At 71.3% G+C, this 54744-nt stretch carries 53 protein-coding genes and 1 other RNA gene (1 of these 54 only partly in view); 35 read left to right on the top strand and 19 right to left on the bottom strand.

All coding sequences use genetic code 11. The annotated features are described in order from the left end of the window. A protein-coding gene (locus BM109_RS39345) for a GntR family transcriptional regulator (RefSeq protein WP_093355615.1) crosses the window boundary here: on the bottom strand, nucleotides 1-305 show its beginning. The gene continues 424 nt to the left of window position 1, outside the view; only the first 305 of its 729 coding nucleotides appear in the window; the start codon lies at nucleotides 303-305; the stop codon falls past the left edge of the window. Between the two features lie 114 nt (nucleotides 306-419). Here BM109_RS39345 and leuC point away from each other — a divergent pair, with 114 nt between their 5' ends. From leuC to BM109_RS39330, 3 genes are read left to right on the top strand one after another with little or no spacing between them, the layout of a single operon-like run. Next, entirely contained in the window at nucleotides 420-1826 is a 1407-nt protein-coding gene (gene leuC / locus BM109_RS39340) for a 3-isopropylmalate dehydratase large subunit (protein WP_093355613.1), read from the top strand. After that, complete coding sequence (leuD, locus tag BM109_RS39335) at nucleotides 1823-2500, top strand: 3-isopropylmalate dehydratase small subunit (RefSeq protein WP_093355610.1); 678 nt, start codon at nucleotides 1823-1825, stop codon at nucleotides 2498-2500. Before leuC ends, leuD begins: the two co-directional genes overlap by 4 nt. After that, nucleotides 2497-3525 (top strand): tripartite tricarboxylate transporter substrate binding protein, encoded by a 1029-nt coding sequence (locus BM109_RS39330; protein ID WP_143129340.1) that lies wholly within the window; start codon nucleotides 2497-2499, stop codon nucleotides 3523-3525. Before leuD ends, BM109_RS39330 begins: the two co-directional genes overlap by 4 nt. Before the next feature lies 1 nt (nucleotide 3526). Here BM109_RS39330 and BM109_RS39325 read toward each other — a convergent pair whose 3' ends face one another. Continuing rightward, nucleotides 3527-4300, bottom strand: coding sequence for an IclR family transcriptional regulator (locus BM109_RS39325; RefSeq protein ID WP_093355605.1), 774 nt, complete (start codon nucleotides 4298-4300; stop codon nucleotides 3527-3529). A gap of 108 nt (nucleotides 4301-4408) precedes the next feature. Here BM109_RS39325 and BM109_RS39320 point away from each other — a divergent pair, with 108 nt between their 5' ends. The 5 genes from BM109_RS39320 to BM109_RS39300 all read left to right on the top strand — a co-directional run bounded on the left by BM109_RS39320 (nucleotide 4409) and on the right by BM109_RS39300 (nucleotide 9977). Continuing rightward, on the top strand, nucleotides 4409-5392 hold the full coding sequence (locus BM109_RS39320; RefSeq protein ID WP_093355602.1) for a Bug family tripartite tricarboxylate transporter substrate binding protein: 984 nt from the start codon (nucleotides 4409-4411) through the stop codon (nucleotides 5390-5392). A gap of 16 nt (nucleotides 5393-5408) precedes the next feature. Beyond that, entirely contained in the window at nucleotides 5409-6479 is a 1071-nt protein-coding gene (locus tag BM109_RS39315) for an amidohydrolase family protein (protein ID WP_093355599.1), read from the top strand. Continuing rightward, nucleotides 6472-7155, top strand: a complete 684-nt coding sequence (gene ligK, locus BM109_RS39310) for a 4-carboxy-4-hydroxy-2-oxoadipate aldolase/oxaloacetate decarboxylase (RefSeq protein ID WP_093355597.1) — start codon at nucleotides 6472-6474, stop codon at nucleotides 7153-7155. The genes BM109_RS39315 and ligK overlap by 8 nt, the downstream gene beginning before the upstream one ends. Before the next feature lie 114 nt (nucleotides 7156-7269). Beyond that, nucleotides 7270-8523, top strand: coding sequence for a putative DNA modification/repair radical SAM protein (locus BM109_RS39305; RefSeq protein ID WP_093355594.1), 1254 nt, complete (start codon nucleotides 7270-7272; stop codon nucleotides 8521-8523). Nucleotides 8524-8534: 11 nt separating this feature from the next. Continuing rightward, nucleotides 8535-9977, top strand: a complete 1443-nt coding sequence (locus BM109_RS39300) for a UdgX family uracil-DNA binding protein (protein WP_093355592.1) — start codon at nucleotides 8535-8537, stop codon at nucleotides 9975-9977. Between the two features lie 12 nt (nucleotides 9978-9989). Here BM109_RS39300 and BM109_RS39295 read toward each other — a convergent pair whose 3' ends face one another. Next, nucleotides 9990-11816 carry an ATP-binding response regulator gene (locus BM109_RS39295; protein WP_093355589.1) on the bottom strand — a complete coding sequence of 609 codons (1827 nt, stop codon included), beginning with the start codon at nucleotides 11814-11816 and terminating at the stop codon, nucleotides 9990-9992. Nucleotides 11817-11970: 154 nt separating this feature from the next. Between BM109_RS39295 and pyrC the strand changes: the two genes are divergently transcribed. From pyrC to htpX, 5 genes are all read left to right on the top strand, one after another. Beyond that, nucleotides 11971-13002: a dihydroorotase gene (pyrC, locus tag BM109_RS39290; protein WP_093355586.1), complete on the top strand. Its 1032-nt coding sequence runs from the start codon at nucleotides 11971-11973 to the stop codon at nucleotides 13000-13002. Then, on the top strand, nucleotides 13002-13817 hold the full coding sequence (locus tag BM109_RS39285) for an NYN domain-containing protein (protein WP_093355583.1): 816 nt from the start codon (nucleotides 13002-13004) through the stop codon (nucleotides 13815-13817). The genes pyrC and BM109_RS39285 overlap by 1 nt, the downstream gene beginning before the upstream one ends. 61 nt (nucleotides 13818-13878) lie before the next feature. Next, entirely contained in the window at nucleotides 13879-14730 is an 852-nt protein-coding gene (locus tag BM109_RS39280; protein ID WP_093355580.1) for an NYN domain-containing protein, read from the top strand. An 11-nt stretch (nucleotides 14731-14741) separates the two neighbouring features. Continuing rightward, on the top strand, nucleotides 14742-15494 hold the full coding sequence (locus tag BM109_RS39275; protein WP_093355577.1) for a DUF3025 domain-containing protein: 753 nt from the start codon (nucleotides 14742-14744) through the stop codon (nucleotides 15492-15494). A gap of 182 nt (nucleotides 15495-15676) precedes the next feature. After that, nucleotides 15677-16549: a protease HtpX gene (htpX, locus tag BM109_RS39270; protein ID WP_093355574.1), complete on the top strand. Its 873-nt coding sequence runs from the start codon at nucleotides 15677-15679 to the stop codon at nucleotides 16547-16549. A 92-nt stretch (nucleotides 16550-16641) separates the two neighbouring features. Here htpX and BM109_RS39265 read toward each other — a convergent pair whose 3' ends face one another. The 6 genes from BM109_RS39265 to tehA all read right to left on the bottom strand — a co-directional run bounded on the left by BM109_RS39265 (nucleotide 16642) and on the right by tehA (nucleotide 22981). Next, a complete protein-coding gene (locus BM109_RS39265; protein ID WP_093355572.1) occupies nucleotides 16642-17646 on the bottom strand; it encodes a ProQ/FINO family protein in 1005 nt (334 codons plus the stop codon). A 72-nt stretch (nucleotides 17647-17718) separates the two neighbouring features. Next, on the bottom strand, nucleotides 17719-18345 hold the full coding sequence (locus BM109_RS39260) for a flavin reductase family protein (protein ID WP_093355569.1): 627 nt from the start codon (nucleotides 18343-18345) through the stop codon (nucleotides 17719-17721). A 23-nt stretch (nucleotides 18346-18368) separates the two neighbouring features. Further along, the gene (locus BM109_RS39255) at nucleotides 18369-18938 is read right to left on the bottom strand and encodes a VUT family protein (protein ID WP_218159456.1); all 570 of its coding nucleotides are present in this window, start codon (nucleotides 18936-18938) and stop codon (nucleotides 18369-18371) included. 7 nt (nucleotides 18939-18945) lie between these two features. After that, nucleotides 18946-20604 (bottom strand): NAD(P)/FAD-dependent oxidoreductase, encoded by a 1659-nt coding sequence (locus BM109_RS39250; RefSeq protein WP_093355566.1) that lies wholly within the window; start codon nucleotides 20602-20604, stop codon nucleotides 18946-18948. Between the two features lie 95 nt (nucleotides 20605-20699). Further along, a complete protein-coding gene (gene cysK / locus BM109_RS39245; RefSeq protein ID WP_093355563.1) occupies nucleotides 20700-21620 on the bottom strand; it encodes a cysteine synthase A in 921 nt (306 codons plus the stop codon). 362 nt (nucleotides 21621-21982) lie between these two features. Continuing rightward, entirely contained in the window at nucleotides 21983-22981 is a 999-nt protein-coding gene (tehA, locus tag BM109_RS39240; protein ID WP_093355560.1) for a dicarboxylate transporter/tellurite-resistance protein TehA, read from the bottom strand. Between the two features lie 99 nt (nucleotides 22982-23080). On the opposite strand from tehA, the gene BM109_RS39235 reads away from it, so the two are divergent. Beyond that, complete coding sequence (locus BM109_RS39235; protein ID WP_093355558.1) at nucleotides 23081-24022, top strand: AraC family transcriptional regulator; 942 nt, start codon at nucleotides 23081-23083, stop codon at nucleotides 24020-24022. A 6-nt stretch (nucleotides 24023-24028) separates the two neighbouring features. On the opposite strand, the gene BM109_RS39230 is transcribed toward BM109_RS39235, so the two are convergent. Continuing rightward, entirely contained in the window at nucleotides 24029-24925 is an 897-nt protein-coding gene (locus BM109_RS39230) for a DMT family transporter (protein WP_093355554.1), read from the bottom strand. A gap of 118 nt (nucleotides 24926-25043) precedes the next feature. Here BM109_RS39230 and BM109_RS39225 point away from each other — a divergent pair, with 118 nt between their 5' ends. The 8 genes from BM109_RS39225 to BM109_RS39190 all read left to right on the top strand — a co-directional run bounded on the left by BM109_RS39225 (nucleotide 25044) and on the right by BM109_RS39190 (nucleotide 32930). Then, complete coding sequence (locus BM109_RS39225) at nucleotides 25044-25841, top strand: AraC family transcriptional regulator (protein WP_093355551.1); 798 nt, start codon at nucleotides 25044-25046, stop codon at nucleotides 25839-25841. Between the two features lie 33 nt (nucleotides 25842-25874). Then, nucleotides 25875-26232, top strand: an RNA gene (gene rnpB / locus BM109_RS39220) — RNase P RNA component class A. A 133-nt stretch (nucleotides 26233-26365) separates the two neighbouring features. Next, entirely contained in the window at nucleotides 26366-26869 is a 504-nt protein-coding gene (locus BM109_RS39215) for a MarR family winged helix-turn-helix transcriptional regulator (RefSeq protein ID WP_371269545.1), read from the top strand. After that, nucleotides 26870-29044 (top strand): FUSC family protein, encoded by a 2175-nt coding sequence (locus tag BM109_RS39210; protein ID WP_093355548.1) that lies wholly within the window; start codon nucleotides 26870-26872, stop codon nucleotides 29042-29044. Continuing rightward, nucleotides 29041-29247 carry a DUF1656 domain-containing protein gene (locus BM109_RS39205; RefSeq protein WP_057593930.1) on the top strand — a complete coding sequence of 69 codons (207 nt, stop codon included), beginning with the start codon at nucleotides 29041-29043 and terminating at the stop codon, nucleotides 29245-29247. The genes BM109_RS39210 and BM109_RS39205 overlap by 4 nt, the downstream gene beginning before the upstream one ends. Before the next feature lie 7 nt (nucleotides 29248-29254). Then, entirely contained in the window at nucleotides 29255-30226 is a 972-nt protein-coding gene (locus BM109_RS39200; protein ID WP_256223091.1) for an efflux RND transporter periplasmic adaptor subunit, read from the top strand. Next, the gene (locus BM109_RS39195; RefSeq protein ID WP_256223090.1) at nucleotides 30226-31713 is read left to right on the top strand and encodes an efflux transporter outer membrane subunit; all 1488 of its coding nucleotides are present in this window, start codon (nucleotides 30226-30228) and stop codon (nucleotides 31711-31713) included. The genes BM109_RS39200 and BM109_RS39195 overlap by 1 nt, the downstream gene beginning before the upstream one ends. Then, on the top strand, nucleotides 31710-32930 hold the full coding sequence (locus BM109_RS39190) for a multidrug effflux MFS transporter (protein WP_093355543.1): 1221 nt from the start codon (nucleotides 31710-31712) through the stop codon (nucleotides 32928-32930). The genes BM109_RS39195 and BM109_RS39190 overlap by 4 nt, the downstream gene beginning before the upstream one ends. A 78-nt stretch (nucleotides 32931-33008) precedes the next feature. On the opposite strand, the gene BM109_RS39185 is transcribed toward BM109_RS39190, so the two are convergent. The 3 genes from BM109_RS39185 to BM109_RS39175 all read right to left on the bottom strand — a co-directional run bounded on the left by BM109_RS39185 (nucleotide 33009) and on the right by BM109_RS39175 (nucleotide 36093). Then, the gene (locus tag BM109_RS39185; RefSeq protein ID WP_256223089.1) at nucleotides 33009-33593 is read right to left on the bottom strand and encodes a hypothetical protein; all 585 of its coding nucleotides are present in this window, start codon (nucleotides 33591-33593) and stop codon (nucleotides 33009-33011) included. A 119-nt stretch (nucleotides 33594-33712) separates the two neighbouring features. Then, entirely contained in the window at nucleotides 33713-34429 is a 717-nt protein-coding gene (locus BM109_RS39180) for an RNA pseudouridine synthase (RefSeq protein WP_093355541.1), read from the bottom strand. Then, complete coding sequence (locus tag BM109_RS39175) at nucleotides 34426-36093, bottom strand: MBL fold metallo-hydrolase (RefSeq protein WP_093355538.1); 1668 nt, start codon at nucleotides 36091-36093, stop codon at nucleotides 34426-34428. The genes BM109_RS39180 and BM109_RS39175 overlap by 4 nt, the downstream gene beginning before the upstream one ends. 118 nt (nucleotides 36094-36211) lie before the next feature. On the opposite strand from BM109_RS39175, the gene BM109_RS39170 reads away from it, so the two are divergent. Continuing rightward, nucleotides 36212-37219 (top strand): Bug family tripartite tricarboxylate transporter substrate binding protein, encoded by a 1008-nt coding sequence (locus BM109_RS39170; RefSeq protein ID WP_093355536.1) that lies wholly within the window; start codon nucleotides 36212-36214, stop codon nucleotides 37217-37219. A 24-nt stretch (nucleotides 37220-37243) separates the two neighbouring features. Here BM109_RS39170 and BM109_RS39165 read toward each other — a convergent pair whose 3' ends face one another. Beyond that, on the bottom strand, nucleotides 37244-38122 hold the full coding sequence (locus BM109_RS39165) for a TorF family putative porin (protein ID WP_093355533.1): 879 nt from the start codon (nucleotides 38120-38122) through the stop codon (nucleotides 37244-37246). A 157-nt stretch (nucleotides 38123-38279) separates the two neighbouring features. Here BM109_RS39165 and BM109_RS39160 point away from each other — a divergent pair, with 157 nt between their 5' ends. The 4 genes from BM109_RS39160 to BM109_RS39145 all read left to right on the top strand — a co-directional run bounded on the left by BM109_RS39160 (nucleotide 38280) and on the right by BM109_RS39145 (nucleotide 42075). Continuing rightward, the gene (locus BM109_RS39160; protein WP_093355531.1) at nucleotides 38280-39230 is read left to right on the top strand and encodes a LysR family transcriptional regulator; all 951 of its coding nucleotides are present in this window, start codon (nucleotides 38280-38282) and stop codon (nucleotides 39228-39230) included. 71 nt (nucleotides 39231-39301) lie between these two features. Then, nucleotides 39302-40381 (top strand): adenosine deaminase, encoded by a 1080-nt coding sequence (gene add / locus BM109_RS39155; protein ID WP_093355528.1) that lies wholly within the window; start codon nucleotides 39302-39304, stop codon nucleotides 40379-40381. Between the two features lie 11 nt (nucleotides 40382-40392). After that, nucleotides 40393-41382: a Bug family tripartite tricarboxylate transporter substrate binding protein gene (locus BM109_RS39150; protein WP_093355525.1), complete on the top strand. Its 990-nt coding sequence runs from the start codon at nucleotides 40393-40395 to the stop codon at nucleotides 41380-41382. Nucleotides 41383-41442: 60 nt separating this feature from the next. After that, entirely contained in the window at nucleotides 41443-42075 is a 633-nt protein-coding gene (locus tag BM109_RS39145) for a shikimate kinase (protein ID WP_093355523.1), read from the top strand. On the opposite strand, the gene BM109_RS39140 is transcribed toward BM109_RS39145, so the two are convergent. Next, complete coding sequence (locus BM109_RS39140; RefSeq protein WP_093355521.1) at nucleotides 41987-42955, bottom strand: LysR family transcriptional regulator; 969 nt, start codon at nucleotides 42953-42955, stop codon at nucleotides 41987-41989. The genes BM109_RS39145 and BM109_RS39140 overlap by 89 nt on opposite strands. A gap of 152 nt (nucleotides 42956-43107) precedes the next feature. Here BM109_RS39140 and BM109_RS39135 point away from each other — a divergent pair, with 152 nt between their 5' ends. Genes BM109_RS39135 through BM109_RS39125 form a run of 3 tightly spaced genes read left to right on the top strand, consistent with a single transcriptional unit; the run spans nucleotide 43108 to nucleotide 45827 of the window. After that, nucleotides 43108-44073 (top strand): Bug family tripartite tricarboxylate transporter substrate binding protein, encoded by a 966-nt coding sequence (locus tag BM109_RS39135; RefSeq protein WP_093355518.1) that lies wholly within the window; start codon nucleotides 43108-43110, stop codon nucleotides 44071-44073. A gap of 13 nt (nucleotides 44074-44086) precedes the next feature. Then, entirely contained in the window at nucleotides 44087-45448 is a 1362-nt protein-coding gene (locus BM109_RS39130) for an acyclic terpene utilization AtuA family protein (RefSeq protein WP_093355515.1), read from the top strand. A gap of 4 nt (nucleotides 45449-45452) precedes the next feature. Continuing rightward, nucleotides 45453-45827: an AtuA-related protein gene (locus tag BM109_RS39125; protein ID WP_093355513.1), complete on the top strand. Its 375-nt coding sequence runs from the start codon at nucleotides 45453-45455 to the stop codon at nucleotides 45825-45827. Here the strand turns inward: BM109_RS39125 and BM109_RS39120 are convergent. The 3 genes from BM109_RS39120 to BM109_RS39110 form a co-directional block, all read right to left on the bottom strand. After that, complete coding sequence (locus tag BM109_RS39120; protein ID WP_093355511.1) at nucleotides 45824-46132, bottom strand: DUF1272 domain-containing protein; 309 nt, start codon at nucleotides 46130-46132, stop codon at nucleotides 45824-45826. The two genes, BM109_RS39125 and BM109_RS39120, sit on opposite strands and share 4 nt — an antisense overlap. A 4-nt stretch (nucleotides 46133-46136) precedes the next feature. Further along, nucleotides 46137-47078, bottom strand: coding sequence for a DMT family transporter (locus BM109_RS39115; RefSeq protein WP_093355509.1), 942 nt, complete (start codon nucleotides 47076-47078; stop codon nucleotides 46137-46139). 63 nt (nucleotides 47079-47141) lie between these two features. Continuing rightward, on the bottom strand, nucleotides 47142-47906 hold the full coding sequence (locus tag BM109_RS39110; RefSeq protein ID WP_093355506.1) for a GntR family transcriptional regulator: 765 nt from the start codon (nucleotides 47904-47906) through the stop codon (nucleotides 47142-47144). Nucleotides 47907-48072: 166 nt separating this feature from the next. Between BM109_RS39110 and BM109_RS39105 the strand changes: the two genes are divergently transcribed. From BM109_RS39105 to BM109_RS39085, 5 genes are read left to right on the top strand one after another with little or no spacing between them, the layout of a single operon-like run. Beyond that, nucleotides 48073-48285 carry a DUF3311 domain-containing protein gene (locus BM109_RS39105; RefSeq protein WP_057593917.1) on the top strand — a complete coding sequence of 71 codons (213 nt, stop codon included), beginning with the start codon at nucleotides 48073-48075 and terminating at the stop codon, nucleotides 48283-48285. Continuing rightward, on the top strand, nucleotides 48282-49757 hold the full coding sequence (locus BM109_RS39100) for a sodium:solute symporter family protein (RefSeq protein WP_093355504.1): 1476 nt from the start codon (nucleotides 48282-48284) through the stop codon (nucleotides 49755-49757). The genes BM109_RS39105 and BM109_RS39100 overlap by 4 nt, the downstream gene beginning before the upstream one ends. Before the next feature lie 32 nt (nucleotides 49758-49789). After that, nucleotides 49790-50992, top strand: a complete 1203-nt coding sequence (locus tag BM109_RS39095; RefSeq protein ID WP_093355501.1) for an amidohydrolase family protein — start codon at nucleotides 49790-49792, stop codon at nucleotides 50990-50992. Further along, nucleotides 50989-52260 carry a cyanate transporter gene (locus tag BM109_RS39090; RefSeq protein ID WP_093355499.1) on the top strand — a complete coding sequence of 424 codons (1272 nt, stop codon included), beginning with the start codon at nucleotides 50989-50991 and terminating at the stop codon, nucleotides 52258-52260. Before BM109_RS39095 ends, BM109_RS39090 begins: the two co-directional genes overlap by 4 nt. Before the next feature lie 5 nt (nucleotides 52261-52265). Beyond that, nucleotides 52266-52760 (top strand): nucleoside deaminase, encoded by a 495-nt coding sequence (locus BM109_RS39085; RefSeq protein ID WP_093355497.1) that lies wholly within the window; start codon nucleotides 52266-52268, stop codon nucleotides 52758-52760. Here the strand turns inward: BM109_RS39085 and BM109_RS39080 are convergent. Continuing rightward, the gene (locus tag BM109_RS39080) at nucleotides 52757-54196 is read right to left on the bottom strand and encodes a hypothetical protein (protein ID WP_143129339.1); all 1440 of its coding nucleotides are present in this window, start codon (nucleotides 54194-54196) and stop codon (nucleotides 52757-52759) included. The genes BM109_RS39085 and BM109_RS39080 overlap by 4 nt on opposite strands. Between the last annotated feature and the right edge of the window lie 548 nt (nucleotides 54197-54744).

Genomic DNA, 54744 nt, shown 5'->3' with positions numbered 1-54744 from the left:
TTGCTGCGCGAGCGGCGCTCGGCCATGGTCGCGAGGAAGGACTCCATCGGCATCGGCAGCGGTGCCGAGCGCAACGGCGCCGACACGTAGGTGCCGCGGCCGCGCTGGCGCTTGAGCAGGCCGCGTTCCTCCAGCGACTGCAGCGCGCGCCGCACCGTGACGCGCGAGACGCCGTACTGCGCGCGCAGCTCTTCCTCGGTGGGGAGCTGGTCGCCGTCGCGCAGCCGCCCGCTGGCGACCATGTCCTCGATCAGGGTCGAGATCTGGTGATGCAGTGCCACGCCGGGCTGCCTGTTGAGGTCCATGGGCAAATCTTAGCGGTCGATGACGGGGGCGGGCCGGGGCGTTGGCTAAAAGTATTGATATCAATACAATAGGACCAACAACGCTCCACGACGGCTCACGCCGACAGACCCCGCATGCCCGGCCGCACGCTCTTCGAGAAGATATGGGACGCCCACGTGGTGTCCGACCTGGGCGGCGGCTTCTCGCTGCTGCATGTCGACCGCCACCTGGTCAGCGATCCCGGCAGCAAGGCGCTCGCGGCGCTGCGCCGGCGCGGGCTGCCGGTGCGCCATCCCGAGCTGACCTTCGCGATGCCCGACCACACGGTGTCGACCGCGCCGGGCCGCGAGGGCCACACGCCCAACGCCATCCGCTACCTGGCCGACCTGCGCCACGAGACGCGGCTGCAGGGCATCCGCCTGTTCGACGTCGGCCAGCCGGGGCAGGGCATCGTGCACGTGGTCGGGCCCGAGCTCGGGCTCACGCTGCCGGGCGCCTCGGTGGTCTGCAGCGACAGCCACACCTGCACCCACGGCGCGCTCGGCGCGCTGGCCTTCGGCATCGGCGCCACCGAGTTCCAGCACGTGGCCGCGACCCAGACCATCGTGCTGCAGCGCCCGCGCCAGATGCGCATCCGCTTCGAGGGCACGCTGCCCGCGGGCACCAGCGCGAAGGACCTGATCCTGCATGCCATCGGCCGGCTCGGCGCGACCGGCGCCTCGGGCTGCGCGGTCGAGTACGCGGGAGCGGCCATCGACGCGCTCGACATCGAGGCGCGCATGACGGTGTGCAACCTGTCGGTGGAGATGGGCGGGCGCTTCGGCATCGTCGCACCCGACGCGCGCACGCTGGCCTATGTGCGCGGCCGGCCGTTCGCGCCCAGCGGTGCGCAGTGGGACCAGGCCGCGGCGCACTGGGCCACCTTGCGCAGCGACGACGATGCGGTGTTCGACCGCGAGGTGCGCATCGACGTGTCGGAGGTCGTGCCGCAGGTCACCTGGGGCACGAGCCCGCAGGACACCATCGGCATCGACGCGCGCATTCCCGACCCGGCCGCCGCCAGCGATCCGGCGCAGCGCGCCGCGTGGCAGGCCGCGCTCGACTACATGGGCCTGCGCGCCGGCGATGCGATCGCGGGCACGCCGGTGGACTGGGTGTTCATCGGCTCGTGCACCAATGCGCGCATCTCCGACCTGCGGCTCGCGGCCGAGACCGTGCGCGGCCGGCGCGTGGCGAGCGGCGTGCGCGCCTGGATCGTGCCGGGCTCGGAGCTGGTCAAGCGCGAGGCCGAGGCCGAAGGGCTGGCGCAGGTGTTCCTCGACGCCGGCTTCGAATGGCGCGAGTCGGGCTGCTCGCTGTGCGTGGCGGCCAACGGCGAGGCCGTGCCGCCGGGCCTGCGCGTGGTGTCGACCTCGAACCGCAACTTCGTCGGCCGCCAGGGGCCGGGTGCGCGCACCCATCTCGCGAGCCCGCAGCTCGCGGCCGCCGCGGCCATCGCGGGCTGCCTGGTCGATCCGCGCGCCATGGAGGCCCGGCCATGACCCCGTTCGGCGTGCTCACCGCCATCGCCGCGCCGCTGTGGCGCGACAACATCGACACCGACCTGATCGTGCGCGTCGAGCCGCTGTTCGGCGGCGTGCCGCGCGAGGAGCTCGGCCCCCATGCGCTGGCCGCGCTGCGCTTTCGCGCCGACGGCAGCGAGGACCCGGCCTGCGTGCTGAACCAGCCGCGCTACCGCGGCGCCGGCATCCTGCTGGCGGGCGACAACTTCGGCTGCGGCAGTTCGCGCGAAGGCGCGGTGTGGGCGCTGATGGCGCTGGGCATCCGCTGCATCGTCGCGCCGAGCTTCGGCGACATCTTCCAGGGCAACTGCTTCCAGAACGGCCTGCTGCCGGTGCGCCTGCCGCGCGCGCAGGTGGAGGTGCTCGCGCGCGCCGTGGCCGAGGGCGCCGATGCCGTGCTCACGGTCGACCTGCAGGCCTGCACCGTGCGGCGCGAGGGCCTGCCGACGCTGCCCTTCGTCTTGCCGCCGCGGCGCCGCGAGGGGCTGCTGCGCGGCCTCGACGACCTCGAGCTCACGCTCGCGCGCAGCGCCGAGATCGACGCCTTCCAGCGCCGCGACAGGGCGCTGCATCCCTGGCTGCACCTCGACGGCGCCCGGCGCCCGAGCCTCACCAACGACCCCGCCCCCCATACCCATAAGGAGACACCGTGACGTCCGAACAACCCCCGCGCCTGCCGCCCGTGGCCGCTCGTGCCACCCGCCGCGGCCTGCTGCGCGCCGGCGCCGCCCTCGCCGCGAGCGGCGCATTGCCGCTGCGCGCGCTGGCGCAGGAGCCCGCTTCCGCCTTCCCCTCGCATCCCGTGAAGATGGTGATCCCGCTGCCGCCGGGCGGCGCCACCGACGTCATCGGCCGCCTGCTCGGGCAGAAGCTCGGCGAGCTCTGGCGCCAGAGCGTGATCGTCGACAACAAGCCCGGCGCCGGCACCATCGTCGGCACCCAGGCCATCGCGCGGGCACCGGCCGACGGCTACACCTTCGGCATCGTCATCAGCGCCTTCACCATCAATCCCTCGCTGCGCAACGACCTGCCGTACGACGCCACGAAGGACTTCACGCCGCTTAGCCTGCTGGGCTTCCCGGTGATCGCGCTGGTCGCCATTCCCTCGTTCCCCGCCAACGACGTGGCCGGGCTGATCGCGAAGGCGCGCGCCAAGCCGGGCTCGGTCAGCTATGCCTCGCTGGGCATCGGCACCGCCACCCACCTGGCGGGCGAGATGATGAACGTGCGCGCCGAGACCGGCATGGTCCACATCCCCTACAACGGCAGCGCGCCCGCGTACAACGACCTGCTGAGCGGCCGCGTGCAGGTGGGCTTCGTGCTGCTCGACTCGGCGCTGCCGCACGTGAAGGCCGGCAAGCTCAAGGTGCTGGCCGTGACCAATGCCAAGCGCAGCCGCATCTATCCCGAGTATCCGACCGTTGGCGAGACCATCCCCGGCTATTCGCTCGAGAGCCTGTTCGGCTTCGTCGCGCCGCGCGGCCTCCCCGCACCGATCGCGGCCAAGCTCTCGGGCGACATCGTCAAGGTGATCCAGCTGCCCGAGGTGCGCCAGCGCCTGGCCGAACTCAGCGTCGAGCCCGTGGGCTCGAGCGCGTCCGAGTTCGAGGCGACGATCCGCAGCGAGATCGTGAAGTGGGCGCCGGTGGTGAAGGCGGCGGGCGTGAAGGCCGACTAGTTCAGGGATGCCACAGGTTGCGCGCACGGCCTTCGAGCGGCTCGTAACGCGTGGCCGCGAGCGCATCCGACAGCCTGCGCGCGGCTTCCATCAGCGTGGCCGCATGGCGCGCGAGCTCGCCGGCCGCGGCCGCATCGGCCGGCACCGCCACGCTGAGCGCGCCCAGCACCGTGCCGCGCGCGGCGAACACCGGCGCAGCCACGCTCGCGGCGGCCGCGTCGGCTTCGCCCACGGTCAGGTGATGGCCGCGCCGGCGGATCGCGTCGAGCGCGGCGCCCGGTGCGCCCGAGAACGCGAGGATCACCTGGCCGGCCGCGCCGCGCTCGAGCGGCAACGGTTCGCCGACGCGGCTCGGGCTCACGAAGCCGTCGGCGCCGCGCACGCGCAGCAGGCGCACGCGCTGGCCTTCCTCGAGCGCGAAGAAGGAGGCACTGTGGCCGGTCCGCTCGGCCAGTTGCTGCAGGGCCGGCTCGATCACGTTGCGCAGGTCGAAGGCGCGCTGGTAGCGCGCGCCCAGCCGCGCGGCCGCCGGGCCCAGGCGCCAGGCGCCGCCTTCGAGCGCCACCAGGTAGCCGGCCGTGGCCAGCGTGCGCGCGAGCCGCAGCGCGGTGGGCTTGGCGAGCGCGGTGCGGCGCGCGATCTCGGCCAGCGCGAGCTGCGCGTCGGCCGTGCCGAAGGCATCGAGGATGGCGAGCGAACGCGCCACCGCGGTCACGCCCTCGGCGCGCGGCACGGGCTTGGCTGTGCGGGTGGGAGCGCGTGCGGAGGAGGCCATCGTTTCGCGGAGTGGAACGGCATTGTGCGGCCGCGTTGCGAATCCTAGGCTCGCGGCTTCCCTGGGGCACTGGGCCCCATCGCTCGAACATCCGCAGGAGACTCGCTCATGACATCCACCGCCCCGCTGCGCCGCCGCCTTGGCGCGCTCTTCCTGGCCTGCCTCGCCGCGCCCTCGCTGGCGCTCGCGCAGGCGCCGTATCCGAGCAAGCCGATCCGCCTGGTCGTGCCCTTCGCGGCCGGCGGCGCGGTCGACACCGTGGGCCGCGTGGTCGGCGAGCGGCTGTCGACGCAGATGGGCCAGCCGGTGATCGTGGACAACCGGCCCGGCGCCAACGCCAACATCGGCACCGAGAACGTCGCGCGCTCGGCGCCCGACGGCTACTCGCTGCTGGTGGCGGCCAACGGCGTGGTGACCAACAACACGCTCTATCCCAAGCTGTCGTTCAACGGCCTGCGCGACTTCGTCGCCGTGGCGCGCCTGGGCTATGCGCCGCTGGTGCTGGTGGTGCCGGCCAGCGCGCCCTACAAGAGCGTGCCCGAGCTGCTCGCGGCCGCGCGCGCCAAGCCCGGCGACATGAGCTACGGCTCGGCCGGCAACGGCAGCTCGGGCCACCTGGCCGGCGCGCTGCTGGCGTCGGTCGGCAAGTTCGATGCGCTGCACGTGGCCTACAAGGGCGGCTCGCCCGCGCTGGTCGACCTGATCGCGGGACGCACCTCGTTCATGCTGCTGAACCCGCTCGAGGTGCTGCCGCACATCCAGTCGGGCCGGCTGCGCGCGCTGGCGGTCAGCGGCGCCCAGCGCGCGCCGATGCTGCCGAACGTGCCCACCATGGCCGAGGCCGGCCTGCCGAATTTCGACGCCAGCGTCTGGTGGACGCTGCTCGCGCCGGCCGGCACCGCGCCCGAGGTGGTCGCCAAGCTCAATGCCGAGACGCGCAAGGCGCTGGCCGATGCCGGCACGCGCGAGAAGCTGGGCGCGCTCGGCGCGGTCATCACGCCCTCGAGCCCGCAGGAGGCCGCGGCCTTCCTCAAGAGCGAATCGGCCAAGTGGGAACAGGTGATCCGCGCGGCCGACATCAAGGCCGACTGAGCACGGCGTCGACCTCATGATCATCGACTGCCACGGCCACTACACCACCGCGCCGGCCGCGCTCGAGGCCTGGCGCCGGCGCCAGGTCGAGGCCTTCGGCGCGGGGCAGCCCGCGCCGGCCGCGTCCGAGCTGCGCATCGGCGACGACGAGCTGCGCGAGTCCATCGAGGGCAACCAGCTGCGGCTGATGGACCAGCGCGGCATCGACCTCACCGTCTTCAGCCCGCGCGCGAGCTTCATGGCCCACCACGTCGGCGACTTCGCCGTGTCCTCGACCTGGGCAGCGATCTGCAACGAGCTGTGCCACCGCGTGAGCGCGATGTTCCCCGAGCGCTTCGCGGGCGCGGCCATGCTGCCGCAGTCGCCGGGCGTGCCGGTCGCCTCGTGCATCGCCGAGCTCGAGCGCTGCGTGCGCGACTACGGCTTCGTCGGCGTCAACCTCAACCCCGATCCCTCGGGCGGCTTCTGGAACAGCCCGCCGCTGACCGACCGCCACTGGTATCCGCTCTACGAGAAGATGGTCGAGCTCGACGTGCCGGCCATGATCCACGTGAGCACCAGCTGCAACGCCTGCTTCCACACCACGGGCGCGCACTACCTCAATGCCGACACCACGGCCGTGATGCAGTGCATCCAGGGCGATCTGTTCGCGGATTTCCCCACCTTGCGCTTCGTGATCCCGCACGGCGGCGGCGCCGCGCCCTACCACTGGGGGCGCTTTCGTGGCCTGGCGCAGGAGATGAAGAAGCCGCCGCTCGCGCAGCACCTGCTGAAGAACCTGTTCTTCGACACCTGCGTCTACCACCAGCCGGGCATCGACCTGCTCGCGCGCGTGATCCCGGCCGAGAACATCCTGTTCGCCTCCGAGATGATCGGCGCCGTGCGCGGCATCGATCCCGAGACCGGCCACTTCTACGACGACACGCGGCGCTACATCGAGGCCGCCGCGCTGAGCGCCGACCAGCGCGCGCAGGTCTACGAAGGCAATGCGCGCCGTGTCTTTCCGCGGCTCGATGCGCGGCTGAACGCGCGCGGCCGGCTGTTCGATCCTCAATCACATGCCACGCAAGGAGCCCGTCATGCATGAACTCGGCGTCGTCCATCGCCACATCGAACGCGCCGACGCGCAGGTCGTCGATGCCCTCGCGGCCCTGGGCTCGGCCACGGTGCACGAGGCCATGGGCCGGGTCGGCCTGTTCGCGCCGTACATGCGGCCGATCTATCCGGGCGCGCAGGTCAGCGGCAGCGCCGTCACCGTGCTGCTGCATCCGGGCGACAACTGGATGCTGCATGTCGCGGCCGAGCAGATCCGCCCCGGCGACATCGTGGTGGCGGCCGTCACCGCGCCGAGCAGCGACGGCTTCTTCGGCGACCTGCTGGCCACCAGCTTTCAGGCCCGCGGCGCGCGCGCGCTGGTGATCGACGGCGGCGTGCGCGACGTGCGCACGCTGCAGCAGATGGGCTTTCCGGTCTGGAGCAAGGCCATCAGCAGCAAGGGCTGCGTGAAGGCCACGCTGGGCTCGGTCAACATCCCGGTGGTCTGCGCCGGCATGTCGGTGCAGCCCGGCGACGCGATCGTGGCCGACGACGACGGCGTGGTCTGCGTGCCGCGCGCGATGGCCGCGGCCACGCTCGAGAAGGCGCGCCAGCGCGAGGCGCTGGAGACGTCGAAGCGCGAGAAGCTCGCGAGCGGCGTGCTCGGGCTCGACATGTACGACATGCGGCCGGCGCTGGCGGCGGCGGGGCTGCGCTACATCGACTGAAAAGGCGCGGCGGGCAATGCCCGACCCGCGCGCATGGCCGCAGGGCCATCTGGGCGACGGGACGGTTAATATCTGTATAAACGTACAGTGTTTTTCCGCCCGCCTGCCCATCTCATGGACCTCCAGCACAAGCTCGCCATCCTGGCCGATGCCGCCAAGTACGACGCCTCGTGCGCGTCGAGCGGCTCGCAGCCGCGCGACTCGGTGGGCGGGCGCGGCATCGGCTCGACCGAGGGCATGGGCATCTGCCACAGCTATGCGCCCGACGGCCGCTGCATCTCGCTGCTCAAGGTGCTGCTGACCAACCACTGCCAGTACGACTGCCTCTATTGCGTGAACCGCGCCTCGAGCAATGTGCCGCGCGCGCGTTTTCGCGCCGAGGAGGTGGTGCAGCTCACGCTCGACTTCTACCGCCGCAACTGCATCGAGGGGCTGTTCCTCTCGAGCGGCATCATCAAGTCGCCCGACCACACGATGGAGCAGGTGGTCGAGGTCGCGCGCTCGCTGCGCGAGGACCACGACTTCCGCGGCTACATCCACCTCAAGACCATTCCCGATGCCAGCGACGAGCTGATCGCGCGCGCCGGCCGCTATGCCGACCGGCTCAGCATCAACGTCGAGATGCCGACAACCGAGGGCCTGCAGGCGCTGGCGCCCGAGAAGGACGAGAGCGCGATCCGCCGCTCGATGGCGCGGCTGCGTTTGCAGATCGACGACACGCGCGAGGAGGCGCGCCGCGTGGTGCCGATCCGCGCGCTGCCGGGCGCGGCGCCCGTGGCCGCCAAGCCGCCGCCGTTCGCGCCCGCGGGCCAGAGCACGCAGATGATCGTGGGCGCCGACGCCACCGACGACCGCGCCATCCTCGCGACCAGCGCCACGCTCTACGGCGCCTACCGGCTGCGCCGCGTCTACTACTCGGCCTTCAGCCCGATCCCCGACGCGGCGCGCGCGCTGCCGCTGGCCGCGCCGCCGCTGATGCGCGAGCACCGGCTCTACCAGGCCGACTGGCTGATGCGCTTCTACGGCTTCGAGCACGGCGAGATCGTGGCCGAGCGCGACGGCCTGCTGCGGCTCGACGTCGATCCCAAGATGGCCTGGGCGCTCGCGCATGCGGAGCGCTTCCCGGTCGACCTCAACCATGCGCCGCGCGAATTGCTGCTGCGCGTGCCGGGCCTGGGCGTGAAGGCGGTCGATCGGCTGCTGCAGGCCCGGCGGGTGCGCCGCGTGCGCGCCGACGACCTGCGGCGGCTGCACGTGCCCGCGCGCAAGGTGCTGCCCTTCGTGGTGGCCGACGGGCACCGGCCCGCGGCCGGGGCGATGGCGGCTTCCGCGCGCGCCGAGCCGGCGCAGCAGGTCTCGCTGTTCTGAGCGCCATCGCGATGCAGGTGCGGCTCGACGACGCGGTCGACCTCGACGGTTTCCGGCGCCGCGCGCGGCAACTGCTGGCCGATGGCGTGCCGCCTGAACGAGTCGAGTGGGGCGTGGCGCGGCCCGATGGCGGGGAAGGCCTGTTCGGCGATGTGCCCGAGCAAGCGATCGCGCCATCGACCGCGGCGTTGCAGCCCGTGCCGGCGGCCTTCGTCGCGCTGTGCGCCGACGTGATCCTGCACCGCGATCCCCAGCGCTTCGCGCTGCTCTACCGCCTGCTCTGGCGCCTCGCGCACGAACCCGCGCTGCGCCACGATCCGCTCGACGCCGACATGATGCGGGCCCAGCGCATGGCCAAGGCCGTGCACCGCGACATCCACAAGATGCGCGCCTTCGTGCGCTTCACGCAGGTGACGGACGACGACGGGCTCGAGCGCCATGTCGCATGGTTCGAGCCCGAGCACCGCATCGTCGAGGCCAATGCCGACTTCTTCGCGCGCCGCTTCGCGCAGATGCGCTGGGCCATCCTCACGCCCGAGCGCTGCGTCGAATGGGATGGCCATGCGCTGTCGTTCCGCGCGGGCGCCGACCGCCGCGAGAAGCCGCCGCCCGATGCGGGCGAGCAACTCTGGCTCACCTATTACGCCCACATCTTCAATCCCGCGCGGCTCAAGTTCGCGACCATGCAGCGCGAGATGCCGCGCCGCTACTGGCACAACCTGCCCGAGGCCGCGCTGATCCAGCCGCTGGCCGACGCGGCCGACGCGCGCAGCCAGTCGATGATCGAGGCACCGGCCACGCCCGCGCGGCGCATCCGCGCGCCGGTGGCGCTGCACGCGCGGCCGGCCGAGGGCGCGGCGCCGGCCGACCTCGGCGAACTGCGCGCGGCCGCCCATGCCTGCCGCGCCTGCCCGATCGGCGCGCAGGCCACCCAGGCCGTGTGCGGCGAAGGGCCGCTCGCGCCGCGCCACATGCTGGTCGGCGAGCAGCCCGGCGACCAGGAGGACCTCGCGGGCCGGCCCTTCGTCGGCCCGGCCGGCCAGTTGCTCGAGCGCGCGATGGCGCAGCTCGGCTGGGCGCGCGAGGGCGTCTACCTCGCCAATGCCGTGAAGCACTTCAAGTACGAGCTGCGCGGCAAGCGGCGCATCCACAAGACGCCGGGGCAGCGCGAGGCCGAGGCCTGTGCCCATTGGCTCGATGCCGAGATCGCGCTGGTGCGGCCGCAGTCGCTGGTCGCGCTCGGCGCCACGGCGGCGCGCGCGCTGCTGGGCCGGCCGGTGGCGGTGCAGGCCGAGCGCGGCGTCTGGCTGCACGAGCGCGCGGACGGGCGGCCGGTGTTCGTGACGCTGCATCCGTCGGCGCTGCTGCGGCTGCCCGACGAGGAACGCGAGGCGGCCCATGCGCGCTGGCGCGAGGAGCTGGCCCGCGCACGCGACACGGCGCCCGTGGCCTGAAGCCCGCCGGCCTCAGGCGTCCGGCGCTTCGGTGCGACGTTCGGCCGGCACCAGCTCGGCCATGGCCTGCATCAGCATGGCCGCGGTCACGGGCTTGAACAGCACCGGAACGCCCGAGGCGCGCACGCGCTGCAGCCGCTCGGGCGCGGTCTCGCCGGTGATCAGCAGCATCGGCGCGTCGAGCCGGAAGCGCTCGCGCAGGCGCAGGCCGAGCTCGAGCCCGTCGACGCCGCTCGACAGCCGGTAGTCGCACAGCAGCAGCGCGACCGGCGGCTCCTGCGCGCCGGGCCCGGTCAGCAGGGCCACCGCCTCGGCCTCGTCCGCCACCGCCGCGACCTCGATGCCATAGGCGCTCATGAGCTCGGTCATGGCCTTGCGGATCTCCTCCTCGTCGTCGATCAGCAGCACGCGGCCGCGCAGCGCCGGCACCTCGAAGCGCTGGCGCACCGGCAGCTCGAGGTCGAGCGGACTGAAGGCGCCCGCCGAGGCTTCCGAGGCTTCGGCCAGCGGCAGCACGACCCGAAAGCGCGTGCCGCGCCCGATGTGCGAGCGCAGCTCGATGCGGTGGCCGAGCAGGCGCGAGAGCCGCTGCACGATCGACAGGCCGATGCCCAGGCCGCGCGAGCGGTCGCGACCGAGGTTGTCGACCTGGTAGAACTCTTCGAAGATGCGGTCGCGCTGCTCGGGCGCGATGCCGATGCCGGTGTCGCGTACCTCGATCCACGCCTGGTCGCCGCGCGGGCGCGCGATCACCGTGACGCCGCCTTGCGTCGTGTACTTGAGCGCGTTGTCGACCAGGTTCGACAGCATGCGGTAGAGCAGCTGCGGATCGCTGTGGATCCACAGGCCGCTGGCGCGCACGCGCAACTGCAGCCGCTTGCGCTCGGCCTGCGCCGAGAAGGTGTGGTGCAGCGGGATCAGCAGGGCATCGAGCGACAGCGCGCGCGGCGCCGCCTGGACCACGCCCGCGTCGAGGCGCGAGATGTCGAGCATGGTGTCGAGCGAGGCGCCCAGCGCATCGACCGCGCGCATCAGCCGCTCCACGTTCTGGATCTCGGGCCGCCGGCGCAGCGTGCTGCCCAGCGCCGCGCCGAACAGCGCGATCGCATGCATGGGCTGGCGCAGGTCGTGGCTGGCGGCGGCCAGGAAGCGGGTCTTCTCGGCGCTCGCGCGCTCGGTGGCCGCGACCTGCTCGCGCAGCTGGGCGGCCAGCACCTCGTTCTCGAACTGCAGCATCAGCGAGGCCGTCAGGCGCTCGTTCTGCTTCACGCCCTCGCGCAGCGTGAGCACAAGGTTGAGCAGCGCGAAACCGGCGAGGAACCAGTTCAGCATGCTGCCGTACCAGGCCAGCGCGACGATCAGCCCGCTCATCATCGGGATGCCGTAGCCGAACATCGCGCCCTTGAGCGGCCAGCGCGCCTGCACCGCGCGGGTCCAGCTACCCATGATCACGACCGTCACGAAGGTGGTCATCGCGGGGCTCTGCAGCGCCACCAGGAACAGGCTGCACGGCGCCGTCATCGCGCTGACCAGCGTGACGTGGATGGTGTAGCGGCGCGCCCAGCGTGGGCTGTCGGCCAGCGGCACCGCGGGCGTCCAGCGCTTCGACAGCAGCACGTACAGGTCCATCAGCACGATGGTCGTGACGATGCCCAGCACCAGCGTGCGGTGCCCGGGCAGCACGTTGAAGTAGCCGAACACGCCGATCGCGAGCGCGAAGACGCCGTGCGCCGCGATCGCCGTGGTGTGGCCGGCATAGACCGAGGCCAGGTGCTCGCGCAGCACGCGCAGCGCGAGCGTGCCGTCCTGCGCCAGCGGTCCCGGCGTCGTGTCGTTCATCGGCCTGTCTCTCCCCGCGAGGTGGTTCCTCCGTCCCGGTTTCGCGGACCGAGCGGCTCATCGCCGCATCCTAGGCGGCAGCCCCGCGTCGCCGTAAGTGCCCAAAGTCATGCCCGGCGGCCGCCGTGGGGGCGGGTGCGACAATCGCCGCGCCATGACTGACACCCTCACGATCACCCGCCCCGACGACTGGCACCTGCACGTGCGCGATGGCGCCGCCCTCGAAGCCGTCGTGCCCCACAGCGCGCGCCAGTTCGGCCGCGCGCTGATCATGCCGAACCTGCGTCCGCCCGTGACCACCGCCGCCCAGGCCGTGGCCTACCGCGACCGCATCCGCGCCGCCGTGCCCGAGGGCAGCGCCTTCGAGCCCGTGATGTCGCTCTACCTGACCGACAAGCTGCCGCCCGAGGAGATCGCGCTGGCGGCCGAGGCCGGCGTGCGCGCGCTCAAGCTCTACCCGGCCGGCGCCACCACCAACAGCGATGCCGGCGTGACCGACATCCGCAAGACCTACAAGACGCTCGAGGCGATGCAGAAGCACGGCCTCTTGCTGCTGGTGCACGGCGAGGTCACCGATCCCGCGATCGACCTGTTCGACCGCGAGGCCGTGTTCGTCGACCGCGTGATGATCCCGCTGCGCCGCGACTTCCCCGAGCTCAAGGTGGTGTTCGAGCACCTGACCACGAAGGAGGGCGCCCACTACGTGCGCGACGCCGACCGCTTCACGGCCGCCACCATCACCGCGCACCACCTGCTGTACAACCGCAACGCCATCTTCACCGGCGGCATCCGCCCGCACTATTACTGCCTGCCGGTGCTCAAGCGCGAGACGCATCGCGTGGCGCTGGTCGAGGCCGCCACCAGCGGCAGCGACCGCTTCTTCCTCGGCACCGACAGCGCGCCGCATCCCGCGCACCTGAAGGAACACGCCCTGGGCTGCGCCGGCTGCTACACCGCGCTGACCGCCATCGAGCTCTATGCCGAGGCCTTCGACAACGCCAACGCGCTCGACAAGCTCGAGGGCTTCGCGAGCTTCCACGGCCCCGACTTCTACGGCCTGCCGCGCCATGCCGACACCGTCACGCTCAAGCGCGAGAGCTGGACCGTGCCCGAGACCGTGCCCTACGGCGACGCCACGCTCAAGCCGCTGCGTGGCGGCGAGACGGTGGGCTGGAAACTCGTGTAATGGCCGTTGTCGGCGCGCCGACGAACACCGCGGCCAAGAACCTGGCCGTGTTCATCGATGCCGACAATCTGAACGATCCCACCGCGCTCGATCATGTCCTGCTGGCGTTGCGGTCGCTGGCCGATCGCATCACCTACAGGCGCGCCTATGGGCGGCCCGAGAGCCTCAAGAGCATTCATGCCGTTCTCTGGAGGCATGGTGTCCGGCCGGTGGCGAACCTCATCGTCGACAAGACCACGACGGACAGCGCGCTGGTCATCGACGCGGTGGAGGCGGTGTGCACCAACGACATCGATATCGTCGCCATCTGCTCGGGCGACGCGGATTTCGTGCCGCTTGCCATCTGGTTGCGGGAGAAGGGTTGCAAGGTTCTCTGCTACAGCCTGGCCAACAAGATATTCGCGAACCCGGACAGCTTCTACGACGACGTCGTGCTGCTGGACGTGGTGGAGGCGCAGGGCGACGCCACCTCGGCAGCACCGCTACCGCAGCCTCCCCAGCCATCGATTGCGCAAGAGTCGGTGGTGCAGATGCCCGAGCCCTCCGTTGCGAGCCCGATGCCGGCGGCCAAGGCGGCGAACCCTCCGAAGGTCGCCGCGACGCCGGTGTCCGGACCTTCGATCAAAAAGATCCTGTCGATCCTGCCCGAGCTCAAGGACAAGAAGCCCCTGCACCTGAGCCAGATCGCCCAGAGGCTGCGCGACGGCGGCGTGCTCGCGCCCAATGCAAAACCTATCCTGCTGTTCCGGCGCCATCCTGCGCAGTTCGAATTGAAGCCAGAGCACCAGCCGAACACGGTCAGATACCGCGGCTGAGTGTTGCCCGGCCGCCATGGGGCGATTGCCCCGGCCCTAGATCCAACCATTCAAATCTCTCATGACTCCCAATCTTCGCGTGATGCTGCTGATCGATGCCGACAACGTCTCGGCCGATGTGATCGAGCAGGCCGTGCAGCGCACGATGGACGAGCACGGCGCCATCCACGTGCGCCGCGCCTACTGCAATGCCGAGATGGCCGTGAACCGGCAGGCGCTGTTCAAGCGGCTGTCGGTGCGGCCGATGGTCAATCTCTCGGCCGGCAAGAACAGCACCGACATCGCGCTGTCGGTCGACGCGATCGACCTCGCGATCGCCGAGCGGCCCGACGTGGTGGTGCTGGTGTCCTCCGACTCCGACTTCGCGCCGCTGGTGATCCGGCTGCGCGAGAAGGGCTGCCGCGTCTGCGGGATCGGCCAGCAGGGCAAGACGGGCGAGGAAACGGTCGGCATCTACGACAGCTTCATCGACCTCGCGCACCACGGCGTGGCGCCGGCCGCGCGCACCGTGCCCGCGAAGAAGACGGCGGCGAAGAAGGCCGCCGCGAAGACGGCGCCGGCCAAGAAGGCGCCGGCGAAGAAGGCCGCGGCCAAGACCGCGAGGAAGACCGCCGCCAAGAAGGTGGCGAAGGCCGCGGCGCCCGCGGTCGCGGCCGCCGTGCCGGTGCCGCCCGCGCCCGCACCGGCGCGCGCGCCCGAGACCTCCGAGGCCGCCGAATTCGTGCTGCGTGCCGCGCCCGCGCTGCGCGCCGGCACCGACGTGCCGCTCAACGAGGTGGCGAAGGCGCTGCGCGCGGCGGGCCTGCTCGGCAAGAACGGCAGCTCGCTCAAGCTGTTCGACAAGCTCACGGCCGAGTTCAAGCTCACGCAGCATCCCGACCGCATCCGCTGGACGGGCGCGGACGCCGCCTGATCCTGCCGGCGATGGCGGGCACGGCCGCGATCGACTGGACCCGGCCCTGGCTCGCGCCCTACCGCGCGCAGGGCGAGGCGGCGGCCGGCGCGGTCGCACGAGGCCTGCCGGTGGCGCAGGCGCTTCGGGGCGCGGAGCCGCCGACCTTCGTGCCGCAGCACGCGCTGCCCGCGGGCCGGGCCTACGAGGCCCACGTCTTCGAGACCGGCACCGTGCCCACGCGCGACAACCTGCATGACTTCTTCAACGGCCTCGTGTGGCGCGCCTTTCCGCGGGCCAAGCGCCGTCTCAACGAACTGCAGGCCACGGAGATCGAACGCGCCGGCGTCGGCGCCACGCGCGGGCCGCTGCGCGACGCGCTCACGCTGTTCGACGAGAACGGCGCGCTGCTCGAGGCGCCGCCCGAACTGTGGCGCGCGCTGGCCGCGCGCGACTGGCCGGCGCTGTTCGTCGCGCGGCGCGGGCTGTGGACGCAGGCGCGGCTGCGCGTGTTCGGCCATGCGCTGCTCGAGAAGCTGGTGCTGCCGCGCAAGGCCGCCACGGCGCACGTGCTGCTGACCCAAGGCGTCGATGGACTGGACGATGAGGCGCTCGCGCGTCGCCTCGACCCCGCCTGGCTCGCCACCAAGCCCTTCGTGCCGCTGCCGGTGCTCGGCGTGCCGGGCTGGTGGGCCGGCAACGAGGCGCCCGATTTCTATGCCGATGCCCAGGTCTTCCGCCCCGCGCGGAGCGCCGCCGAATCCCCCGCGGCGGGGCCCGGATAGCGGGTGGCTAGAACTTTTGCTCCTATCATCTGTCTACCCGCCTGCCGCCGCACGGCCGCGCGCGACGCCTTCTTCCAGAACGAACAACAACCCAGGCAGGGAGGCGGACGCGGCAGGAACGGCTTGAAGCGGGCCGCAAGGCCCTCATCTGGTCGGCAGCGTTCCCCCACGGAGAATTCAACTTGAAACGTATCCTTCTGTTCGTCCTGACCAATGTGATGGTCGTCGCGGTGCTCGGCGTGGTCGCCAGCCTGCTCGGCGTCAATCGCTTCCTCACGGCCAACGGGCTGAACCTCACGGCCCTGCTCGGCTTCGCGCTGATCATGGGCTTCGGCGGCGCGATCATCTCGCTGCTGATCAGCAAGCCGATGGCCAAGTGGACCGCCGGCCTGCGCATGATCGACAACCCCCAGTCGCCCGACGAGGCCTGGATCGTCGGCACGGTGCGCAAGTTCGCCGACAAGGCCGGCATCGGCATGCCCGAGGTCGGCATCTTCGAGGGCGAGCCCAATGCCTTCGCGACCGGCGCGTTCAAGAACTCCTCGCTGGTGGCGGTGTCCACCGGCCTGCTGCAGAACATGACGCGCGAGGAGGTCGAGGCCGTGATCGGCCACGAGGTGGCCCACATCGCCAACGGCGACATGGTCACGATGACGCTGATCCAGGGCGTGATGAACACCTTCGTCGTGTTCCTCTCGCGCGTGATCGGCTACGCGGTCGACAGCTTCCTGCGCCGCGGCGACGACCGTTCCTCGGGCCCCGGCATCGGCTACTACGTGAGCACCATCGTGCTCGACATCGTGCTGGGTTTCGCCGCCGCGATCGTGGTGGCCTGGTTCTCGCGCCAGCGCGAGTTCCGCGCCGACGCCGGCGCCGCCGCGCTGATGGGCAACCGCCAGCCGATGGTCAACGCGCTCGCGCGCCTGGGCGGCCTGCCGGCCGGCGAACTGCCGAAGGCGGTCGAGGCCATGGGCATCACCGGCGCCATGGGCAAGCTGTTCGCCACCCACCCGCCGATCGAGGAGCGCATCGCCGCGCTGCAGAACGCGCGCTGAGCACGCGCATCGGGACAGCGAGCCGCCACCTTCGGGTGGCGGCTTTTTTTTGGGCGCGGGACTTCCACGCCCATGCACCCGAAGCCGGGCGCTCAGTCCGCCGACGGCGCGGCTTCGGAAGCGGGTGCCGTCGCGTCGGGCGTGGCTTCCGGTGCCGCCACGGTTTCGGCTTCCGCCGCGACCACCGGTGCCGGCGCCGCCACGGGCGACTCGCGCTCCTTGCGCGCGCGCTGCAGCGTGCGCGTCACCTCGCCGGGCTTCATGCCGTACATGTCGGCGAACTCCTGCTCGCCGCGGCCGCTGGCCTCGAAGGCACGCAGCAGGGCCTCGCGCTTGGCGGCCTGCGCCGCCAGTTCGGCCAGCGCCTCGTCGACCACGGCATTGGCCTTCTCGTCGCGCGAGCGCACGAGCACGGCATAGGCCTCGCGGTCCAGGCCCGAGTTCTCGATCGCGCGCGCGATGCGCGTGACCAGCTGCGGGCGCAGGTCCTCCTCGGTGCGCTGCGAGCGGCGGCGGTGCAGCTCGAGGATGGCGTGGTGCACGTGCTCGGGCGCGACCGGGTCGAGCGCGTTGCCGTCGAGGTCGTGGCGCGGATGGCCGGCGGCCACGCTCTCGAGGTAGCGCGTGGAGCGCGCATGCTGGCCCATCGCGACCTTGAGGTCCTCGGTCTTGAAGTCCTCGGGATGGCGCGCGAGCAGGTCCTCGTAGACGCCGAGCTTCAGCGGCACGAAGCGCGCGCCGAACAGCTGCGGGTAGAGCTCGAACAGGCGCTCGAGCACCGGGCTGGCCTTGCGCTGCGGGCGCGCGGGTTGCTGCTGCTGCGCCTGGGCCTGCGGCTGGCGTTGCGGCGCGGCGCCCTGCGGGCCGCGCGGGCCCTGGCCGCGCTGCGGCCGCTGGGGCTTGCGGCGCGAGTTGTTGTCGCGCTGCGCCTGGCCTTCGGGGCGGGCACCGGCCGCGGGCGCGGCTTCGGCGCCGGGCTCCTGCGCGGCGTCGGCACCGCCGCGCAGTTGCTGCAGCTGGGAAGCCAGGTCCGGGCGGGGGCCGCGCGGCTTGTTGCGCGAATTCGTCTTCGGGGCGGTGGTGGGGGCGTCGGTCATTGCTCGGGATTCGGCGCGGGGCGCGAAGTCGGAATTAGGGGTTGGAAGTCGGTGGGCGGCGCGCGGTGCGCGTCAGCGGGGCCGGAACATCTTGAACAGATTGTCGTGCCGGATCTCGAAATAGTCCGCCGGGCCGCCGCCGCGCAGGATCGGCTGCGCCGCGGCGGTGTCGTAGATGCCTTCGCGCAGCAGGTGGCGCGCGATGTGCACGCCCACCACTTCGCCGAGCACCAGCCAGGTCTCGATGGCGCGGCCGTCGGCGGCCTGCAGCTGCACGATCTGCGTCAGCCGGCATTCGAAGGACACCGGGCTCTCGGCCACGCGCGGCACCGCGATGCGGCGCGAGGGCGCGGGCGTGAGCCCGGCGAGCGCGAACTCGTCGACCTCGGGCGGCACCGCGGCGCAGCTCTGGTTCATCGGCTCGGCCAGCGGGCGCGTCGCGAGGTTCCAGCCGAACTCGCCGGTCTCGCGGATGTTGCGCAGGCTGTCCTTGGCCGTGATGCTCGCGAAGCCGACGATCGGCGGCGTGTAGTTGAAGCCGTTGAAGAAGCTGTAGGGCGCGAGGTTGAGCACGCCCTGCGCATCGTGCGAGGAGATCCAGCCGATGGGCCGCGGGCCGACGATCGCGTTGAACGGATCGTGCGGCAGGCCGTGGCCCCGCGCGGGTTCGTAGAAATGGAAGCGGTCGTCGTCCTGCATGGAATGGATCCCGGGTTGTTCGGTCAGCGCAGGGCCGGGCGCATCGCCTGGCGGCCGATCAGCAGGCGGAACGGCAGCAGCATGAACACGCCGACCGCCAGCTTCACGCCGAGGTCGCCGAGCGCCCAGGTGAGCCAGGGGCCGTCGGTGCCCGCGAAGGCGATGCCCCAGAACACGATGCTGTCGAGCACCGCCGCGACCACGGTGGCCACCAGCGGCGCGCGCCACCAGAGGCCGCGGCGCAGGCGGTCGAAGACGCGGATGTCGAGCAGCTGCGAGGCGATGAAGGCGCTGCCCGAGGCCAGCGCGATGCGCGCCGGCGCGAGCAGCAGCGACACCACCACCGCCACCGCGAAGCCGATCCAGGCCACGCGGCGCGCCATGCCGGGGCCGAAGCGCCGGTTGACGAGGTCGCTCACGAGGTAGGCGACTGGGTAGGTGAAGGCACCCCAGGTCAGCCAGTCGTTGATCGCGAACTGCACCAGGATGTTGGAGGCGAGCACCACCAGCGCCATCGCGCCGATGGCGAGCGCGAAGGCGCCGGTGCCCGGTCGAGCGAAGGCGAGGGGAGCGCGGTCTTGCGTCGTCGTCATGGCGTTCTCAGACGGCGGCCGTGCGCTGCCGTTCGGCCTCGGCCCGCAGGCCGCGCGCCACGGCTTCCGCGACCTTGATGCCGTCCACGCCGGCCGACAGGATGCCGCCCGCGTAGCTCGCGCCCTCGCCGGCCGGGTACAGGCCGCGCACGTTGAGGCTCTGGAAGTCCTCGCCGCGCGTGATCCGGATCGGCGAGGAGGTGCGCGTCTCGACGCCGGTGAGCACCGCGTCGTGGAGGTCGAAGCCCTTGATCTTGCGGCCGAAGGCCGGGAAGGCCTCGCGCATCGCCTCGATCGCGAAGTCGGGCAGCGCGCGGTGCAGGTCGGTCGGTGTCACGCCCGGCTTGTACGAGGGCATCACCTCGCCGAGCTGGGTGGAGGGCTTGCCGGCGATGAAGTCGCCCACCAGCTGGCCCGGCGCGCGGTAGTCGCCGCCGCCGAGCACGAAGGCGTTGGACTCGAGCGCGCGCTGCAGCGCGATGCCGGCCAGCGGGCCCTCGGGGTAGTCGCGCGGGTCGATGCCCACCACGATGCCCGCGTTGGCGTTGCGCTCGGCGCGCGAGTACTGGCTCATGCCGTTGGTGACCACGCGGCCCGGCTCGCTGGTGGCCGCGACCACGGTGCCGCCCGGGCACATGCAGAAGCTGTAGACCGAGCGGCCGTTGCTCGCGTGGTGCACCAGCTTGTAGTCGGCCGCGCCCAGCATCGGGTGGCCTGCATGGCGGCCCCAGCGCGCGCGGTCGATCAGGCCCTGCGGATGCTCGACGCGGAAGCCGATCGAGAAGGGCTTGGCCTCGATGTGGACGCCGCGCTCGTGCAGCATCGCGAAGGTGTCGCGCGAGCTGTGGCCGAGCGCCATCACGACGTGGTCGGCGCGCAGCTCGTGGCTCTGGCCCGTGGCCTGGTCGAGCACGGTGAGGCCGCGAAGGTGTTTGCCGTCGTGGCCATCCTCGATGCGCACGTCGGTCACGCGCTGCTCGAAGCGGATCTCGCCGCCGAGCGCCACGATCTGCTCGCGGATGTTCTCCACCACCTTCACCAGCTTGAAGGTGCCGATGTGCGGATGCGCGACGTAGAGGATCTCGGGCGGCGCGCCGGCCTTCACGAACTCCTCCATCACCTTGCGGCCGAGGAAGCGCGGGTCCTTGATCTGGCTGTAGAGCTTGCCGTCGGAGAAGGTGCCGGCGCCGCCCTCGCCGAACTGCACGTTCGACTCGGGGTTGAGCACGCTCTTGCGCCACAGGCCCCAGGTGTCCTTGGTGCGCTGGCGCACGGTCTTGCCGCGTTCCAGCACGATCGGGCGCAGGCCCATCTGCGCGAGCATCAGCGCCGCGAAGATGCCGCAGGGGCCGAAGCCGATCACCACCGGGCGGCTCGCGCCCGCGGGCACGTCCGCCGGCAGCGTGTGGCGCATGTCGGGGGCGGGCTGGATGTGCGGATGGCCGGCGTGCTGCGCGAGCAGCGCGGCCTCGCGTTTCGCGTCGGCGAGCGCCACGTCGCAGATGTAGACCGTCAGCAGCTCGGCCTTGCGCGCATCGAAGCTGCGCTTGTAGACGGTGTGGGAGGCGATCGCCTCGGGCGGCACCTCGAGGGTGCGGGCGATCAGCGCGGCCAGCGCCTCGGGCGCATGGTCGAGCGGAAGTTTGAGTTCGGAGATTCTCAGCATGTCGTGGGGCTTGTGTTTATCAAGCAGGCCGACGATTTTACGCGTTGGGCCGCTATCAAAGGGATAGCTGGCCGCAACGCAGGGGAGCGAGGGGATCAGGCGGGCAGGAAGCCCTCGACCGACAGGTAGCGCTCGCCCGTGTCGTAGTTGAAGCCCAGCACCACCGCGTTCTCGGGCAGCGAGGGCAGCTTCTGCGCGATGGCCGCCAGCGTGGCGCCCGAGGAGATGCCCACCAGCATGCCTTCCTCGGTGGCGCAGCGGCGCGCCATCTCGCGCGCGGGTTCGGCATCGACCTGCAGCACGCCGTCGAGCAGCGCGGTGTCGAGGTTCTTCGGGACGAAGCCGGCGCCGATGCCCTGGATCGGGTGCGGCGCGGGCTGGCCGCCCGAGATCACGGGCGAGGCCACGGGCTCGACCGCGAACACCTGCAGCTGCGGCCACTTCTTCTTGAGCACGCGCGCCACGCCGGTGATGTGGCCGCCGGTGCCCACGCCGGTGATCAGCACGTCGATGCCCTCGGGGAAGTCGGCCGCGATCTCCTCGGCCGTGGTGCGCACGTGCACCTCGACGTTGGCCGGGTTGTTGAACTGCTGCGGCATCCAGGCGCCGGGCGTGCCCGCCACGATCTCCTCGGCGCGCGCGATCGAGGCCTTCATGCCGCCCGCGCGCGGCGTCAGGTCGAAGGTGGCGCCGTAGGCCAGCATCAGCCGGCGGCGCTCCACCGACATGCTGTCGGGCATCACCAGGATCAGCTTGTAGCCCTTGACGGCCGCGACCATCGCCAGGCCGATGCCGGTGTTGCCCGAGGTGGGCTCGACGATGGTGCCGCCGGGCTTGAGCGCGCCGCTCTTCTCGGCGTCCTCCACCATCGCGAGCGCGATGCGGTCCTTGATCGAGCCGCCGGGGTTGGCGCGCTCGGCCTTGATCCAGACCTGCTGCTTCGCGTTGCCGAACAGGCGCTGGATGCGCACGTGCGGCGTGTTGCCGATGGTCTGGAGGATGTTCTGGGCCTTCATGGATGGATCTCCTTGGATGCGTTCGGTTCAATGGTTGTCGCGACGACAGCGCGCATTGTGAGACCAGCCCGCGGACCTTTCAGCGCGAAGGTGTTGCAACCGGCACGCTAGGGCCTGTTAACCCTATTCAAGGGGTCGCGAAGCTCGCCAGAGCCCGCCCATCAAGGCGCGCGACGACGCGTGTGCGTCCGCACACGCTAGGAGCGCAACGCCGAGGGGCGGGCTCTGGCGAGCTTCCCTGCGGGTTGCCCCGCAAAGGGGCCGTCTGCGGCGTTGCCCGCGCTTGCAAGGCATCAGCCTTGCTGCGCGCGGGCGCCTTGCATCCAGCCCCTTTGCGGGGCAACGCGACCCCTTGAATAGGGTTAACAGGCCCTAGGCAGCAGCCGGCCGCGCACCAGCAGCGCCAGGGTCTTCGCCGCGAAGAGGCCGATGATCGCGTTGGCGGCCACGAACAAGAGCGGCGCGAGCCAGCGCACCGGCCCCGTGGCGCCGGCCGCCACCAGCCGCATCGCGAGCGTCGGCAGCGCGCCCACGCCGAAGCTGAAGGCCCAGTAGCCGGGCGTGAACGACTGGCGCGAGATCCACGGCAGCAGGCGCAGCAGCAACAGGGCCTGGTAGAGGCCGTAGCCCAGCAGGATCTGCGCGAACAGGTCGGGCACGCCGCCGTTCACCGCGAGCCAGGTGCCGCCGCCGACCACGGCCGGCGCGAGCTGGATGCCCAGCAGCGGGCGCTGCGCCTCGGGCAGCGGCTCCTGCGTGGCCGCGCGGTGCAGGATCAGCGATTCGAGCGCGAGCCACGAGAACAGCCCCGCGCCGAAGAACAGCAGGCCCAGCTGCGGCCAGCCGAAGGCCGCGGCCGCGGTGCCGGCAACGAAGTTCTGCGCCACGGCCGGCAGGTAGATTGCGGGCGTGACCGAGGCCGGCGCGCGGCCGCCCTGCCAGGTGCGGCCATAGAGCCGCAGGCCGAGCGCGAGCTGCGCCGTGACGGCGAGCGCGAACACGGCCAGCGCCACCGGGCGTGCGTAGGGCAGCAGCGCGACCGCCGCCAGCATGCTGGCCACCGGGCCCAGCGCCGCGAACGACGACTGCACCGGGTGCTCGAGCTCGGCGCGCGCCTCGTCGGGATGGCGCAGCCACTTGGCGGCGTAGAGCACCAGCAGCACCAGCCACACGGCGATGCCGGCCCAGGTCAGGGCCTGCGCGGCCTCGGGCGGCAGCTGCCACAGCGGGGTCGCCACGCGCCAGGCCGCGGCCAGCGCGAGCAGGCCGACGGCGATGCTGAAGAAGGAGACGGGAACGGGGCCGCGGGCCGATGCCGCGGGTGCGGCGGTGGGAGCGGCGGGGACGAGATCGGAAGTCATTCTGTTCACCTCGTGGAAGTCGGTGAGTGAACTGTAGGCCTGCGTGCTAGGATTTTGAATGCCGATCCGGCTGAAAAAATTGCTCCAACGTCTCAAACCATGGATGCCCTGAGCGAACTCGTCGACTGGCTGGCCCCGCGCGGCCGCATGGACCTGCGCTGCCTGTTCGGCCAGGACTGGGCCGCGCCGCACGAGGCCATCGGGCCGTGGCGCGCGCCTTTCCACATCCTGCTGCGCGGGCGCTGCGAGCTGTGGCTGCCGGCCAGCAACACGCTGCTGCCGCTGGAGGAGGGCAGCCTCGTGATCCTGCCGCACGGCCAGGCGCACGTGCTGCGCACCGCGGGGCTCGCGCCGGACGAGGACATGCGCCCGATCCGCCTGCGCAAGGGCGAGCTGGTCGACCTCAAGACCAACCTGCCGCGCCCCGCGAAGGCCGACACCGACATCCTCTGCGGCGAGTTCGAGTTCCCGGGCCGGCGCCGCAGCACGCTGCTCGAGGCGCTGCCCGATCCGCTCGTGATCCCCTTCGGCCAGCGGCCCGAGTACGGCTGGCTGCAAGGCCTGGTGCGGCTGATGGCGCACGAGATCGAGCAGCAGAACGCCGGCGCGCAGGCCATCGTGGCGCAGCTCTCGGGCACGCTGTTCACGCTCGCGGTGCGCGCCTGCCTCGACACCCGGCCCGAGCTGTCGGGCGTGCTGGGCCTGATGGCCAGCCCGCGGCTGGCGGGCGCGCTCAAGGCCATGCTCGACGCGCCGCAGCACGACTGGACCGTGGCCTCGCTGGCCGAGCGCTGCCATCTCTCGCGCGCCACCTTCGCGCGCGAGTTCGCGCGCCGCACGGGCACCGGCCCGCTCGAGCTGCTGACCAGCCTGCGCATGGAGCTCGCGTCGCGGCTGCTCGCGCATGGCGGGCAGGACACGGCCTCGGTCGGCGAGGCCGTCGGCTACCGCTCCGAAGCCGCGTTCAACCGCGCCTTCGCGCGCCACGCGGGCCTCACGCCGGGGCGTTTCCGGCGCGCCGCCGCGACTACGACCGGCTGAACCGCCTCAGGACCCGGCCAGCACCGGGCGCCGCAGCGGCGCCTTCCACAGCTCGGCCAGCAGCACGCCGGCCACCGTCAGCACGCCGCCGACCGCGTGATAGGCCGCGAGCGATTCGCCGATCACCGCCGCCGCGATCAGCGCGGTGAACAGCGGGATCAGGTTGAAGAACATGCTCGCGCGGCTCGGGCCGATGTGGGCCACCGTGTGCATCCATACCAGCGGCGCGAGCATCGAGGCGCCGAGGCCCGCGAAGCCGATCAGCGGCAGGTTGGCGGCCGACAGGCCCATGCGCGGCGTCAGCAGGTACAGCGGCAGCAGCACGATCACCGCGCACACGATCTGCAGGTAGAGCAGCTGCAGCGCGGGCACTTCCTTCATGCCCCAGCGCTTGAGCAGGATCACGTAGACCGCATAGGCCAGCATCGCCAGCAGCATCAGGCCGTCGCCCATGTTGGCGCCGCTCTTGAGCAGCGTGCCGAGGTCGCCCGAGGACACCACCACCGCCACGCCCGCGATCGACACCAGCGAGCCCGCCACCGCGCCGGCCGTGAGCCGCTGGCCCAGCAGCAGGATCGACAGCGCCAGCACCATCATCGGCGTGAGCGAGCCGATGATCCCCATGTGCGTGGCCGTGGTCAGGTAGGCCGCGTAGTAGGCCAGGCTCTGGTAGACCACCATGCCCAGCAGGCCGAGCACCGCGATGCGGCCCAGCTGCGGGCGGATCGCGCGCCAGTTGCGCAGCACCGGGCGCAGCGCCAGCGGCGTGAACAGCAGGGCCGCGAGCAGCCAGCGGTAGAAGCTGATCTCGGCCGGCGCGATGGTGCCGGCCGCCATCTTGCTGACGACGGTGTTGCCCGACCAGATGACGACGGCGAGCAGGGGGAAGGCATAGGGCCACATGGGACAGGACTTTCAGGAGGAGGCGGGGCTATCATCGGTGCGTCCGTCCTGTGGCATATAGCTCGATCAGGACAACCGGTCCGGAATTCCGGACGCTCTTTCGAGGAACCGCCCCGCCATGGCCGATCGCGCGCGCTACCTGTCGATCCAGGACGTGGAGCACAAGGCCGGCCCGTTCTATTTCAACTGGGACGAATTCGGCGCCGACACCCTGGCCGCGCCGCACAGCCACAGCTGGGGCCATCTCAACTACACCGCGCACGGCACCATGCAGATGGAGGCCGAGGGCCTGCGCTTCCTCTCGCCGCCGCAGTACGCGGTGTGGATCCCGCCGCGGGTGGTGCACAGCTGCACGCTGCGCCATGCCGTCGTCTACCGCACCGTCTACATCGTGCCCGCGCTGTGCGCCGAGCTGCCCGCGCAGCCCTGCACCGTGCGCATCAGCCCGATCATCCGCAGCGTGCTGGCCGACTTCGCCGCGCGCGACGTGAACGAGCCCGTCACGTCGGCCGACCTGCGGCTCGCGCAGGTGGTGGTCGACCAGCTCGCGCGCGCCGAGGTGCTGCGCTGCTACCTGCCCGCGGCGGCCTCGCCCGCGCTGGTCGGCGTGCTCGAGGCGCTGCAGGCCGAGCCCGGCGACCACCGCTCGCTGGCCGAGTGGGCCGCGAGCGTGCACATGACCGAGCGCACGCTCGCGCGCCAGTGCCAGCGCGAACTCGGCATGTCCTTCGGCGACTGGCGCCAGCGGCTGCGCTTCCTGCGCGCCATCGATGCGCTGGAGGCCGGGCGCACGGTGCAGGAGATCGCCTTCGACCTCGGCTACAGCACGGCCTCGGCCTTCATCGCGATGTTCCAGCGCGAGGCGGGCACGACGCCCGAGCAGTACCGGCGCGAGTTCTGCGGCATCGCGGGATGAGGGCATGCGCGAAGCGGCGATAATCCGCCCCGTGAAGCGTGCCAGACCGCCGCTGGTGCAAGCCCGCAAGGGGCGATGCCTTCGGGCACCGCGTCGAAAGACCGCACTGGAGGAACGTCCGGACTGCACAGGACAGCGCAGGAGCTAACGGCTCTCCACCGTGAGGTGAGGATCAGAGCAACAGAGACGAGCCGATTCAGTTCGGGTGAAACGGGCAATCTCTGCGCGCAGCAACACCAAGTAGGCCAGTATCGAGGTGGTTCCGCTGAGCTGGCGGGTAGGTGGCATCGAGCCGTCTGGCGACAGACGGCCCAGAGTAATGGCGGTCACGCCGGGCATTTCGCAAGAGATGTCCGGTGCACAGAATCCGGCTTATCGGCGCGCTTCACACTTTTCTTTCTTCTTCCCCAACGTTCTTCGTCGGGTCATGCCAAGTGGTGCATGACCCGCCCGTCGGCATGGCCGGCACGATCTGGGGTAAACCCGTATAATCGATAGCAAGCTAACTAATTGGGAGCCTTGCCATGGCCGAACCGGTCACGCCGCCCGCCGGCCGGAAGAAGAAAAAGGAAGCGCGCGAAGCCGCGCTGATGAAGCTCGGCATGCAGTTCTCGACCCTGCAGCGCGGCTACCGCGCCGCGGCCGACAAGGCGGTCGCGCACGTGGGCCTGTCGCAGACCCTGGCCTGGCCGGTGGTGATGATCGGCCGCATGGAGCAGGGCGTGCGCCAGGGCGTGCTGGCCGAGGCGCTGGGCATCGAGGGGCCGTCGCTGGTGCGCTCGCTCGACCAGCTCGTGGAGGCCGGCTATGTCGAGCGCCGCGAGGACCCGGCCGACCGCCGCGCCAAGACCCTGCATCTCACGCCCGCGGGCGAGGCCGCCTGCGAACCCATCGAGGCCGCGCTGAGCCTGATGCGCGCCGGGCTGTTCGAGGGCGTGTCCGACGAGGACCTCGCGGCCTGCCTGCGCGTGTTCGCGGTGCTCGAGGAACGGCTGGGCCGCGGCGCACCGGCCGAGGGGCGACGCTAGATGCCTGCCTTGAGCCTGCCGCGCTTCAGCCGCGCCGAGATCGTCTTCTCCACCAAGAGCTTCGCCGCCGCGATGCTCGCGATGTACCTCGCCAGCCGCGCCGGCCTGCCGCGTCCGTTCTGGGCCCTGATGACCACCTATGTCGTCGCCCATCCGCTGGCCGGCGCGGTGCGCTCGAAGGCGGTCTATCGCTTCTGCGGCACGCTGATCGGCAGCACCGCCACCGTGCTGCTGGTGCCCGCGCTGTCGAACGCGCCCGAGCTGCTGACGCTGGTGCTCGCGCTGTGGGTCGGCCTGTGCCTGTGCATCTCGCTGTTCGACCGCACGCCGCGCTCCTACGTCTTCATGCTCGCGGGCTACACCGCCGCGCTGATCGGCTTCCCCTCGGTGCAGGCGCCCGAGGCGCTGTTCGACACCGCCGTCGCGCGCGTCGAGGAGATCGGCCTGGGCATCTTCTGCGCCACGCTGCTGCACAGCCTGGTGCTGCCGGCCGGCATGGGCCCCACCGTGCTGGGCCTGCTCGACCGCACCCTGCAGGACGCGCGCAAGTGGCTCGGCGACCTGCTGCAGCCGCCCGCGAGCGCCACGGGCACGCCCGCGCGCCGCGCCGATGCCGACCCCAGGCGCCTGGCCGACGACCGGCGCCGCCTCGCGGGCGACATCACGCAGCTGCGCATCCTGTCGACCCACGTGCCCTTCGACACCACGCACCTGCGCTGGACCGCCGGCGCGATCCGCGCCATGCAGGACCGCGTGGCCGCGCTCACGCCCGCGCTGTCGGCGGTCGAAGACCGGCTGCTCGCGCTCGAGCAGGCCGAGGGCGCCATCGCGCCCGACGTGGCCGCGCTGCTCGCGCAGACCGGGCAGTGGCTGCGCGAGGAGGGCGCCGGCACTTCGGACGACGCGCGGCTGCAGGCCCTGCGCGCGACCCTCGCCGCGCTCGCCGCCACGCGGCCCGACGCCTCCGTCTCCGCCTGGGGCCGCGCGCTGCGCATCGCGCTCGCGGGCCGGCTCGAAGAACTGGTCGAAGGCTGGCGCGCCTGCGCGCGACTGCGCGCCGACATCGACGACGGCCTGAAGGGCGCGATGCCGCCGCGCCGCGTCGCCGCGCTCGGCAACCGCGTGCTGCACCTCGACCGCGGCATGGCGCTGCTGTCGGCGCTCGCGGCCGTGCTCGCCATCTGCCTGTGCGGCGCGTTCTGGATCCTCACCGGCTGGTCGATGGGCTCGGCCGCCACCATGATGGCCGCGGTCTTCTGCTGCTTCTTCGCCACCATGGACGACCCGGTGCCCGCGATCCAGGGCTTCCTCAAGTGGACGCTGTGGTCGATCCCGATCTCCGCGCTCTACGTGCTGGTGCTGCTGCCGCTGGTGCACGACTTCGGCATGCTGGTCGCGGTCTGCGCGCCGGTGTTCCTGCTGCTGGGCCTGTACATGGCGCGGCCGGCCTACTTCATGGCCGCGATGGCGCTGCTGTTCGGCGTCTCGGGCACGCTGGCGATGCACGACACCGCCACCGCCGACATCGTGAGCTTCATCAACAGCATGCTGGGCCAGGTCTTCGGCGTGGTGGCCGCGGCCTTCGTCACGCGGCTGGTGCGCTCGGTGGGCGCCGACTGGAGCGCGCGCCGCATCCAGCGCGCCACCTGGCGCGAGCTCGGCGAGATGGCCGGCGCGGCCGCGGCCACGCCCGTGAGCCTGTCGCCGTCGGCCCAGCGTCGCGGCGTGCCCGGCGACGCCTACGCGGTGCGCATGCTCGACCGCATCGGCCTGCTGGCACCGCGCATCGCGCAGGCCGGCGGCCGCATCGAGGGCGTGGCCGCCGACGACGCGCTGCGCGACCTGCGCATGGGCGCCGACATCGATGCGCTGCAGCGCGTGCGCGCGCAACTGCCGCTGGCCTCGGCGAGCGCGCTGCTCGGCGACATCGCGCGCTTCTTCCGCCAGCGCGCCGGTGGCCGCGTGGCCGCGCGGCCCGCGAGCCTGCTGGCGCGCATCGACGAGGCGTTGGCCTCGATGCTCGGCGCTGCGAGCACGTCGAGTGCCGACGCGCGCTCGGCCGTCACCGCGCTGGTGGGGCTGCGCCGCAATCTCTTTCCGGAGGCGCCGCCGATGCGCGCGGCTTCCGTCGTTCCAGTTCCTGTTCCTGTTGCCGCGCAAGGAGTGTCCCGATGATCGGCGAAGCGAGTTTCTACGGCCTCTACGTGCCCTGGCTGATGCTGCTGGCCGGTGCCGCGCTGCTCGCCCTGTGGGGCGTGCGCCGGCTGCTGGCCGCCACCGGCCTCTATCGCTGGGTCTGGCACCCGGCCCTGTTCGACATGGCGCTCTACCTGCTGCTGCTCTATGCGCTGAGCCGCGCCACGACCTCCCTGCAATGACCACACCATGACCGCCAACACTTCCAACGACAACAACAAGGCCGGCGCCCGCACCTGGCCCGCCGGCGCGCTGCGCATCCTCGTCACCGCCGCCGTGGTGGCCGCCGCCGTCTGGGCCGGTTTCCGCCTCTGGGACCACTACGAGCTCGCGCCCTGGACGCGCGACGGCCGCGTGCGCGCCAACGTGGTCCAGATCGCGCCCGACGTCTCGGGCCTGGTCACGGCCGTGCCGGTGCAGGACAACCAATCGGTGGCCGCCGGCACCCTGCTGTTCGAGGTCGACCGCGCGCGCTACGACCTGGCCGTGCGCCAGGCCCAGGCCGCGCTCGCCGCGCAGCGCGCCATGAGCGCGCAGGCCCAGCGCGAGAACACGCGCAACGCGGGGCTCGAGGCGCTGGTCTCGCAGGAGGCGCGCGAACAGACCCGCGCGCGCGTCGAGCAGGCGCGCGCCGCCGTCGCGCAGGCCGAGGTCGCGCTCGATTCGGCGCGGCTGAACCTGCAGCGCGCCGAGGTGCGCGCGCCGGCCGACGGCCTGGTCACCAACCTCGACCTGCGCCAGGGCAGCTATGCGGCCGCGGGCCGGCCGGTGCTCGCGCTGGTCGATGCGCGCTCCTTCTACGTCGAGGGCTACTTCGAGGAAACCAAGCTGCCGCGCATCCACCTCGGCGACCGCGTGCACGTCATGCCGATGGGCGGCGGCGCGGTGCTCGGCGGCACGGTCGAGAGCGTGGCCGCCGGCATCGCCGACCGTGACCGCTCGACCAGCGCCAACCTGCTGCCGAGCGTGAACCCCACCTTCAACTGGGTGCGGCTCGCGCAGCGCATCCCGGTGCGCGTGAAGCTCGATCCGCTGCCCGCGGGCGCACGGCTGGTGGCGGGGCAGACGGTGACGGTGCAGGTGCTCGAGCAGGCCCAGGCGCAGCGCGAGAAGACCGCCGCCGATGCCGAGGCCAGGACCGGCGCCAGGAAGGAAGGATGATGACCACTGCATCCCGCACCATGCTGCGCATCGCCGCGCTGGCCGCCGCCGCGGCGCTCGCGGCCTGCGGCAGCGTCGGCCCCGACTACCGCCGGCCCGACGAGGCCATCGCGAGCCAGCCCGCGGCCGGCCGGCCCTTCGCCGAAGCCGATCCCGCCGCCGGCCTGCAGGCCGTGCCGCTGCCGCCGCACTGGTGGCGGCTGTACCGCGACCCGCGGCTCGACCGGCTGGTCGAGCAGGCGCTCGCGCACAACACCGACCTGCGCCAGGCCATCGCCAACCTCGAACGCGAGCGCGCCATCGAGGCCGAGGTGGCCGGCGGCAAGCGTCCCGTCATCGGCGTGAACGGCGGGCCCTCGTTCGGCCATGTCTCGGGCCTGCAGCTGCTGCAGAAGGACTACGAGCCGCCGGACCGCTTCAACTACAGCAGCGGCCTGTCGCTGTCCTACCAGGTCGACCTGTTCGGCCAGATCCGCCGCGCCGCCGAGGCCGCCGAGGCCGGCACCGCGTCGGCCGCGGCCGCGCTCGACCTGGTGCGCGTGAACGTCGCGGCCGGCACCGCGCGCGCCTATGCCGAGGCCTGTTCCACCGGTCTGCGGCTGACGATCGCGCAGAAGTCGGTGCGGCTGCAGCAGGAGGCGGTCGACGTCACCGAGAAGCTGCACGAGGCCGGCCGCGCCGGCGCGCTCGACACCGGCCGCGCCCGCGCGCAGCTGCAGCAGCTCACGGCCGCGCTGCCGCCGCTGCTGGCCGAGCGCCAGAACGCGCTCTACCGCCTCGCCACGCTCACGGGCGAGCTGCCGCAGGACTTCCCGCGCGAGCTCGCCGACTGCGCCGTGCCGCCGCGCGTGGCCGGCACCGTGCCGGTGGGCGACGGTGCCGCGCTGCTGCGCCGCCGGCCCGACATCCGCCAGGCCGAGCGCAGCCTGGCCCAGGCCACCGCGCGCATCGGCGTCGCCACGGCCGACCTCTATCCGAAGATCACGCTGGGCCTGTCGGCCTCGTCGGCCGGCCCGGCCGAGGACTTCGGCCGCAAGGGCACGTTCGGCTGGAGCCTCGGCCCGCTGATCTCGTGGACCGTGCCCAACACCGGCATCGCGCAGGCCCGCATCGCGCAGGCCGAGGCCGGCACGCGCGCGGCGCTCGCGAAGTTCGACGGCACCGTGCTCACCGCGCTGCGCGAGACCGAGTCGGCGCTCGGCAACTACGCGCGCGAACTCGACCGCCGCGCCGCGCTGCAGGCCGCGCGCGACGAGAGCGCCACCGTCGCCGCGCAGGCGCGCCAGCTCTATCGCAACGGCCGCACCGCCTACCTCGACACGCTCGATGCCGAGCGCGCGCTGGCCGCGAGCGATGCCGCGCTGGCGGCCAGCGAGGCGCAGCTGTCGGACGACCAGATCGTGCTGTTCATGGCGCTCGGCGGCGGCTGGGAGACCGACGACGGTGACCGCCTCGCGGCCAGCGGCAGCGAGGCGCGCAAGCAGTGAACACGAACGCCATTCCCGCGCCACGCGCCGCGCACGCGCCGCTGTGGCTGCTCGCGCTCGTCACCTTCAGCGGCACCCTGGCCATGCACATCTTCGTGCCCGCGCTGCCGATCGCCGCGCGCGGCCTCGGTGCCGGCATCGGCGAGATGCAGATGACGGTGAGCCTCTACATCTTCGGCCTGGCCGTCGGGCAACTGGTGTACGGCCCGCTGGCCGACCGCTTCGGCCGCCGGCCGGTGATGCTCGCGGGCCTCGGCCTCTACACGGTCGCGGGGCTGGCGGCCGCGCTCGCGCCCGACGTGCATGCGCTGATCGCCGCGCGGCTGTTCCAGGCCATGGGCGGCTGCGCGGGCCTGGTGCTCGGGCGCAGCATCGTGCGCGACACCGCCGAGCCGCAGGAGGCGACACGCCGCCTCGCGCTGATGAACCTGATGGTGACCGTGGGCCCGAGCATCGCGCCGCTGGTCGGCGGCGCGCTCGCCACCGCCCTGGGCTGGCGCTCGATCTTCTACGGCCTGTTCGCGCTCGGCATCGTCGGCCTGCTGTTCACTTGGCGCCTGCTGCCCGAGACCGGCCGGCCCGGCGCGCCCGTCAGCGCGCCCGCGCTCGCGCGCAACTACGCGCGGCTGCTGCGCTCGCCGGCCTTCCTCGGCTTCTCCGTCGGCGGCGGCTGCGCCACCACCTCGATGTACGCCTTCATCGCCTCGGCGCCGTTCATCTTCGTCGACCAGCTGCACCGGCCCGCGCACGAGGCCGGCCTCTACCTCGCGATCCTGGTCTCGGGCGTGTGGCTCGGCAGCTTCCTCACCAGCCACCTGATCGCGCGCGTGCGCGTCGACCGGCTCATGATCCGTTCCAACGCGCTCAGCGTGGCCGCGGCCTTCGTGCTGCTGGGCGCCGCGCTCACGGACCACCTGTCGGTGCCGCTGATCGTCGCCGCCATGTTCCTGTTCACCGTCGGTGCCGGCATGGCCTCGCCGGCCGCGCTCACGCAGGCGATCAGCGTCGATCCGCAGATCATCGGCTCGGCCTCGGGCCTCTACGGCTTCACGCAGATGGCGGTGGGCGCCCTGTGCACCGCGCTCGCGGGCATGGGGCACCGCAATCCCGCGCTGGCCTCGGCGCTGGTGCTCGCGGTGGCGGGGATCGTGGCGCAGCTGTCGTTCGCGGTGGCGCTGCGGTCGCAGCGCAAGGCCACTCCCACCCGTTCGGGCTGAGCCTGTCGAAGCCTCGCGCAAGGCTTCGCCCTTCGTGAGCCTCAGGACAGGCCAAGCTCAGCCCGAACGGTCGTGAATTCACTTCGCGAACAACCACCCGCCCTTCGGCTGCCGCATCAACTCGTGGTGCTTGACCGCGCGCTCCTCGCCGTCGTCGCCCACATACACCACCTCGAAGCGCAGCAGCTTGGGCGACACCATCTTCCAGTTCTGGATCCGCTTGACGGTCACGCAGGCCGTCTTGTCGTGGTACTGCATCTGCGCCATCGGCCCGCCCTGGAAGCCCTGGGCGTCGAACAGCCGGCCCGGCGCCGCGAAGGGGTTGAGCACCGCGCCGTTGCGCGCGGTGATGCAGCCCTCGGTGCGCAGGAACGATTCGATGGTCGGCGAGGCGCTGCGCACCACGCGGCCCACGGCCGGGGTCGGCGGCTTGGCGGCGATCTGCTCGCGGATGCGCTCGACCTGGTCCTCGGTGATCGGCGCCAGGCCGTCCCTCGACACGATGGGCGGCGGCGCGGGCGCTGGCGGCGGCGGGGGCGCGGGCATCAGCGGCTCGAACACCGAGCAGCCGCCGAGCGAGGCGAGAGCGAGGGCCGCCACCGTGGCGGGCAGCCGGCGCGGGAAGGGCGCGGCCTCGGTGGCGGGAATCGATCCGGACTTCATGGCTTGGGGTCTCCTGTCGGCGGCACGAGGCCGCTGGCTGAAAAAGCAGGCCGCGAACATGCGGTGCGAGGGTGGAAGCGCGCCGGCTTCCCGTTCTTCTTTCTTCTTCTTCGGGGGCGTCAAAAGCGTTCCTGCGGCGCGAGGTAGCGCCACTGGCCGGGCGCGAGGCCGGCCAGCGGCACGCGTCCGATGCGGATGCGGCGCATCGCGAGGATGCGCAGCTCCATGCGGTCGCACAGGTGCGCGACCTGGCCCGGCTGCGCGCCCTTGAGCGCGAAGCGCAGCCCGGTCTGCTCGGGGGTCTGGCGGCCGATGCTCACGCGCGCCGGCGTGCGCTCGAAGCGCGCGAGCTGCTCGGGCGAGACGGCCCCGGCCACGTCGACCATGATCTCGTGCTCGATGACGGAGGCGTCCTCGTGCAGCTTGCGCTCGATGCGGAATTCCTGCGTGAACGCCACCAGGCCGCTGGCACCGGTCTCCAGCGGCGTCATGCAGTGCTGGCCGCGCGCATGCGCGGGCAGGAAGCGCGGCGTTCCGTGCGCGGCCGCGAGGTTGGCGGCCACCAGCAGCGTGTGCGCTTGCTCGGTGCGCAGGCCGGCCGGCTTGTGCAGCAGCAGCGTCACCGGCAGCACGGGCTCGGGCCGCGCGCCCGCCTCGATCTCCACCTGCTGGTGCGGCTGCACGCGCGATTGCGGCAGCAGTGCCGGCTGGCCGTCGACGCGCACCGCGCCGTTCTCGATCAGCAGCTCGGCCTCGCGGCGCGAGCAGCCCGCGAGCGCGGCCACGCGCTTGGCGAGGCGGATGCCCTCGGCGTCGTGCCTGTCTTGCGCACTCATGAGCCGACGGCCGCCTGCTGCCGGATGCGCGCCACGTGCGCCGCCAGCGAGCGCGCGGCCACCGGCCACAGCCGCTCGGGCACGTCGTCGTAGGCCAGCGGCAGCCATTGCTCGGGCGTGCCCTCGGGCAGCTTCTGCATCGCGGCCGCGATCTTGGCCTCGCGCTTGAGGCGGTGTGCCTTCAGGTAGGCGATGGCCGTGCGCGCGAAGCCGATCACGTGGCCGTGCGCGGGCAGGATGAATTCGACGCCGCCGGCCTCGCAGTTCGCGTCGAGCTTGTCGAGCGAATCGAGGTAGGCCGTCATGTCGCCGTCGGGCGGGTCGACCACCGTGGTGCTGCCGTTGAGGATGTGGTCGCCCGAGAACAGCAGCCCGTCCTCCTCGAGCACCAGGCACAGGTGGTTGGCCGCGTGGCCCGGCGTGTGGACCACGCGCAGCGTGTGCGTGAGCGGCTGGCCGTCGGCACCGGTGCCCGCGAGCACCAGGCGTTCGCCGTCGGCCAGCTCGCGCTCGGCCGAGAAGCGCGCGCTCGCGCGCGCCGTGGGCGCCGACGACAGCCCCAGGATCGGCGGCTTCGCGTCCCCGGCCAGCGCCTGCAGCGGCGCCGCGCCCGGCGAATGGTCGGCATGCGAATGCGTGCAGACGATCATGCGGATGTCGCCCTTGGCGGCCTGCCACAGCCGCTCGATGTGGGCGGGGTCGTTCGGGCCCGGATCGATCACGATGTGGCCGGTGGCCGCGTCGCCCACGATGTAGCTGTTGGTGCCCGGGCCGGTCATCGCGCCCGGGTTGGGCGCGGTCAGGCGCTGCACGTTCTTCAGCAGCGCCACCGGTGCGTCGCTCTTCCAGTCGAGCGAATGCAGCATCTGGCCGTCGGGGCAGACCAGTGCTAGCTCGCCGAAGGGCGGGTCGTTCTCCATGTAGCGCTCGTCGCGGCCGTTGACGAAGCCGCCGCGCGGGCAGCTGGTCCACAGCGGCTGCTCGCTCGCGCAGGCCGCCAGCACCGCGTCGACGCTCGCATACGAGGCCATGCGCTGCAGCGTGCGCACGGTCGGGAAGATCATGAAGAAGCTGCCGGCCGCGTGGCGCGCCAGCGCATCGGCCGGGCGCACCCAGCTCGGCTCGAACTGCTCGCTCTCGTCGGCCGAGGGTTCCTGGCCCTCGGGCATGCGCGCCACCAGGAAGGGCACGTCGAAGCGCTTGGGCAGGTCGCGGTCGGTGATCCAGTGCGCGAAGGTGAACACGCGGTCGGCCTCGAGCACCAGTCCGCGCGCCGCGCATTGATCGGCGAAGGGCACGGCCGCGTGGCCGTCGCGGTCCATCGCGGCGATGTCCGCGGCGCCGGCCGGGCGGCCGTCGGCATGGTGCGCGAGCAGCACGCCGAGCTCCTCGAAGCATTCGCGGATCGCGGCCACCGCCTGGGTGGCCTGCAGCGGGCTCTGCGTGGGGCGGCGCGCGGCCGTGCGCGCGGCGACCTCGTCGGCCGCGTCGATGTGGCCGCCGGGGAAGACGTAGGCGCCGGGCGCGAAGCTGGCGGTGGCCGAGCGGCGCGTCATCAGCACCTCGATGCCGGCCGCGGTATCGCGCAAAAGCAGCACGGTGGCCGCGGCGCGCACCGCCACCGGTTCGCGCTGGGGATGAATATGTTGTGTGGGACGAACCATGGGGCGATTATGGAGAGCCGGCGCGCCGGAGGTGTGTCGCGCATAAGCACATGCCGAAGCAGGTATGAGCATCGCGCCAGAATCCGGGCCTGCACCGCCCGAACCGAGGACCACAGCCATGCCCCCTTTCCACTTCCCGAGCCGGCACCTGCGCGCGCTGCTGACGGCCGCTGCATTGTGCGCGTCGATCGCGCCCGTGGCGCATGCGCAGGCCGATTGGCCGCAACAGCCCGTAACGCTGATCATGGGTTTTCCCGCCGGCTCCGGCGTCGACGTGGTGGCCCGCACCATCCAGGACCCGCTGACGCGCCAGCTCGGCAAGCCCGTGATCATCGACTACCGCTCCGGCGCGGCCGGCAACATCGCGAGCGAGTACGTGGCCCATGCGAAGCCCGACGGCTACACGCTCTCGTTCGGCACCGCCGCCACCCATGGCAGCAATGCCGCGCTCTACAAGAAGCTGCCCTTCGACGTCGAGGCCGACTTCGTGCCGGTGGCGCCGGTGCTCGACGTGTCGAACGTGCTGACGATCAACCCCGACGTCATCAACGTGAAGACGCTCAAGGAATTCGTCGAGCTGGTCAAGGCCAACCCCGGCAAGTACAACTACGCCTCCACCGGCAACGGCGCCGGCACCCACATGGCCTTCGCCGAGTTCAATGCGCGGCTCGGGCTCAACATGGTCCATGTGCCCTACAAGGGCGGCCCCGAGGCCATCACCTCGGTGGTGCGCGGCGAGACCTGCTGCATCATGAACCAGGTCCAGACCATCCTGCCGCACTACAAGGCCGGCAAGGTGCGGCTGCTCGGCGTGACCACCGCCACGCCGGTGGCCGCGGTGAAGGAAGTGCCCACCATCGCCTCGAGCGGCCTGCCGGGAACCCAGGGCTTCGACAGCTCGATCTGGTTCGGCATCTTCGCGCCCAAGGGCACCGACGCGCGCATCGTCGAGAAGCTCAACGCCGCCGTGAAGACGGTGCTCGAGCAGCCCGAGATCCGCGAGAAGTTCGAGAGCCAGGGCAACACCATCCGCATCGAGACGCCCGCGCAGTTCCGCAAGACGGTGCACGACAACCGCGTGAAGTGGGCGGAGGTCGCGAAGGCGGCGAACATCAGCATCGATTGATGCCGACGGCCGCCGGCGTCTTCGTCAGAGCGTCTTGGCCAGCGTGAGGATGAAGCGCGGCTTGTTCGGCGAGTAGACCTGCTGCACGGTGTAGAAGCCGAAGTCGTACAGCGGGCCGGCCGCGGCGTTGTACGCGTTCTTCTGGTTCGCACCCTGCACCGAGCCGGCGAGCGTGAGCCCGCCGCCGAAGTCGTAGCTGGCGCCCACGTTGTAGTCGACATAGCTCTTGTAGGCCGTGTTCCTGCGGATGTCGCTCGACAGGGCCGTGTAGCCCACCGCGGCCTTGAGCGTCACCTTGGGCAGGATCTCCTTGCTGTAGCTCAGGTTCAGGTAGCCCGTGTTGGTGCCCTCGAGGCCCGAGCCCAGCTTGTTGCCGGCGAAGCCGAAGTAGTCCTTCGACACCGTGTGCGAGTACTTCAGCGTGAAGGAACCGAGGCTCTCGTTGGCATAGGTGGCCGCGCCATAGAGCTCGGTGGTGTTGCCGACCGAGTTGCCCGGATAGATGTAGGTCAGTGCACCGACGTCCATGTCCAGCGGGCCGGCCTTGAACTTGTAGCCGCCGTACAGGTCGACCTCGACGCTGTTGCCCTTGAGCCAGTTGACGCTGGAGTTCCAGTTGCCGACGTAGAAGCCGCTGTCGCCGAAGGCGTAGTCGAAGCCGCCCTGGATGGCGGGCTTCACGCCGCGGGTCTTGGCGTAGTCGTTCCTGCCGATCATGTCCTGGTCCTGGCCGCGGAACTTGTAGTTCGTGGTCAGCGCGATGTTGGCCGTGACCGGCGAGGCGGCCGGTGCCGGCGCATCGCCGGCCGCTTGCGCGAAGGCCGCGCCGGGCAGCGCGAAGGCGGCGGCGATCAGGGTGGGGAGGGCGAGTGCCGAGGAGGCGGCGCGGATCGATCTTTGCATCGAGAGAGCTCGGGGATGAAGGAAGAGCGACAGCGTAGGAGGGGGCGTATCAAAGCCGTGTAAAGACTTCGGGCCGCGGCGCAAAAATTGCGCATGCGGCGCACGGGCAGAATCCCTTGCCCGCGGACCTACCGCCTCTCTCTTCGACCCGAACACCATGTCCCTGCCCGACACCGGCGAGCATGACCGCCGACTGGACGAATCGCTGCTGCGCTCGCTCCACGTGCTGCTGAGCGAGGCCAGCGTGTCGCAGGCCGCGGCCAAGCTCGGCGTGGCGCAGTCCGCGCTGAGCCGCCACCTCAAGGTGCTGCGCCAGCTCACCGGCGACGAGCTGCTGGTGCGCGTGGGCAACCGCATGGTGCTGACCGAGCGCGCGCAGGCGCTGGCCGTGCCCACGCGGCGCATCCTGGCCGACATGTCGCTGCTGACCGCCGAGGCCGGGCCGGTCGAGCCGCGCGAGCTGCGCCAGAGCTTCCGCATCGCGACCTACGACTTCCTGCCGCGCCAGTTCTTCGCCGACATCGCCGAGCGCGTGGCGCGCCAGGCGCCCGAGTGCGACGTGGTGATCCGCGGCCTGGGCTCGCGCTTCGAGCACTACCGCCAGCTCGCCGACGGCGAGGTCGACATGGTCATCACCATCTGGCCCGAGCTGCCCGGCCACCTGCGCGCCGCCAGCCTGCTGACCGAACCCATGGTCTGCCTGGTGCGCGAGGGCCATCCGCTGGCCAGGGCGCCGATGACGCTCGACGACTACCGGCGCGCGCGGCACCTGTCCTCGCTCGAGCACGTGCCGGGGCAGGGCACCATCATCGATGCGCAGCTGGCCGAGCTCGGCGTGTCGGTCCACACGGCGATGCACACCCAGTTCCTCGGCATGGCGCCGGCCATCCTCGCGCGCACCGACCTGGTCTTCACCACCGGCCGCCTGCTGGCCGAGGACTTCGCGCGCCAGTACCCGCTCGCGATCGTGCCCTTTCCCGCGAAGATCAAGCCGCACCGCTACCGCCTCGTGTGGCACGAGCGCACGCACAAGAACCAGGCCATGCGCTGGCTGCGCGGCGAGCTGACGGCGGCCGCGCGCGAGCTGGCGCACCGGCCCAGGTCATGACGGCGCTGTCATAACCTGCTGCACAGCGCTGTGCTGGGCGCGGGCGGTGGGCGTGGCTATCGTCGCCGTCCATGTCCACCCCTTCCTCCCCCGCGCCGGTACGACCGGACCTGCTCGCCCGGCTGCCCAAGACCGACCTGCATTTCCACATGGCCGGCACCCTGCGCCCGGCCACGCTGGTCGCGCTCGCGCGCCAGTACGAACTGCCGCTGCCGCGCCCGGTCGACACGCTCTACAGCTACCGCGACTTCTACGACTTCATCGACGTGCTGCGCATCGCGGCGCAGGCGGTGCGCAGCAGCGCCGATTTCGAGCGCGTGGCCTACGAGGCCGTGGAGGACGCCGCGCGCAGCAGCAACGCGCGCCATGTCGAGCTGTCGTTCAACCCGCAGTACTTCATGCCCACGGGCGTGCCGTACCGCGTGCAGGTCGAGGGGCTGGTGGCCGGCCTGCGCGCCGCGCGGCAGGACTTCGGCTGCTCGGGCCTGCTGATCGCTTCCTTCGACCGCGGCCTGCCGCTCGACAGCGCCGAGCGCGCGATGGACGACATCCTCGGCCTGCGCTCCGACCTCGTCGTCGGCGTGGGCCTCGACGGCCCCGAGCGCGCGGGCCCGCCCGCCAGCTTCGCGGCCCTGTTCGAGCGCGCGGGCCGCGCAGGCCTCCAGCGCACCGCCCATGTCTGCGAGGACAACCAGACGCTCGAGGAGGCGCCGCCTTCGAACGTCGACGACTGCATCCACCTGCTGGGCTGCGACCGGCTCGACCATGGCTACAACCTGCTGGCCAGCGACGACGGCCTGCGGCGCGCGCGCGACCGCGGCGTGCATTTCTGCGTCTGCGGCATCACGAGCGTGGTGCGCAATCAGCGGCGGCGGCTCGACAGCGTGAAGCGCATGGTCGACGCGGGCCTGCCGGTCAGCCTCAACACCGACGACCCCGCGATGTTTCACACCGACCTCAGCCACACCTACGCCACCGTGCTCGAGGGCAACGGCTGGGGCTGGGCGCAGGCGCGCGCCTTCAGCCTCGCGGGCGTCGACGCCTGCTGGCTCGACGACGACGCGAAGCGCAACCTGCGCACCGACTTCGAACGCGAGATCGCCGCGCTCGAGCGCGAGCAGGCTGCTCCCTTGGAAACGAACCGCGACTGAAGGACCCCACGATGCACCTCGACACCGCACGCCGCCGCGCACTGCTCGCCGCCCTGGCCTTCGCTGCCTGCACCACCACGGCCCTCGCCGAACCCGCATGGCCCGCGCGCCCGATCACCCTGATCGTGCCCTACGGTGCCGGCGGCAACGTCGACGTCATGGCGCGCTGGATCGCGCCCGAGCTCGCCACGCGGCTCGGGCAACCGGTGGTGATCGAGAACGTGTCGGGCGCCGGCGGCGTCATCGGCACCGAGAAGGCCGTGCGCGCCAGGCCCGATGGCTACACCCTGCTGCTGTCGGTCGAGAGCACCGTCGTCATTGCGAAGATGGTGACGCCCTCGACCGTGCGCTACGACGGCCTCGCCGACCTCGTGCCCGTCACGCTGCTCGGGGCCCAGCCGCTGGCGCTGGTGGGCAAGCCCGCGCTGCAGCCGAAGACCAGCGAGGCGCTGTATGCCGACCTCAAGGCCGCGCCCGGCAAGTACAGCTATGCGAGCTCGGGCGTCGGCACCTCGCTGCACCTGGGCGGCGAGCTGCTCAAGCAGCGCGGCGGCGTCGACATGGTCCATGTGCCGTACCGCACCGGCGTGCAGATCGTGAGCGACCTCAGTGGCAACCAGCTCGACCTCGCCGTGCTGCCGCTGTCGATGGTCATCCAGCAGGCGCGCGCGGGCAAGCTGCGCGTGTACGGCGTGATGGCGGAGAGCGCCTCGGCCGCCATGCCCGAAGCGCCGCCGCTGGCCAGCGTGCCCGCATGGCGCGGCGCCGACGTGTCGGTCTGGCAGGGCATCTTCGCGCCCAAGGGAACGCCACCGCAGATCGTCGCGCAGCTGCATGCCGCGCTGGCGCAGGTGCTCGCGAACCCGGGCGTGCGCAGGAATTTCGAGGAGGGCGGCGTCACGCCGCTGGGCGCGGGGCCGAAGGAGTTCGCGGCCTTCCTGCAGGGCGAGGACGCGAAGTTCGGCGCGATCGTCGCGAAGGGGAACATCAAGGCCGAGTAGCGCGGCGGCCGCGGTGCTTCAGAATGCCGCGGCACCTGTCGCACTCCTCGTTCCTTCGCATTGATTCCCCTCGTTCATCTCATCGGCCCCGGTGGCGCCGGAAAGACCACCATCGGCCCGCTGCTCGCGCAACGGCTGGCCTGGCGCTTCATCGATCTCGACCAGGTCTTCATCGCGCAACAGGGCGATGTCGCGGCCTTCATGGCGCGCCATGGGTACGCGGGCTATGCGGCGCGCAACATCGAAACCTACGAACAGCTTCGCGCCGCGGCGACCGCGCCGACCGTGATCGCGATGTCCTCGGGTTTCATGACCTATCCGGCCGACGTGAGCGAGCGCTACCCGGCCTTGCGGGATGCGATCGAAGCCGATCCGCTCACCGCGCTGTTGTTGCCGTCCTTCGATCTCGAGCGCTGCGTCGAACGCGTGGTCGAGCGCCAGCTGGCCAGGCCTTACCTCAACGGCGACCGGATCAGCGAAACGCGGCGCATCCGCGAACGGCACCCGGTCTTCATGGCGTTGCGGTGCGAGCGCTTCCTCAGCGAGGGCGAACCCCTCGCGATCGCGTGCGACATCGAAGGCCTCGTGCGCCGCCGCCAGCCGATCACGCGGCAGGACGCCCCACCGATCCGCCGAGCGCCGCCAGCCACGCATCCATGTCCCGGTTGCGCGCCTCCAGCGCCTCGGCCATGAAGTCGACGAAGGCCTGGATGCGCGCGCTCAGGTGCTTGCGGTGGTGGTAGGCCGCGAGCACGGGAACCTCCTCGAAGGCCTCGCTCAGGAAGAGCGGAACCAGGCGGCCGCTGTCGATGTCGGCGCGCACGTGGAAGTCGCCGAGGCGCGCGATGCCTGCGCCGCCGCGCGCCATCTCCAGCAGCACGCCGCCGTCGCTGGCCGAGACATTGCCGATCGCGAGCTGTTCCCGCGGCATCTCGGGCCCGCCGACCTGCCAGTGGTTCCAGGCCTCGCGGCCCACGAAGTTGAGGCAGTTGTGGCGCAGCAGGTCCTCGGGCCGCCGCGGCGTGCCGTGGCGCGCGAGGTAGGCGGGCGAGGCACAGACGATCCAGCGCACGGTCGACAGCTGCCGCGCCACCATCGAGGAATCGGGCAGATGGCCCGAGTGGATCAGCACGTCGAGGCCCTGCTGCATCAGGCTGGGCGTGTCGAGGCCCACGAAGAGCTCGACCCGCACCTGCGGATGGCGGGCCAGGAAGTCCGGCAGCAGCCGCGCGAGGTCGTGCCGCGCGAACACGGGCGGCGCATGCACGCGCAGCATTCCCCGCACGTCGTCGTGTTCCTGCATGACGGCGCTCTGCGCGCTCTCGGCCGCTTCGAGCAAGGCCAGCGCCTTGCCGTAGAAGATGCGGCCCGCGGGCGTCAAGGTCACGGCGCGCGGCGTGCGGTCGAACAGCCGCACCTTCAGGCGCCCCTCGAGGCGGTCCACCAGCTTGCTGACGGTCGAGGGCGACAGGTGCCAGTCCTTGGCCGCCATCGAGAAGTTGCCGCGCTCCGCCACCCGCACGAACAGCGCCACGTCGCTGAGCCGGTCGATCTGGTTCGGTCGTTTCTCCATCGCGCCATCGTAGGCCCGGCGCCGGGCACGGTGAATATTCTTCACAGCTGAAGTGCCCGACTTTCGCTTGGCGCGCCGAGGGCGGCCCGGTCAGTATCGAGACCGACGGCCGCGGGAATGCAGCGGCCGGAACAACGAAACGGAGACGACAGATGAAGATCCTGCACCGGTGGCTGGCCGCGGCCGCCTGGGCCGCGATGTCGGCCGGCGCCGCGCTCGCGGCGCCTTTTCCCGCCAAGCCATTGACCATCGTGGTGCCGACACCGCCCGGTGGCACCACCGACCTGGTGGCGCGCCTGCTGGCCGAGAAACTCGGCGCCTCGTTCGGCCAGCCCGTGGTGGTCGAGAACCGTCCGGGCGGTGCCACCACCATCGGCGCGCAGGCCGTGCTGAACCAGCCGGCCGATGGCTACACGGTGCTGATGGGCACCTTCTCGACCATCACCAACCCCTACCTCAACAAGTCGATCCGCGTGGCCTACACCGACTTCGATCCGGTCACGCTGGTGGTGAACACGCCGAACGTGCTGGTGGTGGGCGCGGCGTCGCCGTTCAGGTCGCTCAAGGACCTCGTGGCCGCCGAGAAGGCCAGGCCCGGCGGCGTGAGCTTCGCCTCGACCAGCAATGGCGGCTCGCCCCATCTGTCGGGCGCCCTGTTCAACAGCCTCGCGAAGGTGCAGCTGATGCACGTGCCCTACCCGGGCTCGGCCCCGGCGATCACCGACCTGCTCGGCGGCCACGTCGACACCATGTTCGACAACCTGCCGGCCTCGCTGCCCCAGATCCATGCGGGCAAGGTGCGCGCGCTGGCCGTCACCACCAGCCAGCGCGTGCCGGCGCTGCCCGAGGTGCCGACCTTCGCGGAGGCGGGGTTCCCGGGCTACGAGGTCAATGCATGGTTCGGATTGCTCGCGCGCAAGGGCACGCCGCCCGCGGCCATCGAGGCCTGGAACCAGGGCGTGAGGGCCGCGCTCGACATGCAGGACGTACGGCAGAAGCTGAGCGGCTGGGGCGCGATCCCGGTGGGCAACACGCCCGCGCAGTTCGCCGCCTACCTGAAGGCCGAGGACCAGAAGTGGGCGCGCGTCATCGGGGACGCGGGCATCCGGATCGATTGAGGGAGAAGACGCGATGAGGAACAAGACCAGCGTGCGCATCGGCTGCGGCTCGGGATGGTGGCGCGACCGTATCGAGCCGGCGGTCGTCAGCGCGAAGCTCGGGCAACTCGACTTCCTGTGCTTCGAGACCATGGCCGAGGCGACCGTGTCCTTCGCCCAGGCGCGCAAGCGCGCCGACCCGGGCTTCGCGGGCTACGAGACTCTGCTCGAGGAGCGCATGCGGCGCGTGCTTCCGCATTGCCTGGCGCAGGGCACGCGGATCGTCACCAACGGCGGCTGGATCCATCCCGTGGCCGCGGCCGAGGCCACCGCGCGCATCTGCGCCGAGCTCGGCCACCGCAACGTGCGGATCACCGCCGTGGTGGGCGACGACCTGACGCAGCGCATCTTCGCACTCGCCGACACGGTGATGGAGAGCGGTGCCGCGCTCGAGACGCTGCGCCCCGGCCTGATCTCGGCCGAGGCCTATGCGGGCGCCGACGGCATCGTCCAGGCGCTCGACGAGGGCGCGCAGATCGTGATCACCGGGCGGGTCGCCGATCCCTCGTTGTTCCTCGCGCCGATGATCCATGCCTTCGGCTGGTCGCCGCACGACGTCGACCTGATCGCCCAGGGCTCGGCCATCGGGCACCTGCTGGAATGCGGCGCGCAGGTGACCGGCGGCTACTTCAGCGACCCCGGCTTCAAGGACGTGCCCGATCCCTGGAACCTCGGCCTGCCGATCGCCGAGGTGTCGGCCAACGGCGATGCCGTGATCACCAAGGTGCAGGGCACCGGCGGGCGCGTCGATGCGCGCACGGTGAAGGAGCAGATGTTCTACGAGGTGCACGACCCGTCGCTGTACCTGACGCCCGACGTGGTGGTGAATTTCCTGACCGCGCGCGTCGAGGAGATCGGCGAGGACCGCGTGCGCTTCAGCGGCGCCACCGGCCGCGCGCGGCCGCGCACGCTCAAGGTGTCGATGGGCTGCAAGGAGGGCTTCATCGGCGAGGACTGGTTCTTCTACGCGGGGCCGGGCGCGATGGCGCGCGCCGAGCTGGCCAAGCGCATGCTCGAGGAGCGCTTCCGCATGGTCGGGCTGGAGGCGCAGGAGCTGCGCATCGACTACCTGGGCGTCAACGCCGTGCATCGCGAGGCATCGCCGCCCATGGACCACGAGCCCTACGAGGTGGCCGTGCGCGTCTGCGCGCGCACCCGCACGCGCGAGATGGCCGAGAAGATCGGCGGCGAGGTCGACGGCATGGCCGTGTCGGGCATCGCCGCGACCGGCAAGCGCCTGCCGTTCAACGACCGCACGCGCGAGGTCATCGGCGTGTGGTCCACCCTGGTGGATCGCGACGCGATCGACTTCAGGCTCGAAACCATCGAAAGCTGAGACCATGCAGATCCCGCTTCGCTACCTCGCGCACAGCCGTTCCGGCGACAAGGGCAACATCTTCAACGTGGGCGTGTTCGCCTACGAGCCCGCGTTCCATCCGTACCTGGTCGAGCAGCTGACGGCCGAGAAGGTCAAGGCCTTCTACAAGGTGGCCGAGCGCGTCGACCGCCACGTGGCCGACAACATCCACGGCATGAACTTCGTGCTGCACGGCGCCCTGGCCGGTGGCGTCTCGCGCACGCTCGCGCTGGACAACTACGGCAAGGCCATGTCGAGCGTGATCCTGCGCATCGACATCGAGGTGCCGCCGGACATCGAACGGTTGGTGCGGCGGCGGTTTCCGGCCTTGCCTGTCGCGACGGGCCCGTCGCCCTAGCGCTGCGCCGGCGGAATCGCCCGCACCGAGGCGATGAAGTCCGCGAGCGTGTCGCGCTCCCACTTCAGATGCTTGCGCTGCACCGCAGCCGGCTGCTTGCCCAGGAACACCCCCGGCCGCCTTTCGGTCGCCGGCCGGATCGGCCGCGGCGCGAAGCCGCCGCCGCAGTTGGGGCAGACGTCGTGCAGCACGTTCTGCGCGCAGTCGGCGCAGTAGGTGCATTCGTAGCTGCAGATGCGCGCGTCGGTCGCGTTCGGCGGCAGGTCCTTGTCGCAGTATTCGCAGTTGGGCCTGAGTTCGAGCATGGGTTCATCTCCGGAGAAAGGGCAGGGGGATGGCGCCGCGCGCGGGTAGCGTCATCGCGATCACGCCGGCCATGATGCACGCAAGCCCGGCCCACGCGGTGGGCGCGAGCCGTTCGCCGAGGAACAGCACGCCGATGGCGACGCCGATCGGCACGCGCAGGTAGGCTTGGGCGGCGGTCGACATCGGGCCGAGGGTGCGGATCAGCCGGAAGTAGATCGTGAAGGCCATCGCGGTCGAGACCACGGCGAGCGCGAGCACGGCGGCCAGCGACGCGGCCGAGGGGGCGAGGGTCCAGGGGCGGTCGATCAGCAGGCTCGCGGGCAGCAGCAGCGCGGCGCCGCTCACGAGCGAGCCCGCGGCCGGCAGCATCGGGTCGAGGCCCTTGAACACGCGGCCGAACATCGCGGCGCAGCCGTAGCAGACCGCGGCCGCGACCAGCGCGAGCTGGGCCCACAGCGACTGGCCGAGCCCACCGAGCGCCTCCACGCCGACGATCAGGCAGATGCCGACCAGCCCGGCCGCCACGCCGAACAGCCGCCGCAGCGTGGGCCGCTCGGCGCCGGCCAGGCCCAGGCTCAGCAGGAAGATGAAGATCGGCGAGGTCGAGTTGAGGATGGTGGCGAGGCCGGCGTCGACGCTGCGCTCGGCCCAGGCGATCAGGGTGAAGGGCAGCACGCTGTTGAGGCCGGCCTGCAGCGCGAAGCGGCGCCAGCTGGCCGCGTCGCGCGGCAGCCGCAGGCCGCGCAGCCGCAGCACGGCCAGCAGCAGCAGGCCCGCGACCAGCGTGCGCGCCGCGATCAGCGTGACCGGCGGAAGGGTCGCGACGCCGATCTTGATGAAGGTGTAGGAGGCGCCCCAGCAGGTGGCGAGCAGCACGAGCAGCGCCCATTCGAGGGCGGGGGGCCGGGGTTTGGCTGAAGCGGCGAGGGTGGTGGTGGTCGGCATGGCGCGCCGATCATCGCGAAGGCCGCGCGCGGACACTTCGCCCGCGGCCGAAACGTGCCTGCCTCAGTGGCCGTGCCCGTGGTGCGGGTCGTCCGCGCCGCCATTGAGCAGCGTCGCGAGGTCGGTCTCCTGCTCGGCCGCCGCGCCCGCGATCACGCGCCGCTCGAGCTCGTCGAGGTGCTCGAGCGCCACGGCCAGCGCCTTGTCGAGCGACTTGCCGGCGGTCAGCGCATCGATGATCTGCTCGTGTTCGCGCGGCGCGCAGCTCGCGGCCTCGGCCGAGTCGTAGAGCGCCTTGTAGAGCTCGGTGTTCGCGATCAGCCGCCCGATGTACGACAGCAGTTCCTCGCTGCCCGCCATCTGCGCCAGCAGCAGGTGGAAGTCGCCCGCCAGGCGCACGGCATCTTCGCGCCGCCCTTCCTTGAAGGCCTTCTGCTCGGCCTGCACGTGCTTGCGCAGGGTCGCCACCTGCTCGCGCGAGAGCTGGCCGAACAGCGTGGTCACGAGTCCGGCCTCGACGATGCGGCGCGCGCGGTAGGTGCCGCGCATGTCCTCGATCGAGGGGTTGGGCACGAAGGCGCCGCGGTTGTGCTCGAGCACCAGCCGCTTCTCGGAACCCAGCCGCGCCAGCACCTTGCGCACCGCGCCGCGCGTGCAGCCCAGCGCCTCGGCCAGCGCGCGCTCGCGCAGCGGCGTGCCGGGCCGCAGCTTGCCGCTGAGCAGCGCCTTGGAGACGGCGGCATAGACGCGTTCGTCCACGTTGGCGCCATCGGCGTCGGTGGGCTCGGGGGAGGGTGCGGGCGCGGAAGGCTTGCGGGTGGCGGGCATAGGCAGGCGGATTTTGCCTGCGTCGCGCCACCCCGGGGAAAGCCCCCGGATTGACGCGGTGCGGCCCGCTTCGTACCATTCGCGGAAATTTGGTTAACCAAAATAAAATGATATGGTTGACCAAAATTCCAGGTATCCACAACCACACACGACAACGGAGACACACATGAAATCCGCCAAATGGCTGGCCGCGCTGCCGGTCGCCGCCTTCTTCAGCGGGGGCTGGCTGTCCTCCGTCGCGCCCACCTTCGTGCTCGGCATGCCCTTCCTGATGGTGTGGAACGTGCTCTGGCTGGTGCTGACCTCGCTGATCATGGTGGTCATCGACCGCGCCGAGGGCGACCTCGACGCGCCGGCAACGCAGGGGGACGCGCGATGAACGCCGCGCTCGGCGTGATCGCGCTGTTCGTGGTCGGCGCGCTGGCCCTCGCGGTGCTGGCGCGGCGCGGCCGCACCATGAGCCTGGAGCAATGGGCGCTCGGCGGGCGCGGGCTCGGCGCGATCATGGTGTTCCTGCTGATGGCGGGCGAATCGTTCTCCACCTTCACCTTCCTGGGCGCCAGCGGCTGGTCGTACAGCAAGGGATCGCCGGCCTTCTACATCCTGGCCTATGGCGGGCTGGCCTACCTCATGGCCTTCTGGATGCTGCCGGCCGTGTGGCGCTACGCCAGCGCGCACAAGCTGGTGTCGTTCTCCGACTTCTTCGCCCACAAGTACGACAGCCGCCCGCTCGGCGTGCTGGTGTCGGTGGTCGCGCTCGGCGGCATGGTCGCGCTGCTGACCATTCAATTGCGCGGGCTCGGCATCATCGTCTCGGAGGCCTCGTACGGCTCGATCGCGCCGCCGGTGGCGATCTGGATCGGCACGCTGGTGATGGTCTGCTACATCCTGTTCTCGGGCATTCACGGCTCGGCCAGCATCGCCATCGTGAAGGACGTGCTCATCCTCGCGCTCGCCGTGTTCCTCGGCCTCTACCTGCCCTGGCACTACTACGGCGGCGTGGCGCCGATGTTCACCGCCATCCACGCGGCCAACCCGGGCTTCTTCGAATTCCCGAAGGAAGGCCTCAACCTCACCTGGTACAACTCGACCATCCTGCTGACGGCGCTGGGCTACTACCTCTACCCGTTCAACCTCACCTCGGTGTACGCCGCGCGCAGCGCGAGCGCGGTGCGCCGCAACACCATCCTGATGCCGCTGTACCAGGTGGTGATCGCCTTCCTGTTCCTGGTCGGCTTCGCGGCCATCCTGCAGGTGCCGGGGCTCAAGGGCTCCGACGTCGACCTGGCCCTGTTCGGCCTCGTCAAGCACAGCTTCGACCCCTGGTTCGTCGGCGTGATCGGCGGCACCGGCGTGCTCACGGCGCTGGTGCCGGGCTCGATGATCCTGCTCACGGCCTCCACCGTGATCGGCAAGAACGTCTACAAGGAAGGCTTCGCGCCGCATGCCACCGACCGCCAGGTGTCGCGCGTGGCGCGCGGCGTGCTTCCGCTGTTCGCGCTGGTGGCGGTGTACTTCGTGCTGCGCGGCGGCACCACCATCGTGGCGGTGGCGATCTTCGCCTCCAGCCTGCTCACGCAGCTGCTGCCCTCGCTGCTGTTCAGCCTCCTGAAGAAGCCCTTCGGCAACAAGCATGCGGCCTTCGCGGGCATCGTCGCGGGCGGCGCGGTGCTCGGCTTCCTGATGACCACCGGCGCGAACCTCGCTACGCTGTTTCCCGCGGCGCCGCTGGCCTTCAAGTCGCTCAACACCGGGCTGGTGGCGCTCGCGACCAATGCGCTGGTGTTCGTGATCGTGGCGCTGGTCACGCCGGGCCCGGCGCCGCGCGCGGCCGCGGCGCAGCCCGCCTGATGCTTCATACGACAAAGAACAAAGGAATCCCCATGCCACCGCTCCTGATCCGCAACGTTCGCCCGCTGGGTGCCGCGCCGGTCGACCTGCGGGTGCAGGACGGCCGCATCGCCGAGCTCGGCGCCGCGCTCGCCGCGCCGGCCGGTGCCGCCGTCGAGGACGGCCGCGGCGCGCTGCTGCTGCCCGGCCTCGTCGAGGGCCACACCCACCTCGACAAGACGATGTGGGGCCTGGACTGGTACCGCAACGAGGTCGGCACGAACCTGATCGACAAGATCGAGAACGAGCGCGCCTTCCGCCATGCCAGCGGCCACGACGCGGCCGCGCAGTCGCTGGTGCTGGCCAAGGCCTTCCTCGCGCTCGGCACCACGCGGCTGCGCACGCACGTCGACGTCGACACGCAGGCCGGCCTGCGCCACCTCGAAGGCACGCTGCGCACGCGCGAGACGCTGCGCGATCTGCAGCAGATCCAGGTCGTCGCCTTCCCGCAGTCGGGCCTGCTCGCGCGGCCCGGCACGGCCGAGCTGCTCGACCGGTCGCTGGCCGCGGGCGCCGACGTGCTCGGCGGGCTCGACCCCTGCGCCATCGACGGCGATCCCGTGAAGTCGCTCGATGTGCTGTTCGACATCGCCCACCGGCACCAGCGCCCGATCGACATCCACCTGCACGAGCCCGGCGCCATGGGCGCCTTCTCGCTCGACCTGATCCTGCAGCGCACCGAGGCGCTGGGCATGCGGGGCCAGGTGGCGATCAGCCATGGCTTCTGCCTCGGCGACGTGAGCGAGCGCGAACGCGATGCCTTGCTCGCGCGCATGGCGAAGCTCGGCGTGGTGCTGATCACCAGCGCGCCGCCCTCGCGCAACGTGCCGCCGCTGCTGGCCTGCCGCCAGGCCGGCGTGACCGTGCTCGGTGGCAACGACGGCATCCGCGACACCTGGTCGCCCTATGGCCGGCCCGACATGCTCGAGCGCGCGATGATCATCGGCCTGCGCTACAACCTGCGCCGCGACGACGAGATCGAGGTCGCGCTCGACACCGTGACGCACGCGGGCGCGCGCGGCTGCGGCTTCGAGGCCTATGGCCTGGGTGTCGGCGACCGTGCCGACCTGGTGCTGGTCGACGCGCAGACCGTGGCGCATGCCGTGGTGGAGCGCCCCGTGCGCCGGCTCGTGGTGGCCGGCGGCCGCATCGTGGCGCGCGACGGCGTGCTGCAGGACGACGTGGCCGCCTTGTGAAGGCTGAGGTCCGCCGCGATGCAGGCACCGCCTTCGCGGCCGTGATCGTGCTGGTGGCGCTGAACCTGCGCGCCTTCCTCACCTCTAGCAGCCCGCTGCTCGGGGTCATCCGCCTCGACACCGGCATCGGCTTCCATGCCGTGGCGCTGCTCACGGTGCTGCCGATGTTCGCGATGGGCGCCACTTCGCTGTGCGGCGCGGCCGTGGGGCAGCGCATCGGCGCGCGTGCCGGTGTCGCGCTGGGCCTCGCGGCCATCGCGCTCGCCTGCGCGAGCCGCTATGGGGCGAACGGCGCGGCGCCGCTGCTTGCCAGCGCGGCGCTCGCGGGCGCTGGTGTCGGGCTGGTGCAGGCGCTGATGCCGGGGGTGGTCAAGCAGGCCTATCCCGCGCGCATCGGCGTGATGACCGGGCTCTATTCGGCCGCGATCATGGGCGGCGGCGGCTTCGGCGCGATCGCCAGTCCCTGGGTCGCGCAGGCGCTCGGCGGCCCGCATCCCGACTGGCATGCGGGCCTCGCGATCTGGGCGCTGCCCGCGGTCTTCGCGCTGCTGTACTGGCTCAACATGCGGCGCATGGAGTTCACGGCCGATGCGCCGCGCCGCGGCCTCTCGTGGCTGCGCTGCTTCGCGAGCCCGCGCGCCTGGCTGCTGGCGATCTGCTTCGGCCTCGTCAACGGCGGCTACACCAGCCTCGTGGCCTGGCTGCCGCACTTCTATGCCCAGCAGGGCTGGAGCGCGCAGCAGGGCGGTTCGGTGCTCGCGCTGATGACGCTGGCGCAGGTGGTGGGCGCGCTCGCCATGCCCGCCCTCGCGCGCAGCCGCGGGCGCGACCTGCGGCCCTGGCTCGCGCTCACGCTGGCCGCGCAGCTCGCGGGCTTCTGCGCGCTCGCGCTGCATGCGCCCGTGCCGGCCCCGGCCATCGCGCTCGTGCTGGGCTTCGGCCTCGGCGGCGCGTTCTCGCTGTGCATGGTGCTCGCGCTCGACCACCTGCCCGATCCGGCGCAGGCCGGCGCGCTCGCGGGCTTCATGCAGGGCCTGGGCTTCATGATCGCGGCGCTCGCGCCCTTCGTCACCGGCTGGGTGCGCGAGCACACCGGCGGCTTCGCGCTCGCCTGGGCCTACCTCGGCGCCGTGGTGCTCGTGCTGCTGCCGCTGCTGCTGCGCTTCGATCCGGGCCGCTATGGCGCCGCCACCGCGGGGCTGTTCGCGCCGCGCGCCGTGCCATCCTCTTCCCTCGCGCCCGAGGGCGCAGCCACTCGAAAGGTCTGAACACCATGTACCAGGAACGCTTCATGCAACGCGCGCTCGCGCTGTCCGCGCAGGCGCTGCACGAACCCGGCACCGAGCCCTTCGGCGCCGTGGTCGTGAAGGACGGCGCTATCGTCGGCGAAGGCTTCAACCACTCGGTCGCGCACCACGACCCCACCTCGCACGGCGAGGTCGAGGCCATCCGCGACGCCTGCCGCAAGCTCGGCAGCGTCGACCTCTCGGGCTGCGAGCTCTACACCTCGTGCGAGCCCTGCGCCATGTGCGTGGCGGCGATGCACATCGCGGGCATCGCGCAGCTCTACTACGCGGCCTCGCTCGCGCAGTCGGGCGAGGCCTTCGACGGCGTGACCGTCGCCGCGCGCCATCCGATCGACGTGGAGGCGCTGCGCATCGAATCGGGCGCGACGCTCGCGCAGCGCAGGCTGCCGGCCGAGCAGAGGATGGATGGGGAGGCGGTGCGGATCCTGGCGGAGTGGGCGGCCACGCGGCGCGCGGCTTAGGCCGAAGCCGTCGGCACGAACGGCGAGGGCAGCGGTTCGGTGGGCAGGTCCGGGATGTCGGGAATCTCGGGATATTGCCCCAGCGGATGGACATCGAAGTAGGCGTCGAAGAGGATGGTGTTCGGCGCCAGATTCGCCACCGCGGTCTGCGCGACGCGCGCGTTGCCGGGTCGCTTGGCGATGCCTTCGCTGGTGGTTGGCGCCGAGAGCTGGAAGATCTCGCAGGCACCTACGTAGTAGCCGTCGTTTCGCACGATGTACTGCACCGAAGGCAGGTACTTGTGAGTCTCGGGATCGGCCGTCATGCCGGCGGCGAGCAGGAAGTCGATGATGTAGTTGGTGTCCTCGATCTGCGACATCCGCAGGTATTGCTTCTCGGTGTACGACGCCATGTAGTCGAGGCACACGTCCACGCCGAAGGGCACGCCGCCCAGCGGGTCGTTGTCGAAGCCCGTGTACTGCTTGCCGTCCGCGTAGTAGGCGGCGGTGGTGGTCGACTCCATCAGCACGAGGATATCGAGGTGGCCCAGCAGAACCTTCCAGTAGGCCCGGCCGTCTTTCAGGACTTGCGTGCCCCCGTCCGTGTCGAAGTCGATCCATGACACATTGCGCTTGGGCCACATCGCGATCGGCCGGCTGCCGTCGGGGTTGGCCTTGCTGAAGTTGTCGATCACCAGCACGTAGTTGAGCGCTTCGTAGGGCGGAAGGTCCTCGTCTTTCACCGGACCGCCTTGCGGGGCCGGCGCCGCGGGAGGCTCGACCAGTTGCTTCATCAGAACCTGCGAAGTGCCGGGCAGCAGCGCCAGCTTGCCGTACTGGTCCTGCGGGAACAAGGCGATCAGCGCGCGCACGTGCTTCTGAACCTCGATCACGCAGGTGGTCGAGAAGGCCTTGATCTCCTCCTCGTTCCTCACCGCATCCCAGTTCACATTCCAGAAGAACTCGGGCACCACAAAGAAGCAGAGGTCGGTGGGCGCGCTCTTCTTTGGGAGGCCCTGTGCCAGCGCATCGCTCAGCAGGTTGAACTTGGCCTGCAGCGCGCGGCGCGTGTAGGTCTCGATGGCTTCGTCCTTCAGTCGCTGGTCGGGGAGTGGCGCTGTGGAGGGCGTCTGGAGGTTGAGAACGCGCACGTTCTTCACCGCCTTTTCGACCGGCCTCGGCGGTGGCGGATCGACGGGCGGCGTCGGCACCACCGCGGGCGAGGGCGGTGGTGCCACGGCCACCGGCGTCGGCGAAAAGCCGCTGCTGCTGCCTCCGCCGCCGCATGCGGCCAGCAGCGCGCTGGTGCCGAGGGGAAGGGCCAGGCCGGCCTTCAGGAGGGAACGGCGGCGTGTTCCCCGTGCATGCGTTTGATCCGGATCGGCTTCGCTTTCATGGGTCATGTGAAAAAGCTCCCTGATGTTGATGTGTGCAGAAAATGCAATCAGGTTGCGCAAAATTTGTGCCTGGCAAGAAGGGGGCATAGGCACCATCGGAGCGATCAATGAAAAAGCACGAGCTATTGCGACTCATCGAGATGCGATCTATGCATGCGGTCGGCCTGACTCGGATGCATACCCTTCTCGAAAGTTAAGGAGGCAAACGCAACAATGCGGCATTTTGTGCGTTAAGAAATTTAAGATTTTGAGAGGTGTTTCATTCGCAAATAGGATTTGATTGGTCGAAGTTTGTGCTTCAGACTCAAGACGCCGTACCCTTTTGTGGCCATCGCGTCGGGTCGCAATACCCCATGGCGCTTATCAACATCTAAACGCTTGCGCTAAACAATTTCCGCGAGCGACGGATGAACTGATCAGAACCGTAGACCGGCTCATCAAGGGTTGGCACAGCCGGCAGGGAGGATCCTGCGGCGAGCAGCGCACGCCATCTGTTGCGATGGCATGTGGTTGCGCGTTGGCTGCCATACCGGCGGTTCGGATGAAGCGTCGAGGTGTGCGAGATGGTTGCAATCGTCAGTGGCAATAGCCTGGGACTGAGTCTGACG

The organism is Variovorax sp. PDC80 (genome assembly GCF_900115375.1).
Taxonomy (GTDB): Bacteria; Pseudomonadota; Gammaproteobacteria; order Burkholderiales; family Burkholderiaceae_C; genus Variovorax.
Note: the sequence above shows the minus strand (reverse complement) of the source record. Positions and strands in the feature narration are given on the sequence as shown.

What these genes read in the sequence shown, in the direction of transcription:
- BM109_RS39300 (WP_093355592.1), top strand. Translation starts at nt 8,535, where the DNA reads ATGCAGGTGCGGCTCGACGACGCGGTCGACCTCGACGGTTTCCGGCGC.
- BM109_RS39235 (WP_093355558.1), top strand. Translation starts at nt 23,081, where the DNA reads ATGGATGCCCTGAGCGAACTCGTCGACTGGCTGGCCCCGCGCGGCCGC.
- BM109_RS39150 (WP_093355525.1), top strand. Translation starts at nt 40,393, where the DNA reads ATGCACCTCGACACCGCACGCCGCCGCGCACTGCTCGCCGCCCTGGCC.
- BM109_RS39265 (WP_093355572.1), bottom strand. Translation starts at nt 17,646, where the DNA reads ATGACCGACGCCCCCACCACCGCCCCGAAGACGAATTCGCGCAACAAG.
- BM109_RS39175 (WP_093355538.1), bottom strand. Translation starts at nt 36,093, where the DNA reads ATGGTTCGTCCCACACAACATATTCATCCCCAGCGCGAACCGGTGGCG.
- BM109_RS39305 (WP_093355594.1), top strand. Translation starts at nt 7,270, where the DNA reads ATGGACCTCCAGCACAAGCTCGCCATCCTGGCCGATGCCGCCAAGTAC.
- BM109_RS39165 (WP_093355533.1), bottom strand. Translation starts at nt 38,122, where the DNA reads ATGCAAAGATCGATCCGCGCCGCCTCCTCGGCACTCGCCCTCCCCACC.
- BM109_RS39295 (WP_093355589.1), bottom strand. Translation starts at nt 11,816, where the DNA reads ATGAACGACACGACGCCGGGACCGCTGGCGCAGGACGGCACGCTCGCG.
- BM109_RS39160 (WP_093355531.1), top strand. Translation starts at nt 38,280, where the DNA reads ATGTCCCTGCCCGACACCGGCGAGCATGACCGCCGACTGGACGAATCG.
- BM109_RS39140 (WP_093355521.1), bottom strand. Translation starts at nt 42,955, where the DNA reads ATGGAGAAACGACCGAACCAGATCGACCGGCTCAGCGACGTGGCGCTG.
- BM109_RS39205 (WP_057593930.1), top strand. Translation starts at nt 29,041, where the DNA reads ATGATCGGCGAAGCGAGTTTCTACGGCCTCTACGTGCCCTGGCTGATG.
- BM109_RS39085 (WP_093355497.1), top strand. Translation starts at nt 52,266, where the DNA reads ATGTACCAGGAACGCTTCATGCAACGCGCGCTCGCGCTGTCCGCGCAG.
- BM109_RS39135 (WP_093355518.1), top strand. Translation starts at nt 43,108, where the DNA reads ATGAAGATCCTGCACCGGTGGCTGGCCGCGGCCGCCTGGGCCGCGATG.
- BM109_RS39275 (WP_093355577.1), top strand. Translation starts at nt 14,742, where the DNA reads ATGGCGGGCACGGCCGCGATCGACTGGACCCGGCCCTGGCTCGCGCCC.
- BM109_RS39255 (WP_218159456.1), bottom strand. Translation starts at nt 18,938, where the DNA reads ATGACGACGACGCAAGACCGCGCTCCCCTCGCCTTCGCTCGACCGGGC.
- BM109_RS39095 (WP_093355501.1), top strand. Translation starts at nt 49,790, where the DNA reads ATGCCACCGCTCCTGATCCGCAACGTTCGCCCGCTGGGTGCCGCGCCG.
- BM109_RS39250 (WP_093355566.1), bottom strand. Translation starts at nt 20,604, where the DNA reads ATGCTGAGAATCTCCGAACTCAAACTTCCGCTCGACCATGCGCCCGAG.
- BM109_RS39100 (WP_093355504.1), top strand. Translation starts at nt 48,282, where the DNA reads ATGAACGCCGCGCTCGGCGTGATCGCGCTGTTCGTGGTCGGCGCGCTG.
- BM109_RS39110 (WP_093355506.1), bottom strand. Translation starts at nt 47,906, where the DNA reads ATGCCCGCCACCCGCAAGCCTTCCGCGCCCGCACCCTCCCCCGAGCCC.
- BM109_RS39200 (WP_256223091.1), top strand. Translation starts at nt 29,255, where the DNA reads ATGACCGCCAACACTTCCAACGACAACAACAAGGCCGGCGCCCGCACC.
- BM109_RS39125 (WP_093355513.1), top strand. Translation starts at nt 45,453, where the DNA reads ATGCAGATCCCGCTTCGCTACCTCGCGCACAGCCGTTCCGGCGACAAG.
- add (WP_093355528.1), top strand. Translation starts at nt 39,302, where the DNA reads ATGTCCACCCCTTCCTCCCCCGCGCCGGTACGACCGGACCTGCTCGCC.
- leuD (WP_093355610.1), top strand. Translation starts at nt 1,823, where the DNA reads ATGACCCCGTTCGGCGTGCTCACCGCCATCGCCGCGCCGCTGTGGCGC.
- BM109_RS39225 (WP_093355551.1), top strand. Translation starts at nt 25,044, where the DNA reads ATGGCCGATCGCGCGCGCTACCTGTCGATCCAGGACGTGGAGCACAAG.
- BM109_RS39315 (WP_093355599.1), top strand. Translation starts at nt 5,409, where the DNA reads ATGATCATCGACTGCCACGGCCACTACACCACCGCGCCGGCCGCGCTC.
- BM109_RS39115 (WP_093355509.1), bottom strand. Translation starts at nt 47,078, where the DNA reads ATGCCGACCACCACCACCCTCGCCGCTTCAGCCAAACCCCGGCCCCCC.
- tehA (WP_093355560.1), bottom strand. Translation starts at nt 22,981, where the DNA reads ATGACTTCCGATCTCGTCCCCGCCGCTCCCACCGCCGCACCCGCGGCA.
- BM109_RS39185 (WP_256223089.1), bottom strand. Translation starts at nt 33,593, where the DNA reads ATGAAGTCCGGATCGATTCCCGCCACCGAGGCCGCGCCCTTCCCGCGC.
- leuC (WP_093355613.1), top strand. Translation starts at nt 420, where the DNA reads ATGCCCGGCCGCACGCTCTTCGAGAAGATATGGGACGCCCACGTGGTG.
- BM109_RS39130 (WP_093355515.1), top strand. Translation starts at nt 44,087, where the DNA reads ATGAGGAACAAGACCAGCGTGCGCATCGGCTGCGGCTCGGGATGGTGG.
- BM109_RS39120 (WP_093355511.1), bottom strand. Translation starts at nt 46,132, where the DNA reads ATGCTCGAACTCAGGCCCAACTGCGAATACTGCGACAAGGACCTGCCG.
- BM109_RS39180 (WP_093355541.1), bottom strand. Translation starts at nt 34,429, where the DNA reads ATGAGTGCGCAAGACAGGCACGACGCCGAGGGCATCCGCCTCGCCAAG.
- BM109_RS39105 (WP_057593917.1), top strand. Translation starts at nt 48,073, where the DNA reads ATGAAATCCGCCAAATGGCTGGCCGCGCTGCCGGTCGCCGCCTTCTTC.
- BM109_RS39210 (WP_093355548.1), top strand. Translation starts at nt 26,870, where the DNA reads ATGCCTGCCTTGAGCCTGCCGCGCTTCAGCCGCGCCGAGATCGTCTTC.
- BM109_RS39325 (WP_093355605.1), bottom strand. Translation starts at nt 4,300, where the DNA reads ATGGCCTCCTCCGCACGCGCTCCCACCCGCACAGCCAAGCCCGTGCCG.
- BM109_RS39285 (WP_093355583.1), top strand. Translation starts at nt 13,002, where the DNA reads ATGGCCGTTGTCGGCGCGCCGACGAACACCGCGGCCAAGAACCTGGCC.
- BM109_RS39320 (WP_093355602.1), top strand. Translation starts at nt 4,409, where the DNA reads ATGACATCCACCGCCCCGCTGCGCCGCCGCCTTGGCGCGCTCTTCCTG.
- pyrC (WP_093355586.1), top strand. Translation starts at nt 11,971, where the DNA reads ATGACTGACACCCTCACGATCACCCGCCCCGACGACTGGCACCTGCAC.
- cysK (WP_093355563.1), bottom strand. Translation starts at nt 21,620, where the DNA reads ATGAAGGCCCAGAACATCCTCCAGACCATCGGCAACACGCCGCACGTG.
- BM109_RS39170 (WP_093355536.1), top strand. Translation starts at nt 36,212, where the DNA reads ATGCCCCCTTTCCACTTCCCGAGCCGGCACCTGCGCGCGCTGCTGACG.
- BM109_RS39260 (WP_093355569.1), bottom strand. Translation starts at nt 18,345, where the DNA reads ATGCAGGACGACGACCGCTTCCATTTCTACGAACCCGCGCGGGGCCAC.
- BM109_RS39230 (WP_093355554.1), bottom strand. Translation starts at nt 24,925, where the DNA reads ATGTGGCCCTATGCCTTCCCCCTGCTCGCCGTCGTCATCTGGTCGGGC.
- BM109_RS39280 (WP_093355580.1), top strand. Translation starts at nt 13,879, where the DNA reads ATGACTCCCAATCTTCGCGTGATGCTGCTGATCGATGCCGACAACGTC.
- BM109_RS39195 (WP_256223090.1), top strand. Translation starts at nt 30,226, where the DNA reads ATGACCACTGCATCCCGCACCATGCTGCGCATCGCCGCGCTGGCCGCC.
- BM109_RS39215 (WP_371269545.1), top strand. Translation starts at nt 26,366, where the DNA reads ATGGCCGAACCGGTCACGCCGCCCGCCGGCCGGAAGAAGAAAAAGGAA.
- ligK (WP_093355597.1), top strand. Translation starts at nt 6,472, where the DNA reads ATGCATGAACTCGGCGTCGTCCATCGCCACATCGAACGCGCCGACGCG.